Below are 57,023 nucleotides of genomic sequence, written 5' to 3' on the forward strand. Positions count from 1 at the left end.
ACCACAAACTCACCTCGGGTCAAGCCGCCGGAGTCGCTGCCGGGGTCGGACTGGTCGCTGCCGGAGCACAACTCGCAGCGTTTCACCGACCGCAGAAGACAAACCCGCTGTGATAACAGACCTTCCAACTCAGAGCAGGCTAGCGCGGAAGTTCCAGGTGTTACAGCGGGTCCATGCAGGCCACCCGCCTTCCATCTGCGCTAATTGGATTTAGCGCAGATAGCCCTCAAGGCAGCAGCCGGCAATCGTAGCGGCACATCCAGTTCAACTTTCATCTCTGTGCAAATCTGATGGACCCGCACTGCCGTCGATCTCAGTCCTGACCCGTAGCAATCCACGCCTCGAGGGCAGAGCGGGTCTCTCGCGACGGTTTCGCGGTGAGCGCTGCGATCAGACTGTCGAGCAGGTGGCTGACGTGAAGTGCGTACGGCGGTACGGGTGATCCGACCAGACGCGAACGTTGCCGGTCCGCACAGGTGTGCAGCGCGGTGGCCGATGCCTGCCGAACTCTGATGGGACGCAGCGGAATCGGTACGTCGGTCAACAGTTCCTCGACGCGTTCATAATAGGCGTTCTCGGCGGCGAGATTGCTCGCGGGCAAGGCGAGCATCGGATCGACTTTGCGTACCAACTGCTCGAGGAAGGGTAGGTAGAAGCAGTTGTCGTCCTCGGCCAATTCGATCAACGGCAGTTGATGAGCTTCCACCACTGCGCGCAGGTTGTTCGCGGGCACTCGTGCCTGGAGTAGCTCACGCCTGCGGTCCAGGTCGTCGAGCCGATTGACCAGGATGGCCTGGATCAGCCCTTCTTTGGACCCGAAGTGGTACTGCACGGCTGTCTTGTTACCCATACCCGCTTCGGCGACGATCTGACGCAGCGGCACTCCGTCGAGCCCGTGCACGGCGTACAGGCGCTCGGCTGTGAGAACCAGACGTTGTTTTGCGGAGAGGCCGACCCGGTCGATGGACATCGTTCAATGAAACCATGGACATTTTGTGCATCGCTTCGGTCGCCAGTCGGTCGGCCGTGAGCCGGCCGGCTCACGGTACTGGTGACCAGGCAGCCAATCCCGGGTCTGCGACGGGAACCCGCTGATCGATCGATCAGAATGTTAGGGTGAGTCATGGATCGCTCGCAACGAGATGACTGGTCAGTTTCACGACGAATACCGCTGCGTTGCAAGGGCGTTGCCCGCATCGGCCGGGAACGTTGAGTGGCCACCGCACGCAAGAAGGGCGACCAGGACACCGCGGCCAAGACACGCCTGATGGAAGCGACGATCGAGGTCATCCTCGAAGAGGGGTACGCCGCTGCGACGTCACGAAAAGTCGCCGCACGGGCCGGGGTCAAGCAGGCGCTGGTGTACTACTACTTCCCGACCATGGACGACCTGTTCTTGGCGGTTGTCCGAGGTGGCGCGGAAGTCACACTGGCTCGCCAACGCCAGGCGCTGGAGCAGAACGACCCCTTGCGGGCACTGTGGATGGTCAGCGGCGACGCGCGAGCAACGAAACTGAACACCGAGTTCATGGCGCTGGCCAACCACCGGAAGATCATCGGTGCTGAGTTGAAACGGTCGTCTGAACGAATCCGAGACATCGAAACCGCAGCAGTGACGATGGTCTTGCGGGCCAGGGGCGTCGACCTCGAGAAGTACCCACCGATGGTCATGTCGATGATCCTGACCGGGATGGCACGCAACCTCCGAAACGAGGAGGCCGTCGGCGTCACCGCAGGTCACGCCGCGCTGACCGCGTTCGTCGAAGGCATTCTCGACCAGTTCGACGGCACCGCGTCCACGTGAGCCGCCGGAGATCGATCCGCGCCTCCACCAAGAATTACCAAAAGTAAGGCAAACGCCTGCACAATCGGACGGTCGTATCTACACTGTTGGCTATGGCTGACGCGAACACCGCCCGCATCCACGATGAGCGCGCTGCTGTGCGCAGCGCCATCGCGGAACGCATCAGCAGATACGAGGACCTCGAGAAGTATCGCCTCGCGGTGGTCGCCACCAGCGCGGCAGAGGTGGTCCGCTGCGCGGGAGGACTCCTGTTCGACCGGGTGATGTCCGGATGGGACATCACCGTGTTGGTTGCGGACAGCCGCGACGTTCGCCCACTTCGCATTCTCGGTGTCGACGTGGTCGACCTCGAGGTCGCCATGGAGTGGCGCGGCCATCAGCAGTTGTGCCCGCAAGGCCTGGCCGTCACGGCCGACCTGTTCGACTCCGATGAGAGAGTGCGCGCCGGGGTTCTCACCACTCTCGCCGTGGGCCTCACCGAGGTGATCGTGCTCGGGGAACACTGCCCCGGTCCGCTCGAACACGAAGTGAGCAATGCCGCTCACTGCCTGAGCACTGCAGCACGGGCGTTCAAATTCCGAGCTCTGGACGCCGCGGCTGTAACGACAGGCGAGGTGTCCCGAACTGAACACTTCTACGCCAATGACGTCGACAGGCGCAGCCCTGCCAACGCGTATCTCGTTCGCAAGGAACTGTCGGATTCCAGCATGTGAAGGCTCGTGCGCGTGCACGGTTTCCACACGAAGGAAGGCACACTTCGCAGGCAGACAGGCTTTCATATTTGATCACTCGACCAGACATCTGACGATCAGCTCAAGAACGTTCAGGCAGCCGTTCCAGGCTCATCCATGCGTAAAATGCTTCTCCGTAGCCTTTTTCATTGCTTTTAGTTGCCTCGCTGCGCCGACGTTCCGACATCACTGTCGCAGGAATTGATCGATCGATCAAGACGAGATACCCGAAAACCATTGATTCTCTTCGCCCGAGAAGATAGCTTCATCACCAGGAAATGACGTTCCCCCACCGCCCGCAGTGCGCGGCGCTCGAGAAGTCATCCGTTGACAGTCGGTCACGCACCTGAGCCCAGAAAGCGTGCCGTCGAAATGAGGGAGAAGCAGTGAGATCACGTCGAATGCTGGTAGCGCTCACGGCAGCTGCAGTGCTGGTCGCGGGGTGCAGTGGACGAAGCGGCAGCGAAAGTGAAAGCGAAGAGGGACAGAGCGGCGGGGCCACATCGTCGGCGATCGACATCTCGAGCGGCTTCGGGGATCTACCCGAGGTCTGCCAATCGGGTTCGGTCTCCACCGCACCCACCCAAGGGGTGACCGCCGACGAGATCCGAGTCGGAGTGTTCTCCGACGTCGGATTCAACAAGAACGCCGAATTCGTCAACGCCGCACAGGTGTTCACGTCTTGGTGCAACGACCTCGGCGGCATCAACGGACGGAAGGTCGTAGCCAACACCCGCGATTCCAAGCTGACCGAGACCCGCAAGCAGATGATGGCAGCCTGCGATGAGGACTTCGCACTGGTCGGTGGCGGCAGCGCGCTCGACGGCCTCGGGGTCAAGGAGCGGGTCAGCTGCCTGTTGCCGAGTTTTCCGGCCCAGGTGGCCCAGCTGACCTCCGTGGGGTCAGACCTCGAGATCAGTGCTGATCCGTCCCAGGTGCCCGGCTACGACCCGTTCTTCGGCTTCCGACAGTGGCTGATGACGGACGAATATCCCGAATCCGCCAAGGCCGTCGGCATCATCAACGGCGACTCTCCGGTGACGAAGATCCTCGGGGAGCAAGCCGTGGAATCCACCGAGGCTGCGGGGGGCACCTTCGTCTACAACGACCTGTATCCGGCCATGGGAGTGTCGGACTGGACGCCGTACGCGCAAACCATGAAAAGCAAAGGCGTCAAGGGCCTCATCTTCTACGGCGAGTTCGGACAGCTGGCGAAACTCGAGAGCGTCCTGACCGGAATGGACTACAAGCTGGACTGGATCGATGCCAACAACAACGCATACGGACAGCAGTTCGCGGAGCTTGCAGGAACCTCTGCCGGCTACCAACACAACTACGTCGATCTGGGCGGCAACCTACCCCTCAGCAGTGACGCACCAGCCATGGAACAGCTCACTGAGCTGTGGGCAAAGTATGCACCCGGGAAACAACTGACCCTCCCCGCAGTGCGGGCAATGTCGGCATGGCTGCTGTTCGCCACCTCAGCCGCCGACTGCGGCGACGACCTCACGCGAACCTGCTTGTACGACACTGCAAAAGCACAGAGCAACTGGACAGGCGGTGGCCTGCACGCGCCGGTCGACCTGACGCAACCAACACCGCCGTCAGGGTGCTTCAACGTCGAGCAGCTCACCTCAGAAGGCTGGGTGACTCCTGATTTCCAGCCGGACTCAGGCCCCTTCCGATGCAATGTGCCCGCATACAAATACACCAACGACTACGGCAAGCCCCTGACCCTTGCCGACGTCGGCAAAAGCATGAGTGACGTCAAGTGAACTCACCACAGTGGCGACTCCAGGTAGACCCCCTCATGTGTGAGGCGCACGCGTTGTGCGTGGAGATCGCACCTGAAGTGTTCGAACTCGGCGACGACGACGATGTCGCCACCTGCGATACCGATCCTCCTGAAGCCCAGATGCCGCAGGTCCGAGCCGCCATCAGTGGCTGCCCACGGCAAGCCATCAGCATGGTCGACACGCCTGAACACAAAACCAACACCCGCGAAGGAAAACAGACCTCATGACCGATCTCGCATCCGCCGACTACTTCACCGATCAAGCGTTGGCCCAGAACCCGTTCGAGTACTTCGACGCGCTCAGGGAACAGAATCCCGTCTACCGCGAACCGCACCACAACGTGGTCGTCGTCACCGGTCATCCCGAGGTGATCGAAGCGTTCAAGAACTCCGAGGCCCTCTCTGCCGTCAATGCGATCGGTGGACCGTTCCCCCCTCTACCGTTCGAACCCGAGGGTGATGACATCACCGAACAGATCAATGCCCACCGTCACCTCTTCCCGATCGCCGAACACATGGTGGTCATGGATCCGCCCGAGCACGCCATAGCCCGATCCCTTTTGGCACGACTGCTCACCCCAAAACGGCTGAAGGAGAACGAAGAATACATCTGGAAACTCGCCGACGCCCAGATCGACGAGTTCATCGACAACGGCCACTGCGAGTTCCTGGGTGAATATGCGAAACCTTTCGCAACGCTCGCCATCACAGATCTGCTCGGGGTGCCGGAGTCCGAACGACCGGAGTTCCGGCGCATCCTGGCCGCGAGGGAGCACGTTCAACACGCGGTGGGTGCGCTCGACCACACCCCGGTCGCGGTGAACCCCCTCGAGTACCTCGACGAAAAGTTCAAGGGATACCTGGCCGAACGACGCCGCGATCCGCAGAACGACATCCTGAGTGGCTTGGCCACCGCCGCCTACCCGGACGGGGCGACCCCCGACCTGATGGATGTGGTGCGGCCGGCAACCTTCCTCTTCGCGGCCGGACAAGAGACAGTCACCAAGCTCCTCAGCTCGGCGCTACGTGTGCTCGGTGACCGCCCGGAGTACGAGAAGATGCTGCGCGAGGATCGAAGCCTGATCAAACCCTTCCTCGAAGAGTCGCTACGCTTCGACAGCCCGACCAAGGTCGATTTTCGCCTCGCGCGCACGACAACGACCATCGGCGACGTCGAGATCAAGGCGGGCACGATCGTCATGCTGTGCCTCGCCGGGGCAAACCGAGATCCGCGAAAGTTCGAGAACCCGAACGAGTTCCGGCTCGATCGCAAGAACCTTCACGACCATGTCGCGTTCGGTCGCGGTTTGCACACCTGCGCCGGAGCACCGCTGGCAAGAGTCGAGGGCCGGGTCACCCTGAACCGCCTCCTCGACCGGATGCAGGACTTCCAGATCAGCGAAGTGTCACATGGTCCAGTGGGCGACCGCTCGTACCGGTACGACCCTTCGTTCCTCCTGCGCGGACTCTCCGAGCTCAACATCGAGTTCACCCCAGCGTCGTAGCGCCAGAAGAGTATTCGGAGCCCTCCACGCCCCGACATCGATCAGTTTCCACCTCATCACGCGACAGCGATGAGCAACAAGCGAGGTTTCACATGCCAGGAAGAGTTGAAGGCAAGGTCGCATTCGTGACGGGCGCCGCCCGGGGGCAGGGGCGCAGTCACGCGGTCCGGCTCGCGGAAGAGGGTGCGGACATCATCGCCATCGACATCTGCAAGCCCATCCGGCCCGATTCGAGTATCGCCGCATCGACCTCGGAAGATTTGGCCGAGACAGCCCGACTGGTGGAGAAGTTCGATCGGCGGATCGTGACGGCGGAGGTGGACGTACGTGACTTCGCTGCGCTCAGGTCCGCGGTGGACACCGGCGTCGAGCAACTGGGTCGGCTTGACATCATCGTTGCCAACGCCGGGATCGGCACGGGCGGTGTGCGACTGGATCTCGTCGACGAGGGCGATTGGCAAGAGATGCTCGACATCAACCTGTCCGGTGTGTGGAAGTCGGTGAAAGCGGGCGTGCCCCATCTGCTCGCAGGTGGCAACGGTGGTTCGATCATCTTGACGAGTTCAGTGGGTGGGTTGAAAGCTCACCCGAACATTGGACCCTACGTCGCTGCCAAACACGGCGTGGTCGGCCTGGCGCGGTCGTTCGCGATCGAGCTGGGCGAGTTCTCCATTCGAGCCAACTCGATACATCCCACCAACGTCAATTCTCCGATGTTCATGCATGAGGCGACGATGAAGATGTTCCGTCCCGACCTGGAGAATCCGACTGCCGACGACATGGCAGTCGCCGCGCGGCACATGCATGTGCTGCCTGTCGGCTGGGTGGAGACCGAAGACATCAGCAATGCGGTGCTGTTCCTCGCCTCAGACGAATCCCGTTACATCACAGGTCTTCCGCTCACCGTCGACGCCGGAGGCATGCTGAAGTAGCACCCTCGGAGCAGGCCGGCCTGTCGTCCTCCACACCGACGTCAGACGCCGGCTCGGCGGATGATGGCCCGGGCCTGAGCGAGCAGAGGGGCGTCGATCATCTGTCCATCCACCCGGAACACACCGCCGGCGCTCGTCGCCGCAGCTTCGAGTACGCCCTCTGCCCAACGAATGTCGTCAGGTGCGGGACGGTAGGCGGCACGCACCACCTCCACCTGGGAGGGGTGTATGCACGCCGTCGCCTCATAACCGAGGTTGACGGCGTCAAGCGCCTCGGCGAACAATCCGTCGGTATCAGCGATGTCGATGTGTACCGAGTCGATCGCGAAGCGTCCGTGTGCTGAACTGGCGAGTCGGACCATGCCACGCACCTGCCGCGCGACGTCCCGATAACGGCCGGCGTGTGCTTCGGCGGCGGTGAAGCGACTCGACCGTCCGCCCATCGCGGCCACCAGATCCTCTGCGCCCCACATGAGCCCGATGCAGTTGGGCGCACCGGCAATCTGGGCCGCCGCGAGTGCTCCGGCGGGCGTCTCCACCAACGCGACGACGTCGTAGCCCACTTGCGCCACCGACTCGGCCGATTCGGACTTGGCCAACATGACCGCCCGATAGCTGGTCTGCGCCAATGCTGCGAGGTCCGACTGATGGTCGTCGGTTCCGGCCGGATTGATGCGGACGATCGTCCGGTCGGGGTCGATCGGGTACTCGATCAACGACCGGCGCGCTGCTTCGCGCGACTCAGGTCTGATCGCGTCCTCGAGGTCGAGGATCACGGCATCCGCCCGGTGCAGAGCTTTCGCGTACCGCTCCGGACGATCAGCCGGGCAGAAGAGAATGGCCGGGCCGGGCATATTCCAGTGGTTCATTGCGCCTGCTCCGCGCCGGGCCGTGCGCGCACCAATGTCGACCGGTCGGCGCTGGCGACGATCTCACCGTCCTGGTTCTTCCCGATGTGCCTCAATGACACCACCCCCTCGCCGGGGCGGGACCTGCTCTCGCGCTTGCCAGTGCACACCGTTTCGGCGTAGAGCGTGTCGCCATGGAACAGCGGCTTCGGGAACGCAATAGCGGAGAAACCCAGATTGGCGACGAGCGTGCCCTGGGTGAGCTGACTGACCGACAGACCCACAATGGTCGAAAGGGTGAACATCGAGTTGACGAGCCGTTCACCTCCGAAGCCTGGTTGGGCAGAAGCGTAGGCGGCGTCGAGGTGCAGCGCCTGGGTGTTCATCGTGAGAGTCGTGAAGAGGACGTTGTCGGCTTCTGTGACGGTGCGACCGGGTCGATGCTCGTACACGGCGTCGATCTCGAACTCCTCGAACCACAATCCCCGCTGCGTGATGCGTCGTTCCGTCATCGTGGTGAGCCTTCCGTGAACTCGATTGCGGCCCTGGACCGCCCACTGCGATGCGGGTCTCGCACGATCCGAGAATGCAGAGAACCGCTCCAGCGGGTCAAGTACGCGGCTGATCTGTTCGCCCAGTGATTGACTACCTGGCGATGTGTCCGTTCTTCGGACGCGGGAGCGCGCTGTTATCTGCCTCCGGGGGCGGGTGATCAGAGCGAGCCGGCACTACGCTGCCGGAATGAGGTCGGCGTCTGTCCGCAGTAGTCGGTGAACGCCCGGGCGAACGAGCTCGCGTTCTCGAAACCTACTGCGCGGGCGGTCTCCTGGACAGACTGGTCTTGTGATGCCAACAGCGCCATGGCCCTGAGCATCCGGGCACGCAGGAGGTAGGTACGCCACGACGAGCCGGTCTCCTCCTGGAACATCCGGCGCAGCGTCCGCTCGGACACCGCCACGCTGCGGGCGACCTGGGTGATACTGATCGAACGCAGGTTTTCTTTCGTGAACGCCATCGCGGCTGCCACGACCGCATCATCCGAGGTCGGCAGGCTGAGGGTTTCACCACCGTTCGCGATGGCCTCGAGCAGTAGGTTGCCGAGTGTGGCGAAGAAACTGTTGGCCTCGGGGTCGGTGCTCAGGCGACTGATCGGCCAGCGTCGGGCGTACACGATCATCTCCCGTATCAACGGGGAAACACTGAGTATCGCGGCATTGTGCCCCTGGTAGGAGACGAGCTCTGGGTCGAACATCACCGCTATCGATCGCACATTGGGGTTCATCGTGGCCTGATGCCGGAGCCCCGCCGGAATCCAGACCGCCCGTTGGGGCGGCAAGAGGTAGTGCGCATTGGCAGTCTCGACCTCGACGACGCCGCCGATGGCGTATTCGATCTGGTGCTCGTCATGTGAGTGCCACCCGGTGACAAGGCGCTCGCCTTCGTAGAGGCGGCTCCCTGCCGTGACCACCGCGCTGCGGCGCAGCCGTTTCACATTGGCCGCTTTCGCATGAGGCGTGGCCGAATGTGTGGAGTCGGTCATGGTTGTGAACGGTACAACAGAGTGACAGCCCACGTGATCTACCGCACTCATTGGAGGTTCCATGAACATCGAGGACATGATCCTTGTCAGCATCGACGACCACGTCGTCGAGCCGCCCGACATGTTCGAGAACCACGTCCCGGCCAAGTATGTCGACGAGGCACCGAAGGTGATCGTCACCGAGGCAGGAATCGACCAATGGGTCTACCAGGGCAAACCCACCGGCGTGAGTGGGCTCAACGCGGTCGTGTCCTGGCCTGCCGAAGAGTGGGGTCGCGACCCTGCCCGTTTCGCCGAGATGCGACCGGGTGTGTACGACGTGCACGAGCGCGTCCGCGACATGAGCCGCAACGGCATCCTTGCGTCGATGTGCTTTCCGACGTTCACCGGATTCTCCGCACGCCACCTCAACCAGCATCAGGCCGAGGTCACCATCGTGATGGTCCAGGCCTACAACGACTGGCACATCGACGAGTGGTGCGCCGCCTATCCCGACCGCTTCCTGCCCCTGGCACTCCTGCCGACGTGGAACCCACCGGCCATGGTCGCCGAGATCAAGCGCGTGGCGGCCAAGGGGTGCCGGGCCGTCACCATGCCCGAGATCCCACACCTCGAAGGCCTGCCGAGCTACCACGACATCGACTACTGGGGCCCGGTGTTCCAGACGCTGTCAGACGAGAACGTGGTCATGTGTCTCCACATCGGGTCGGGGTTCGGCGCGATCTCGATGGCCAAAGACGCACCCATCGACAACCTGATCGTTCTCGCGACGCAGATCTCCGCGATCGCCGCCCAGGATCTGCTGTGGGGGCCGGCCATGCGGGGGTATCCCAATCTCCGATTCGCGTTCTCCGAAGGCGGAATCGGTTGGATCCCCTTCTATCTCGACCGGTGCGACCGGCACTACACCAACCAGCGGTGGCTCAGGCGCGACTTCGGCGGCAAGCTGCCCAGCGAGGTTTTCAAGGAGCACTCGCTGGCGTGTTACGTCACCGATCCGACGGCCCTCAAGCTTCGGCACGAGATCGGCATCGACACGATCGCGTGGGAATGCGACTTTCCGCATTCTGACTGCTTCTTCCCTGACGCGGCCGAAAGCGTGTACGGCGAGCTGACTGCCGTGGGCGCGAGCGACAGTGACATCAACAAGATCACGTTCGAGAACTCGTGCCGGCACTTCGGCTGGGATCCCTTCGCGAAGACCAAGCGCGAAGACGCCACCGTCGGGGCGTTGCGGGCCACCGCCACCGATGTCGATGTATCCATTCGCCCCCGCGCCGAGTGGGCGAGGCTCTACGCGGAAAAGCACCTGGTCACCGGCCAGGCATAGATTCTCAGAGAGGAAGCGTGCCATGTACGCGAGCACCAGGATCCAGCAGCACATCGCGCGGTGGACGCCGGATCGATACGACACAGCCATGATCGAGTTCGCCTTGCAGTGGCAGTACTTCGGCGGAGGAGACGCCGCCGAGATCTTCGAAACGTTCGGGCTGCCCGAGCGCCACTACTTCCAGCGACTGCTGGGCTGGATGTCCGCGGACGGTGTCCCGGGGGTCGACGACGACGCTCGTTGCCGCATCACCGAGGTGTGCCATCGCCGACTCGCGGCCTAGATCAGCTCGGTGAGGTGCTCGATCATGAAATCAATGGCTGATTCCGAAGCAGGAGTGAATGGATAGGCCAGGTTCCAGATGTGCGGCTGCCCCTCGTGCACCTTCAAACGGACGTCCACACCGGCGTTCGTCGCCGTCTGCGCCAGCAGCAGTGCATCATCACGCAACACCTCGCTGTCACTGACCTGGACGACCAGCCGAGGCTGTCCGGTCCAGTCGCCGAGCGCTGGTGACACCAGCGGATCGGTTGCCGGATGCCCCGCCAAATAGTCCGCTGCCGCCTCGGTTGCCTGCTGCAAAGAGAAACGCTCGTCGCTGGTCTCGTTCTCGGAGAAGCTGACCGCCGAGTTTCGTAGGTCGGCCCACGGGGAGAACAGGAACGCCCCGACCGGGCCCGGGATCCCCAGTTCCCGCAGCCGCAGCAGCAGCGCCGCAGCCAATCCACCTCCTGCCGAATCACCCCACAACGCAATATGGTCCGGACGTATCCGCTCCGTGATCAATCGATACGCGGCTACGGCGTCATCCAACGCTGCGGGGAAAGGACTCTCGCCGGACAGCCGGTAGCCCACAGCGAACACCTGTATCTGGCACGCCTCCGCGATCCGCACGAGGCTGTCGGCGAACATCTGCGGCGACCCTTTGCGGTAACCACCCCCATGGAAGTGCAGCAGAGCGCAGACGCTCCTGGCGTGGACCGGCACGACGTGCATGATGCGAACGTGTTCGACGCCCAGCGTCACCACCCGCGTCACCGCGCCGAGATCCTCAGTTGCAGGCTGTGTTTCAGTCACGTTCACACCTTTCACGTGTTGCTGGCCATGCGGGGGGCGCGGGTCGGTCGAGACCTCAAAGGGAGACACTCCAGTCGTGGGCCGGCGCCCTGCCACCGATCTGCCTGGTGAGCAATTGGGCCGAGGCTGTGACCGGTTGCGCGGCAACCGCGATATCGGCCCCGCGACGCCTGCCGATGTGTAGCAGCGTCAGGCAGAAAGCGACCCGCCCGTCGGGGTCGAAGACCGGAGCTGCAATGTTCCCGACATCGTATTCGGCGTCGGGATCGACCTCCCGGACCGCATAGTCAGGCTGGTCGTCGAAGAACTGCTCGAGCAGGGCTTTCCGGAGGGCCAGGTCGTTCGGGCGTTCGGCCAGCTCCCTGGTCAGCGACCGTCGTTCCGGGCCCGGATCTCCGAGACCTACGGTGTAGCCGCGGTCGCGCACCGCAGATCCATAAGCGGTGAGGTACGTCGCCACGCGCTCTTGCAGATCATCCGGTAGTTCGGTGATCCACTCACGCAAGTCCGTCGGTGCGAGCCACGCCAGAAATGGCTGGCCGAAAGGGGGTTGCAGCGGAATGCGCTGGCCGGGGACGAGTTCGAGCTGCCGACCGCTCGGCTTGCCTTCGACGGCGATGCAGAGAATGTCGCGGCCCACCATCACCGTGCCCGAGCACTCGAGACCGGTGGCGGCTGCCAGGTTGACCATTTCGGTGCGAGCGAGGCCGATCACGGGGTGGGCGCCGGCCGCGGCGTGGCCGGCGGCGACCACCGCGGGACCAAGCGTGTAGGTCTTGTGTCGCGGATGCCGGATCACATAGCCGCCGTCACTCATCACCTTGAGCACCGCGAACATCGATCCGGGACTGACGTCCAGCGACTTCGAGAGCTCACTGAGCGTGAAGGTGCTGCGCTCGTTCACGGTCAAGAAATCGAGCACCTGTAGTGCGCGGAGGGCCGACAGAGACATCCAACTCCTAGATGTGATCAAAACGTTGACGTGATCTTCGCCTCAGGCTAGCGTAGCCCACCAAGTTACGAAAAACTTTTCGGAATGCTGAAAAGAGGCTCGAATGACAGAGAACAACTTTCGCCGAGACGCATTGGCGAGCTCGAATCTTCACGCTCTACGACTCGCACTCCTACACGCCACGGGCGACCCGGAACTGGCGCAGATGAAGCTCGAACTGGTGCCGATCCGCAGTGGCGCAGCGTTCGAGATGACGATCGCCGAGGGCGACCGCGAGGCGCTCTTCCGCAAGGCGGAGGCCTTTGTCGACGGCGTCGGCGCGAGCTACGTGCCGCGCGAACTCGACGAATGTGAACTCCGCGACATGATGGAACTCGCCCTCGGCCAGAAGCTGACCGACGCCGAGTACGCGGTGGCCAGGCTGATGCCCGCGGTCGACGAGTTCCCACTTTTCACGCAGTGGAGCGCGGAGCGCCCAGATCGCGCCGATGAGTTCTCGGTCGTGATTGTCGGCGCGGGGCTCTGCGGTATCGCCATGGGGGTGCAACTCGAGCAACTCGGCATCTCGTACGTCATCTATGAACGCCGGCCCGATGTCGGCGGCACGTGGGCAATCAACACCTATCCGGACGCACGGGTCGACACCGCCAGCACCACATACGAATACAGCTTCGTGAAGAACCACCCGTGGACCGAACAGTTCGCTCGGCAACCCGAGGTGCGGGGTTACCTCGAGATGGTTGCGAAGAACTATGGGGTGTACGACAACATCCGGTTCGAGCACGAGGTCCAGGCGGCCGAGTTCGATGAACGGTCATCGTCGTGGGCATTGCGGGTGGCCGACGCCGACGGTGTCGCCTGGGACGTGAGCAGCAACTTCGTGGTCACCGCCACCGGATTGTTCTCCACCCCCAAAAAGCTTGTCGCCGATGGCATCGATGACTACGCGGGAGAAGTCATCCACACGACCGAGTGGACCGATGAGCACAGCGCCGAAGGCAAGACAGTCGCCATCATCGGCAACGGCTCCACCGGAGTCCAAATCCTCGCGCGCATCGCAGACGCCGCCGATCAGGTCTACGTCTTCCAGCGGACTCCCCAATGGATCGCGCCCCGAGAAGGGTATGGCGAGGCGGTCAGTGCCGAGATGCGGTGGATACTCGACAATATCCCGCACTACTGGAACTGGGCTCGCACCACTGCACTCAAACCCAACAATCCTCGCGACACGATTCAGCCTGACCCCCAATGGCAGGCCTCGGGTGGCATTTTCAGTAAGAGCAACGACAGGTTGCGCGCAAACCTCACCCAGTACATCCGATCGCAGGTAGACAACCGCGCCGATCTGGTCGAAAAGCTGGTTCCCGACTACACCCCGGCCGCTCGACGTCCGATCGTCGACAACAAGTGGTACCGATCGCTCACCCGCGACAACGTCGAGTTGGTGACCGATGGTATCGAGAGGTTCACCGCCGATGGGATCGTCACGGCCGACGGCACCCACCGCACCGTCGATCTGGCGCTGACGGCCGTGGGTTTCGAGGTCACAAAATGGCTCTGGCCCATTGACTTTCGTGGCGTCGGCGGCGTACACATCGAAGAGCGCTGGAACAAAGAGGGTGGCCCCCGGGCGTACCTCGGCCTGGCCATCCCCGAGTTCCCCAACCTCTTCGTGCTCTACGGGCCCAATGCCCAGCCTGCGACCGGCGGCGGGATCGGCGTCGGCGGACTACCCGCGTGGATGGAGTCCTGGGTGGGCTACATCGCCAGGGTCATCGTCGCGGTCATCGAAGACGGCAACGACAGCGCGGAGGTCACCGACGAGGCGTTCTGGGAGTTCAACAACGCCATCGACGAAGAGGCCGGCAAACTGATCTGGCTCGACCCCAAGGCAAATCCCGAGCGAAACTATTACGTCAACGAGCACGGACGCCTAGGGACCAGCACCCCGATGTCGGGACTTGAACTCGCCACGCGCCTGCTCCACCTCAACCGCGGCGACTATACGTTCGCCGTTGCAGCACAGCACTCTTCGGACACAGACGACACCGACGACACCGACGACCTCGAGACGGTGGCCTGACGCCCCGGGGGTGCCACCGAAGATCGGCGCGCATCCATCAGCCCGCCGCATTACGACCTACCGAAGAAAGCCGAGACAGAACATGATCGATCTAGGATTGGACGGCGCCCGCGCCATCGTTGTCGGCGCGGGATTCATCCCGGTACGGGCGGGCAATGGCCGCGGATCCGCATTGCAATTGGCCCGGGCGGGAGCCACCGTCGCCTGTATCGACAAGGACGCCGAACGCGCAGAACAGATCGTTCGGGAGGTCACCGACGAAGGCGGCAAGGCGTTCGCAATCATTGCCGACGTACTCGACTCCGCTGCTGCCCGGCGCGCGGTCGATGAGGCGGCGGAGCGGCTGGGCGGACTCGACGTCTGCGTCGACATCGTCGGTGGCGCCAGGTGGAGCAAGGCTGCCGACATCGCCGACAAAGACTGGGATTCCCAAATCCTTCTCAATCTGACGCAGGTCTTCTACGTGTTCAAGGCAGCGATACCGTATCTGATCTCCAACGAGATGGGAGGCTCACTCATAGCCCTCACCTCGGTGGACGGCATCGGCTCGTCGCGATTCCACGCCGGATACGGCGCCGCGAAAGCGGGGGTCATCTCACTTGTCAAGACTTTTGCCGACGAATACGGCGAGCACGGCGTGCGGGTCAATTCGATTGCGCCGGGCAACGTCGGCGGAAACAACTGGGATCTCCCCGAGGTCCCATTCGGCGAAGACGTCGTCAACGCCCTCGCTCCTCCGCGCGGTCGCGACATCGCGGATGCCGTGCTGTTCCTTGCATCTCGACTCGCCGCGAAGATCACCGGTCAGACGCTGGTCGTCGACGGCGGTGCGGTCATCCAGAGTCCATGGCGCATGACCGAAGACCAGATCGAGCGCAACGCCGCCTTCTCGAATGCGACGTCCTAGCTTATGTCTGCTACTCAGAGTTCCTCTGTGATCGATGCTTTTCTCGTCGCAGACAAAGTCGCCCTCATCACCGGGGGCGGGGGCGGTATCGGGCAGGAGTCAGCAATCGTGCTCGCTGCGGCGGGCGCCCGCGTACTCGCCACGGACATCGACGAACAGGGTCTGCAGCAGACAAGAAGGCGAGCCGAGGACCAAGGGCTCGCCATCGAAACGTGCACTGTCGACGTCTCCGACCCCACAGCGATATCGGATGTGGTCGACGATGTCGTGGCTCATCACGGCCGACTGGACATCCTGGTCAACGCGGCACGGATCATGATCATGCGCAACGCCCTGGACGTCACCCCCGATGAACTGGAGACGGTCTTCCGGATCAATGTCGGCGGTACGTTCTTCAGTTGCCAGGCGGCGGGACGGGTCATGAAGCCCGGAAGCAGCATCGTCAACCTGACGTCGTCCATCCAGGACCGCACCAGTCCAGGTCGCATCACTTACGCGATCTCCAAAGGTGGTGTTGCGCAGTTGACACGCACCTTCGCATTGGAGCTCGGGCCGGCCGGGGTGCGGGTCAATGCCATCGCGCCGGGTTGGGTCGAGACCGGGATGACCGACCAGCACTGGACACACGCCGACGGCACGATCGACCACGACCAGCGCGAGAAGTACGTCGCGATGATGACGACCGCGTCACCGCTCGGAGTCGTGGGTACCACCCGCGATGTCGCACTCTCGGTGCTCCAACTCGCCTCTGATGCAGGTGCTTTCATCACCGGGCAGGTAGTGCGGATCAACGGCGGGTCGTTCATGGCATGACCCGCTCACGTAGGCGACCGACAACAGTTACGAGTTCGCGGGCCACGAAGGTTCTGCGCCGAGAAGTATCCGCGAACGCGGAGAGAGGACCGATTTCATGAGCCTCAGGCTCGAGGGCAAGGTCGCAGTGGTGACAGGTGGCGCCAGCGGCATCGGAGAACAGACGGCACGTACATTCCTCCGTGAAGGCGCACGAGTGGTGATCGCCGACATCAACGACGAGTTGGGCGAGAACGTCGCCCGGGAGTTCGGGGATGACGCCCTCTTCGTGCATGCAGATGCCACCAACCAGGACGACTGGGATCATCTGTTGTTCACGACAACCGAGCATTTCTCGCCGCTCGACATCTTGGTCAACAATGCCGGCGGTGGCCGCGGCGTGGGCAAGATCGTCGACGAGGTGTACGACGGCCACCATTCGATCATGGAGCTGAACGTGACCTCGGTGTGGATGGGCACTCGCGCCGCCCTACCGGTGATGCAGGGTCGAGGGGGTGGGTCGATCGTGAACATCTCGTCGATCGACGGTCTTGTCGGAGTCGAGGGGATGACCTCGTACGTCGCATCCAAGTTCGCGGTCACCGGTCTCACCAAAGCCGTTGCGTTCGAGGGGGGCCCGTTCAATGTGCGGGTCAACTCCGTTCATCCTGGTTTCATCGAGACCCCGATGATGCTCAAAGCCACCGGAACCGTGCGCACCCGACTCGAGTCGGCGATGCAGAAGCAACCCATAGCCCGGTTCGGTAAGCCTGAGGATGTCGCGAACGCCGTCCTTTTCTTCGCGTCGGACGAAAGCTCCTATTGCACCGGCACGTCGCTGATCGTCGACGGAGGTCAGCTCGCCGGGCCACACCGGGAACCGATGTGAGAAAACCACTGTCAGCACCTTCCCCATCTACCGAAAGGTTGACGATGATTCGACAACGACGTCTTATCGCCGCAGCAATCGCCGCGGTGTGTTCCGTGACCCTGCTTATGACCGCCTGCAGCTCCCCCTCCACCACGAGTGCATCCGAGGACGAAGGCGACCCGGTGTCGGGCGGCTCCGCGAGCATCATCCAGGTCAGCGAGCCACGCACCCTCGACCCGGCGTCCCTCGGCAATGTCTGGGCCACCCAACCCGAGCTCGGCAACGCGCTCTACGGCACGCTCATGATCAACAACGTCGAGTCGCTCGACATCGAATACAAGATGGCCGAGGACTTCTCGACCACCGACGGTGGTGCCTCCTACACCATGAAACTTCGTCCGGGACTGATGTTCACCGACGGAACACCTCTCGATGCCGCCGCAGTCAAGTACAACTGGGACCGCATGAAAGATCCGACCCTCGGTTCCGGGGCGAGCAAAGTGAGCCCCCAGATCGCGTCGACTGACGTCATCGATCCCGCGACCCTGAAGGTCACAATGGTCGCACCCAACCAGCACTTCGCTCAGGCGGTGGTGACCAGCGCGCTGAACTGGGTCGCCTCCCCGTCAGCTCTGGAGAAGGGCCGTGCCTCGTTCGACGCCGCGCCTGTGGGTGCCGGTCCGTTCACACTGACGAGCTGGACCCGGCAGAACAAAATGGAGTTCGCGAAGAACCCCGGCTTCTGGGACGCGCCGAAGCCCTATCTCGATTCGCTGACCTTCACCTTCGTTGCCGACGCCGCACAGCGCTACAACGCGGTGATCAGTGGTGCGGTCGACAGTGCTTCCGAGTCGAACGCCGCCAACCTGCAGAAAGCCGAAGGCGCCGGACTCAAGACCGACCTCGTGGAGACCGGGGGTGGTTACTACATGGCGATGAACACCCGAGGTGCGCCGTTCGACGATCCGCGCGCACGTAAAGCGGTATCACTCGCCCTGAATCTCGACACGCTCAACACCGTCGTCTACAACGACGCCGGAACCGTCCCGAAGACGCTGTTCCCCCAAGTGTCCCCGTTCTACAGCGACATCGCGCTTCACGTGAACAACAAGGAAGAAGCGCAGGCGCTGTTCGACGAACTGGCCGCCGAGGGCAAGCCCGTGAACTTCGCCTACACCGCATTTTCAACCACCGAGAACAAGCAGACGGGGGAAGCTCTCCAGGCCCAGTTGAGCGCGTTCGACAACGTCGAGGTCAGCATCAATGCTCTCGACTCGTCCGCCATCAACTCGGTGGTCGCGAACCGGGACTTCCAGATGGTCGTCACCTCGGCGAACGTCCTGGACCCGGACACCGAACTGTGGGTGAGCTTTCACTCGAAGTCGCAGGGCAACATGACCGGAATCAGCGACCCCGAACTCGATGCGGCGCTCGATGCGGGCCGCGTCGGTACCACGGTGGGGGAACGCAAAGCTGCCTATGACACCGTCCAGGAGAAGATTGCGGAGCTGGTCCCGGGTGTGTTCTTCGTCCGGTCCACCCCGGCGGTCATCGCAGGCACCAACGTGTCGGGAGTCGACGTCTACGGCCTCGGATCGCCTCTGCCAGAGGAGATGTGGCTGACGAACTAGGACCTCGCCCCGGACAAGGTCCGCTCAGCGGGTGACCGGGGCGAGCCAGAGCCCGACCATGGCATCAACGAGATCAGTGGTGAAGTCTGTCCAGTCGCCCGGTTCCTCGGTCGACTCAGCGATGGCTCGCTCCTTCTCGGCGCACATGTGTGTCATCAGTTGACGGACCATGTCAGCGCGCATCTTTCGGACGTCGACGGGCAGATCGGGCAAACACCTCGCGAGTTCGACCAGCGTCTTCTGCAGCGATGGGGACACCATGGCCTCGGTGTAGACGATCGACCTCAGGCTCGGATCGGTGATCAACTGCGCGCTGAACCGTGCGAACCAAGTCGGAGTCGGCGAAGCAGCGAGGTGGTCCGTGGTCGCCTGCACCAGGCAGGTGACCCAGTCGCGGATCTCCGTCGAGCCTTCGGTCGCCGCCACCAGTTCGCAACGATGGCGTTCGATTTCGGCAGAGTGTTTGTTGACGATCGCTCGCACGAGATCGGCCTTCGTACCGAAGTGGTATCCCACCGCGGCGTTGTTGCCCTGTCCGGCCGCCTCGCTCACCTGACGATTCGAGACCGCATAGACGCCATGCTCGGCGAACAGTTGCTCGGCCACGACCAGCAATCGATCGCGTGTGGAGGTGGTCACCGCATCCGATTTCATCCGGCTCGCCTCGTCATGTGTGAGAGATCTTGGTCACCGATCGACCATACCCTTTGACTAATTCAAACGACTGACTTAATTTGGTTGTAGAACCTATCTAGATCCGATTCCAGTCCGATGGAGATTTCATGTCGACTTCTGCGCCTGAGGCCACGGCCGTGGCCAAACCCCCGGCGACCGGCGCCGTGGTCGCGGTGCTGGCTTTCGCCGGCATCGTCGTCTCATTGATGCAGACACTGGTGATCCCGATCATCCCGCATCTTCCCGAGTACCTGAATGCCCCGGCATCCGACACCGCATGGGCAATCACGGCCACCCTGCTGGCTGCTTCGGTCGCAGTGCCCACCATGGGTCGACTCGGTGACATGTTCGGCAAACGGCGGATGTTGCTCATCAGCATTGTCCTGCTCGTGGCGGGCTCGCTGGTTGCCGCTCTCAGCTCGAGCCTGATCCCCATGGTGGTCGGACGAGCTCTGCAGGGCCTCGCCGCCGGACTCATCCCCCTCGGGATCAGCGTCATGCGCGACGTCCTTCCGCCCCAGAAGCTTGCCGGCGCCGTGGCGATGATGAGCGCGTCGCTCGGTGTCGGTGGTGCACTCGGACTGCCGATCGCTGCTTTAATCGCCGAGTACGCCGATTGGCACGTCCTGTTCTGGGCATCGGCCGCCCTCGGCGTCGTCGCCGGCGCACTCATCGTGAAGATCGTGCCCGAATCGCCTGTCCGCACCGGCGGCTCGTTCGACTTCGTCGGCGCGATCTCACTCTCCACCGCGCTGGTCGCACTGTTGCTGGCCGTATCCAAAGGGTCGGACTGGGGTTGGACCAGCGGACAGACTCTGAGCCTGCTCGCCATCGCCCTGGTCGCGTTCCTCGCCTGGGGATGGTGGGAACTCCGTGTCACCCGGCCACTGGTCGACCTCCGGATCGCAGTTCGCCGCCAGGTCCTGTTCACCAACCTCGCGTCGATCGTGTTCGGTTTCGCCATGTTCGCCGCGACCATGGTCTTCCCCCAGGTCGTCCAGCTCCCCGAGAGCACCGGATTCGGGCTCGGTGGATCGATGTTGATGTCCGGCCTCGTGATGGCGCCGTTCGGCGTGGTGATGATGCTCATCGCTCCCGTCTCATCCAAGATCACCAACGCGTACGGACCCAAGATCACGCTGATGCTCGGTGCCGTCATCGTCGCGACCGGGTACGGGATCGGAACATTCTCACTGCACTCGATCTGGCAACTGATCATGATCGCGATCATCATCGGGACCGGAACCGGCATGGCCTATGGCGCGATACCCGCGCTCATCATGGCGGCGGTGCCTCCTACCGAGACCGGTGCGGCGAACAGCTTCAACACGCTCATGCGATCACTCGGAACATCCTTCGCGAGCGCCATCGCCGGGGTCATCCTCGCGCAGATGACGATCACGATCGGTGCGACGAGCGTTCCGTCGGAGAACGCATTTCGGGTGATCATGGCTTTGGCGGCCGGGTCTGCGATCGCCGCACTGATCCTGACCGCCTTCCTGCCCAAGTTCCGGGCGCCCGATTCCGGTCGTGATGCCGTCCTCGGCGCCGCTCTCAAGGAACCGGTCGCAGCGCGAGCCGAGTAATCGCGATCGCCCCATGTCGATTCGCCCCCGCCCCGCAAAGGGCGGGGGCGATCTGCGTTTCGCAACGACTTCGGATGCACTCAATCCAGCAAAAGAGCGGTACTCTTCTGATAAGAGAGTAACGTTCTCAGTAGCCCTGCCCCGCTTGAGAGGACCTTCATGAACATTGACGACATGGTCATGGTCAGCATCGACGATCACGTGGTCGAACCGGCCGACATCTTCGAAAAACACTTCCCGAAAAGTCTCATGGACCAGGCCCCGAAGCTGACGGCCAACCCACGCAACCCCAACGTCCAGGCCTGGCTCTTCCAAGACCAGGTCGTCGGTAGCTCCGGCCTCAATGCTGTCGTGTCATGGCCCAAGAAGGAGTGGGGCATGGATCCGACGGGCTACGCAGAAATGCGGCCCGGCGTCTACGACATGGGCATGCGCGTGCGCGACATGGATGCCAACGGCACCCTGGCGGCGACCTTGTTCGCTACCTTTCCCGGCTTCGCAGGCACCCATCTGGCCAGCCTGCCGGACAAGAAACTGTCGCTCGCGGCGTGCAAGGCCTTCAACGACTGGGTTGTCGGCGAAGTCCCGGAAACCTATCCGGGACGTTTCGTTCCCCTGGGCATCATTCCGTTCTTCGACCAGGCCGAGTCGGTCAAGGAGATCCATCGGCTCGCCGCGATGGGATGCCGGTCCATCAGCATTCCCGAGACGCCCTACGGCTCAGGCTTCCCCGACTTCAAGTCCGGCTACTGGGACCCGATGTTCGAGGCCTGCGCCGAACACAACATCGTCCAGAGCCTCCACATCGGTGGCGGCTTCAGCCTGATCAAACGACCCGAGGGCTTCAACCTCGACGACATGATGGTTCTGACGCCACTGATCTCTACGATCGCCGCCAACGACGTGCTTCTCAGCGGCGTCTTCCAGAAGTTCCCCGACCTCAAGTTCGCAATGAGCGAAGGCGGAGTCGGCTGGGTGGCGCCGTGGCTCGATCGCGTCGAACGCCACATCGACAACCAGTCCGAGTGGCTGGGCTCGAGCTTCCTGCCCGCAGGCATGACAGCAACAGACGTGTGGCGCAAGAACTTCTTGGCGTGTTACATCACCGAACCGAGCGGCCTGAGCAATCGCGACAGACTCGGAATCGACACCATCGCGTGGGAATGCGACTACCCGCACTCCGATTCCACTTGGCCTCGCTCGCCGGAGATGCTGAAGGAAGAACTCGACGCGGCGCAATGCACCGACGAGGAAATCGACAAGATCACCTTCGCCAACGTCGCCAGGTTCTTCGACTGGGATCCGTTCAAGCACATTGCCCGCGAAGATGCGACGGTCGGCGCGCTCCGAGCCCGAGCCGGCGACGTAGACACCAAAGAAACCTCCAAGGAGGAATACCGGCGACGGTACGAACTCGCGAACTCTTAATACCCGGCTCGCACAACAGAACCCACAGGCGCACCACGCGCCTGTGGGTTTTGTCGTCTCGGGTGGGCGGCAGCGCCCGTTGCGGATGTGAACTTCGTTCTATATTGTACGAGAGTGTGATTCTCGTAACAACGGGATCGATAGTCCATACATCCGGAACTGCGCTCGACTGTCCCGCCTAAGGAGTCCTGTGACCACGATCATCAACACACGATCGCCATACATCGACGGCAAATCCGTAGTCGGCGAGGGCAAGTCGCTACCTGTGATCAACCCCGCGACAGAGAACGTGATCACCGAAGTCGAGACCACGTCCGTCCGGCAAGTCGAAACGGCGATCCTTGCGGCCCGGCGCGCCTTCGACATAGGCGACTGGGCGTGGGCCGATCGCCGGGACCGAGTACGCATGATCCTCGGGATGCTCGACTATTTCGAGGAACACCGCGACGAACTGGCCCAGACCATCCAGCAGGAGGCAGGCGCCACGACTCGTATGCTCGGGTCTGCGCAGCTGGATCACGCAATCGCGCAGATGCGCCAGACGGTCGATCTGTACCTGACATTGCCCGATGAGGAGTACAGCCCACGCCCGCTCGACGTGGCCATCGCTGCAAATACCGTGGGGCTCAGCGTCATGACGTACGAACCGGTAGGTGTCGTCTCGTGCATCTCTGCATACAACTGCCCGTTCTGGATCAACGCGTGGAAGGCGATCCCCGCACTGCTCACCGGGAACACCGTGGTGCTGCGTCCGAGTCCTTTCACACCGTTGTCGGCGTTGGTCTTCGGGGATGCCGCCGAGGCGGCGGGCCTCCCTGCGGGTGTGCTCAATGTGGTTCTCGAGGCGGGCTACGAAGGCTCTGCCTTGATGACGACTCACCCGGCGGTGGACCAGATCAGCTTCACCGGCTCGACGGCCGTCGGCAAGTCGATCATGCGGCAGGCGGCTGACACCGCCAAGCGGGTGATGCTCGAGCTGGGTGGCAAGTCGGTGCAGCTGTATCTGCCCGATGGCGTCGACAAGGCCCCGATGGGCTTCCCGGTTGTATTCGCCAATCACTCCGGCCAGGCCTGTGTGGCAGCGACCCGAATGCTCGTTCCACACGACCGCAAGGACGAAGTACTCGACAAGGGCGCGGCCATTGCCGCCCGGTTGACCATCGGCGATCCCGCCGACGCCTCCACCCTGATGGGGCCGCTCATCTCGGCCGCTCAGCGCGATCGATGCGAATCCTACGTGCAACGTTCGGTCGCTGCCGGCGGACGGGTGGTGACCGGAGGCAAGCGCCCACCCGGCCACGACAGGGGCTACTACTTCGAGCCCACCATCCTCGACGTCCCTGACAACTCCAATCCTGCTGCGCAGGAGGAAATCTTCGGCCCCGTGGTCACGGTCATCGGCTACGACACGGTGGACGAGGCAATCGCCATCGCGAACGACTCCCCCTACGGCCTGTCCGGGCAGGTCTACAGCCCGGATCTTGTTGCGGCGACGGCAGTTGCGCGCCGAATCAGGGCCGGCGCGGTCAATGTCAACGGGCTCGGTGCGAGCGCCTACGCCTCATCCGGCGGCTACAAGGAGAGCGGGCTCGGGCGTGAACGCGGCGTCGACGGACTGCGCGCGTACCAGGAGATCAAACATCTGAGCGTCAACAACTGGTGAGCGGTCGGCAACTGCTGATTTGCACAGACACTGACCGACCTTCGCCATCATCACAGGAGAATTCGACAATGCAGCTCGAAGGCAAGACGATCATCATCACCGGGGCGGGTTCAGGAGTCGGTCGCGCATCGGCCATCCTGTTCGCCGAAGAGGGCGGCAACGTCGTATGCGCCGACGTCAACGACGAGTGGGCCAAAGAGACCGTCAGGTTGGTCGAGCAGAACGGCGGGAACTCGATTGCCGTGCACTGCGACGTGACCTCCGAGGCCGACGTGACCGCGGCCATCGACGCCACCGTGGCGGAGTACGGCCGCTTGGACGTGATGTACAACAACGCCGGCGTGGCGACTCCCCGGCCCGGCCTGCGATTCGAAGACCACACGGTCGAGGACTTCGATCGGTTGATGTCCATCAATCTCAAGGGCGTATTCCTGGGGACCAAGTACGCTGTCCTGCAGTTCAAGAAGCAGAGCACGCCGGGATCGATCGTCAACACGGCATCTGTCGCGGGCATCGTCGGGTGGGGTGGGACCGTGTACGGCGCCACCAAAGGTGGGGTCATTCAACTCACCCGGGCAGTCGCCGTCGAAGCCGCGCCGTTCGACATCCGGGTGAACGCGGTCTGCCCCGCCGGCATGCCGACCACCAACTTCATGGACATCCCCACCGACACGGCCACCCAGGCGGTGGCATTCGAAAAGGTTGCGCAACAGCACCCACTCGGCCGGAACATCACTCCCGAGGACGTCGCGGCGGCGGCATTGTTCTTCGCCTCGGACACCGCCCGCAACGTGACCGGGGTGGTCCTTCCGGTCGACGGCGGATACGTAGCACGATGACACGAGGAGCCGACATGTCCACAGACAACAGCGACAAGCAGTACCAGCCACAGAACCTGACCCTCCGCAATGCCGAACACGCCGAGCGCTACCGGGCCACAGACGGAGCAGAAGGACACATCTGGAACGGTGCGACCTGCCTGCTGCTGACCACCACCGGACGCAAGAGCGGCCAACCCCGGGAAACGCCACTCATCTACGCGCAAGACGGGGATGACCTCGTCGTGATCGCTTCCAAGGGGGGTGCACCCAAGGCACCCAACTGGTACGAGAACTTGGTCGTGAACCCAGAGGTCACGGTTCAGATACTGGCCGAGCGCTTCTCGGCACAGGCACACGAAGTGGACGGCGAGGAGTACACCCGCCTCTGGGATCTGGCTGCGGCTTCATGGCCGAACTACAACGTGTATGCACAACGGACCGACCGGAAGATTCCCGTTGTCGTATTGCGTCGTACGCCCGCGTCGTGACCAGGCCTTCCAGGGTGACCTGTCGAGTCACACACGATCGACGGTTTAAGGTCAGGGGACACAACGAGTAGGGGTGGTCGAGCGTGGTAGACGCTTCCGGCAAGCAAGCGCAGTCGATCTGGGAGTCGCGGGCGCTCGATCGTTCAGCGGTACGAGCACAGGACAAGACTGCGGCTCGCCAACTGTTGACCGCACGCGAGATCATCGGCGCGGGGAGAAGGCTGTTCGCAGAGTCCAGCAGCTTCCAGTTCACGATGAAGCAGGTCAGCGTACAGGCCGGCGTCGCCTTGCAGACCGTCTACCGACACTTCGAGACGAAGGATCTGCTCGTGCTGGCGATCCTCGAAGAGGAGATCCGCTCGTCCGTCGCGAAGATCGAAACCGACGTCGCCAAGATCGCGGACCCGCTGGAGAAAGTTCACTCTGTGATCACGGGGCCGGCGTCGAGGCAGCGAACGAAGCAACAGAACTTGATGGGCGCAGCGATAGTCCGGGAACACCTGCGCCTGCAGGTCGACCATCCGGCTGACGTGGCATTGGTGACCGCGCCCTACTTCGTGCTGATGGAAGACATCCTGCGCACCGCCGCCGATGCCGGGGCACTTCAGATCGTCGACCCGAAGCGCGATGCCCAGATCATCCAACACCTCGTCATGTCCTTCTATCACCAGTTCGCGCTCGGCGTGGTCTCCGGAGATCCTGCCCAGGAGACCGCCTACCTCTGGGAGTTCTGTCGTGCCGCCCTCGACCGCGGCACCACGGCGGCCGAGGCCGTCCGCCCTCGTCGCCGGTCGGCTTCGAAGAAGCAACCGACCTGAGGGGTGCGGCGGGCGGGCCCGACAGCACTCAGCCGGGGACCGTCTCGGACTCGGTGGCTGTGCCCACCGTGGCTCGTAGCGTCGGAATGCTCTGACGCACAGCATACTTCTGGACCTTGCCGCTTGCCGTGCGTGGAAGCTCGTCGACCACGAACAGCTCTTCCGGCCACTTCTGGCGGGCCATACCGGCATTTTCGAAATGCACCCGGACCTCATCGAGGGTCGGTGGGACATGATCCGGTCTCACGCGCATCACAGCAGCGGCGTGCTCGCCCAGCCTGACATCTGAGGCCGCAACCACCACGGCCTCGGAGATGGCCGGCATCGACAACAGGACGTCCTCGACCTCCACTGCGCTGATGTTCTCTCCGCCACGGATGATCAGGTCCGACTTGCGGTCGGTGATCGTCAGATACCCGTCCTCGTCCAGGACACCGACGTCACCGGTTCGATACCAGCCGTCAGAGTCGAATGCGTTCTCGGTCAACGCTTCGTCGGTGTAGCCGATACACAGGTCCGGCCCGCGGCTGAAGATCTCACCGTCCTCGCCCAGCCGGATCTCGACACCGAGTCGGGGCATGCCATCGGTGTACAGCCGCTTGTCTTGCGGCGCCGAGTTCAGCGAACCGGTGATCGACGGATGTTCGGTACTGCCGTATGACCGCGTCACGCAGATACCGAGATCGGCGAGATGCCGGGCCACCGTACCCGGGACCGCCGAACCGCCGAGCCCCATGTATTTGAGAAAATTCAGATGGTCATCTCTGAACGTGTCCTGGTCGAGAAGGCTCGTCACGAAGTAGGGAGGACCACCGCCGATCGCCACCCCGTGACTGTCGATCAGCTCTAGTACGCGACCCGGGTCCCACTGATCGAGTAGATCGACCGAGACGCCTTCGAGGATCGGGGTGAGCAGCGCACTCACCATCCCGATGAAATGTCCCACAGGCAGCGCCGTCAGTTGAGCGCCGCGGTCGGCCGGATAATTGGCCAGCAGTTGCCGGGTTTCGAACCCGAGGGTTTGGTGGCTGTGGACCACGCCTTTGGGATCACGGGTTGTTCCCGACGTGAAGGCGATGACCGCGGGGGCGGCCGGGTCGACCGCGAGCGTTCCCTGCATCGGTTCGTCGGCGAGCAGCTCGTCGAAACCCGCTTCGTGCTCGCCGTTCTCGCCGACCACGCCCACAATCGGCACATCGGCACTCACCTCGGGCTTGTAGGTCATTCGACCGAAGCGCGCGGCAGTGATGTACACCTTCGGCTTGGTGGTCGCCAGAACGAACGACAGCTCCTTGGGCCCATAGAAATGCACCATCGGCACCACCACGGCCCCGAGGAACGACGACGCCCAGAAGGTGGCTGCGGCTTCCATCCAGTTGGGAAGTTGCATCACCACAACATCTCCGGGACCTACGCCCCGTTCCTGCAATCCGGCGGCCAGCCTGCGCGCGACCACTTCGACGTCACCGAACGTACCCACATAAGGACGCACCGCCGAATGCACCCGGAACGTTACATCGGGGTGTTCGTGCAGACCCTCCGCGACCATCTTGCCGAGGGAGTCGGGAGTCCACCAACCCATGCGTTCGTAGTGCTGCGTGAGCTCGACGGGCATATTTCGCATCTGGCTTCGATCCTCCTGGAAAGTTCACTGGCGCAAAGGGGGGAGCGCTCAGGGGCCTTCTCCGACGCCGGCGTCGACGGTCTTGCCTGCATCATCGGCAAAGTGACGAGAATTACACTCTCAGTCTGACAGAATCGTACTCTAGCGAGCGCGAGAACCCGAGTATTCCCCCGGGCGCACTTCCAACCCCCACCCCTCGACCCCAAGGACATCCGATGCCCCACGCCACACCAGCAGAACTTCCCAACGGCGGCGGGGGGCGTTGGCCCGCGGCCAACGACCACTTCCGGTCAGTTCAGTGGGGAGACCTCGAGGTCGGCTACACCACCACCGCAGGCCCGGTGGACACCACTGAATTGAATCGGGTGGGCGGGCTACCGGGCGGCGTGTGCCCTTGCCCCCACTATGGCTACGTCTTCGAAGGCTCCATCACCGCCGTGTATCCGAACACGGGCAAGCCGGATGAAGTGATCTCGGCGGGCGAGGTCTACTTCATCCCCGCCGGACACGTCCTCAAGTACGACCGGCAGACCAACCACCTGGAGTTCAACCCGGCGTTCGCACTACAGCAGTGCATGGATGCCATGCAGCGCACCGCCGATCTGGCGGCACGGGCTGCCGCCGGCAGTGTCGAGAACTGACGATCACTCTCGCCCTTCCATTGCGCATGTGATCGTCGTTCTATATTGTACGAGAGTGTGATTCTCGTAACAACGGGATCGCAAGTCCAGGACCGGTCGCCGCCCAACCGGCCGGCACTCCGCAGCCCCTGCCCCGCAGGCTGTTCCTCGTAAACGAAGGAGACGACAGTGACTTCATCCACCTCGCCCGACCTGAACTGGTTGATCTCAGTAGACGATCACATCCTCGAGCCACCGCACGTCTGGCAAGACCGCATCGCCTCCAAGGACCGCGACCGCGCGCCCAAGCTCGTCCGCGACGGCGACAAAGAGACCTGGGTTTACGAGAACCGCGTCGTCCCGACGAGCGGACTATCCGCCGTCGTCGGAAAGTCTCGCGAAGAGTTCAGTCCCGAGGCCATCACGTACGCCGACATGCACCCAGGCTGCTACGACCCCAAGGTCCGTCTCGAACACATGAATGAGGCCGGCATCCTCGCCTCGCTCGGATTTCCCTCCTTTCCTCGGTTCTGCGGTCAGATCTTCTACGAAGCCCAGGACAAAGATCTCGCGCTGAGGTGCCTGCAGGCCTACAACGATTGGATCTTCGAGGAGTGGTGTGCCACGGACCCAGGCCGCTTCATCCCATTGGTCATCATGCCTCTGTGGGATACCGACCTCGCTGTCAAGGAAATCGAGCGCACGGCCGCCCTCGGAGCGCGCTCGGTGGCCTTCTCCGAGAACCCCGAACCGCTGGGGCTTCCCACCATCAACGACCCCAGCCGCTACTGGGATCCGGTCATGCAGGCTGCCGCCGACAATGATCTGGTCATTTCCATGCACGTCGGATCGTCTTCACGCCTACCCACCATCGCAAGCGATGCCCCCTTCATGGCCAACCTCACCTGGGGTGCCACTCGCACTGCGGGAACGATGCTGCAGTGGTTGTTCTCCGACTACTTCGCCAAGTACCCCAAGCTGAAAATCGCTCTCTCCGAGGGCAATATCGGCTGGATCCCGTACTTCCTCGAACGCGCGGAGCAGGTGTACGAGAAGCAGCGCTTCTGGGCCGCCAAGGGCGTCAAGTACGAAGGCCACGCCGCCACCGAGGTTCCGATGGACCTCGACATCCGGCAGCGCTTCAAGGACCACGTCTACGGCTGCTTCATCCACGACGAGGCCGGCATCGCCAACATCGACCTCATCGGCGAAGACAACATCATGTTCGAAACCGATTACCCGCACTCCGACAGCACGTGGCCGGACTCCATCAACGTCGCCCGCAAACAGATCCAGCACCTCCCCGAGGCCACCCAATACAAGCTTCTCCGCGGCAACGCCGAGAAACTGTATCGATTCGAACCCACGGTGCCCATCCTCAAATAGTCACCGCACCAAGATAATCGGATTGCCAGCGAAGGAGATTTGGGTGGATGCGACGGTGGGAACCAACGTCTTCGACGGCGTGAAGGTGGTGGAACTGGCCCAATGGGTGTTCGTGCCCGTGGCCGGCGCCCTGTTGTCCGACTGGGGAGCAGACGTCGTCAAGGTCGAGTCACCGACGGCAGGCGACCCCTATCGAGGCCTTGTCGAACAAGGTGTCACCACCGGGGCCGAGCGCGTCAATTACTCGATCGAGCTCGCGAATCGAGGTAAGCGCAGCATCGGCCTGGACCTGAAGAATCCGGAAGGTCGGGAGATTTTCTACAGGCTGATCCGAGAAGCCGATGTCTTCCTCACCAACTTCCGCGCATCTGCCCTCGATCGGCTGGGGCTGAGCGTAGAAGAGCTGCGAAAGCACAACCCGCAGTTGATCTATGCACGCGGCCACGGCTTCGGCGTTCGCGGCCCTGACAAAGACGTGCCCGCCTATGACAACACCGCATTCTGGTCAAGGGGCGGGATGGCGCATGTACTGACCCCCGAGGGCTCGGACTATCCACTCTCGCCTCGCGGCGCTTTCGGCGACCGCCAGGCGGCGATGAACCTGGCCTTCGGGGTGTCAGGCGCACTCTTCCGGCGCGAACGGACAGGCGAACCCTCGGTGGTGGACGTGTCCCTGTTGTCCAGTGCCATGTGGACTCTCGGATCCGACATGTTGAGCGCACTGCAAGGCCAAGTGCCCCGCGCCCGCTCGACACGCGGCCAGAGTCCGAATCCGCTCGGCAATGTCTTCCGAACACAGGACGGCCGTCACATCACACTGGCCCTCCTCCAGCCCGATCGCTATTGGGCCCAGCTGTGCGAGGTGCTCGGGAGACCGGAGCTGTTCGACGACAGCCGCTTCGCAACGCTCAAGAGCCGGGCCGAGCACCGGGTCGACTGCCTCAAGGTACTCGACGAGACTTTCGCGGGTCGCACGTACGCCGACTGGGTGTCTCGCTTCTCGAGCTCAGATATGCCCTGGGCTCCGGTCCAGTCGGTCGAAGAGGTCTTGACAGATCCTCAGGTGGTCGCAAACGGGTACCTCTCCACCGTCGCGTCCGAGGACGGGGCCGAGTTGACCTTTCCCAACGGACCCGTGCAGTTCGACGAGGGCCCACCCGCCCTGCGCCGCGCCCCGGAACATGGTGCGCACACCGAAAACGTCCTCCTCGAGCTCGGCTTCGACTGGGGCGAGATCAGCGAATTGAAAGACCACGGCGCAATCATCTGAACAGCTCCCCTGCTCGCGGTGTCCCCTCGCCGTACTCTCTGCCGCCGAGTTCCGCCCGCTCCGTACCACCCTTCACCCTCCATCAGCCCGCGCTTGACTTTCCGAGAGGTCGACGATGATTCGACAACGACGTCTACTCACCGCCACACTGGCCATGTTGTGTTCTGCAGCAATGCTTGTGACCGCATGCAGTTCATCTCCCAACCAGGCAGGATCGTCCGAAGACGAGGGCGCACCGGTTCCCGGCGGCACCGTGAACGCCATACAGGTCAGCGAACCGCGGACACTTGATCCCGCGACAATGGGGAACGTGTGGGCCACCCAGGCCATGCTGGGTAACGCGCTGTACGGCACGCTGATGATCAACAACCCCGAAACACTGGCGGTCGAATACAAGATGGCCGAGGATTTCTCGAGCACCGACGGCGGCGCCACGTACACGATGAAGCTGCGTCCGGGCCTCGAGTTCACCGATGGCACGCCGCTGGATGCCGAAGCCGTCAAATTCAATTGGGACCGGGCCAAAGACCCGAAACTGGGATCAGGTGCCAGCAAGGTCAGTCCTCAGATCGCCCAGACCACTGTCGTCGATCCGACTACGTTGACGGTCGCGATGGTGGCTCCCAATTCGCACTTCGACCAGGCAGTGATCACCAGTGCGTTGAACTGGATCGCCTCACCGACCGCGTTGCAGAAGAGCCGCGCAGAGTTCGATGCCGCACCGGTCGGGGCAGGTCCGTTCACGCTGTCGGAATGGAGCCGGCAGAATCAAATCGTCCTGAACAAGAACCCCGGCTACTGGGACGCGCCGAAGCCCTACGTCGATTCGATCTCGTTCCGGTTTGTTCCCGACACCGCTCAGCGTTTCAATGCCGTTGTGAGCGGCGCCGCCGACATCAGCGCGGAATCGAACCCGAAAAGCCTTGAAGACGCCGCCGCCCAGAACCTGAAGACCGACCTCGTCGAAACCGGTGGTGGCCAGTACTTGGCCATGAACACCCGCCGCGCTCCGTTCGATGACCCGCGGGCCCGTCAGGCGGTCTCACTTGCACTCGACCTCGATGCGCTCAACACCATCGTCTACAGCGGCGCAGGCGATGTGCCCAACACGCTGTTCCCCGAGGTGTCCCCGTTCTACAGCGACATCGCGCTCCGGGAGACCAACAAAGCGGAGGCGCAAGCCTTGTTCGACGAGTTGGCCGCCGAAGGCAAGCCGGTCAATTTCGACTTCACCAGTTTCTCGAGCACAGAGAACAAGATGGCCGCCGAAGGCGTTCAATCTCAACTCAGTGCGTTCAACAACGTCGAAGTCGGCGTCAAGAACGTCGACTCCACCGCAATCCAATCCGTGGTCGGTCAGCGCGACTTCCAGATGGTGGTCACCTCGGCGAACATCATCGACCCCGACACCGAACTCTGGGTGAGCTTCCATTCGAAGTCGTCGGGCAACATGACCGGGATCAGCGACCCCCAACTCGATGCCGCGCTCGACGCCGGACGCGTCGGCGCGACGGTCGAAGAGCGCAAGGCGGCCTACGACACGGTGCAGGAGCGGCTCGCCGAAGTCGTCCCCGGCGTCTTCTACATCCGGTCCACTCCGTCGGTGATGGCTGCCGCGAAGACCAAGGGGGTCGATCTGTACGGCCTCGGTTCCCCGCTGCCAGAGGAGCTGTGGGTCAACTAGTTCGATCTGGTCGGTGCGGGCCCGCCTCTGGTGGGCCTTCACCGCGTGATCAGGTAGAGACGAATCGGTTTCCCACGAGAGGACAGACGGTGACCCCACAGTTGAATGTTGCAATCGCCGGCATGGGCTTGACCGATCAGGGACGGCACACGGGGTCCTCGGGTCGCGAGCTCCGCAGACAGGCACTCGATCTCGCTCTCGCCGATGCCGGACTGACACGGCCGGACATAGATGGTTACATCCTGATCGGGGCTTCGTTCGAAGATCTTCGGTATCTCGGCCTGTCCCCTGCGTTTGCATACTCGCTCATGACCGGCGGCGCGTCGCCGACCGCTAGCGTGCTGGTGGCGGCAGGCGCGATCGCCACCGGACAGGCCACCACCATCGCCTGCGTCTACGGGGAGGCCTATTCGTCCGCGCCGCCTAAACTGTTGCCGCACACGACAGGTGGCACTGAGCGCGACATCAGGTCGTACAGCTACGGATACCCGTACCTGTACGGCATGGTCGGGCCTGCATCGACGTACGCGCTCGCGGCGCGTCGGCACATGGAGCTGTACGGGACCACATCAGAAGACCTCGGACGAGTGGCCGTGGTCGAACGCGACTACGCCTGCGTCCGGCCGGGTACACAGGGGTACGGTCAACCGATCACCCTGACCGACCACCAGGAATCCCGCATGATCGTGGATCCTCTCCGGCTACTCGACTGTTCGCGGCCGACCGACGGTGGCGCCGCAATCATCGTCACCTCCGACGAACGCGCCGCCGACCTCACCGACCACCCCGTGAGCGTACTCGGGGGCGGTACCTCACATGCGATCGAGACATGGTGGAAAGAGACGATGTTCGAATCGATGAATGTAGACCGTGCGGCCCGGACCGCACTGGGGCAGGCACAGTTGTCCATCGACGACATCGACGTGGCCCAGCTGTACGCTCCCTTCACGATTGCCGTTCTGATGCAGCTGGAGGAATACGGATTCTGCGCGCCGGGCGAGGGTGGCTCCTTCGTCGCCGAAGGCCACACCGGGCCGACCGGTTCGATACCCACGAACACCGGCGGTGGGCAACTATCGGGTTTCTACGCCACGGGGTTCACCCCACTGAGTGAAGGGATTCTCCAGATGCGCGGTCAGGCCCCGAGTAGTCAGATCCCCGATGCCCGAACGTGTCTCGTCAGCGGTTCGGGCGGGAACGGCGGCATTCAGGGGTCCTGGTCACACGCCACCCTGGTCCTCGGAGCCGACCGGTGAGCGCCGGCCGCCCCCTACCTGGCGATGTCGTCGACGACGCCATCGATCAACCCTTCTGGGATGCATGCAAAGACGGCGTTCTTCTGGTCTACCGCTGCAATACCTGTGGCACGTCGTACTGGCCCGCAGGCTCATGCACCACGCACGGGATGTCCGACGCCGGCTGGGTCCCTGCGACCGGAACCGGCCGTCTTCATACCTGGACCGTGGTGCACCAGAAGTACAGCCGCTCCTTCACCGATGACGTGAAGATCGTCGCAGTGGTCAAGCTCGACGAGGGGCCGTTCTTTCATACCAATCTCATCGAGGTGGCCACCACGGACCTCAGAGCCGGCCTACCCGTGGAAGTCGTGTTCCACACCGGGGACGACGATGTGGTGCTGCCGGTGTTCAGAGTGTCGACCTGACGGAGCCGACCCGGTTTTCGAATCTACTGCCTCACCCGGTCGTCAATCGATCGGCCGGTGTATCCCAATGATCCAGTGCAACAAAGTCCGAGAGCGGTCGCCGCCGCACGGGACCATGGCTTCCCCTTGGCCAACCCACGACCACGTGGCCGGCGAGCACCCAATCCGATGGCATACCGACGGCCTCGCGGAGCAGGGCCTCGCCCTCGTACGATGCCCAGCTGGTCAGACACGCTCCGAGACCCTGCGCGCGGGCGGCCAACAGAAAGTTCTGCATGGCCGGAAAGATCGAGCCGCCGAGCAACAGCTCCGAGGCGGTCTCGAACCGCTGTTGGGCAAACAACACTGACGTGAACTCACCTGCGCGGTCATGCAGTTCGTATGTGGCCCGATTGTTTCGGGCTCGGCGGCTGTCATCGTCGGCGGCCGGGCGCGACATCCCGTAGACCGGTTCGATCACATCGAGGGCGTGCGCCGCAGCTTTCCCGACAACTGCCCGGAGTTCCGGCGACCGGAGCACAACAAATTTCCAGGCCTGCGCGTTGGCCCCCGAGGGCGCCCATGTCGCCGCGCGCAGACACTTGGTCAGGGTCGCATCGTCCACGGGTTCGTCGGTGAACCGCCGAATGGTCCTGGCGGTCGACATCGTCTCCCAGACATCCGTCGTCGAATCACTCATGCCGACCTCGCCCTCCCTGCCGTCGTGGACAGCCGCACCCGGATGTGGTCATCGCATGTCGGCGACGAGACCTGCGATGACCTCTCGCGTGCGGTACTTCGACGCGACCAGTTCGTCCCGGTTGTCGCCGATCGGCAGCAATCGCATCGACAGGTCGGTGACGCCGGCATCGGCGAACCGCTGGAAGCGCTTCATGATCGCTTCTTCGTCACCGACTGCACACAGATCGCCAACATCCGTGGCGTCGCCGTACCCGAGCAGACGCTGGTAGTTGGGCGAGATCTCGGCTTCGCCCAGAATGCGGTTCGCGCGTTCACGAGCCACGTCCACCTGGGAGGGAGCACACAGGCACACCGGGATCCCCGCGACGATTCGTGGAGCCTTCCGCCCAGCGTTGTCAGCGGCCTTGGTGATGCGCGGGACGACGTGATCAGAGACTGCCCGCTCGTCGGCCATCCACAAGATCGTGCCGTCGGTACGCTCACCGGCGAGATCGAGCATGACGGGTCCGAGAGCGGCGACCAGGATCGGCAACGGCGCGATCGGGCCGAGCTCGAGTGGATTGTGCACGGTGAAGGTCGTGTTCTCGACGTCGATCGGCCCAGGGGCCTGCTGGGCGGCATCGAGTACGTCGAGGTAGTCGCGGGTGAAGCGTGCCGGCTTTTCGTAGGGCAGCCCCAGCATGTCCTTGACGATCCAGTGATGCGAAGGTCCGACGCCCAGCGCGAGGCGACCCCCGGTGGCGGCATGCGCCGACAGGGCCTGCCTCGCCAGCGCGATCGGGTGCTGCGCCTGCAGAGGAACCACAGCGGTGCCGATCTCGATCCGGCTCGTCCGCGTCCCCATCAGCGCCACTGTGATCAGCGCGTCGAAATCGGTCGGGACCTGGGGAATCCACGCCGTGTCGAGCCCAGCATCCTCAGCCCACACGATGTCGTCGAGCATCCGGCCGATCTTCTTGGCCGAGTCTCCCCGCTCGGGGCCGATCATTACTCCGACGCGCATGAATCCTCCAGAAGTGTCATTGCGATAATGATACTTCCGTAAAACGAGAATGCCAATACCGCCGCTGGCGGCCCTTCCACCAGCGGGCGTCCTTGCAGCAGCGTCGGGTGATCAAGAAGGTGCCATCTGAGCCTCCCGGCGGCCAATGTAGACGTGGGGGTCTGCGGGCTAGGGCAGGTCGACCTTGGCCGCGAGCCAGCGACCGTCGATCTTCTCCATGGTCATCACCACACGACTGCGGTCGACGCGTGGATCGGGAGTGGCTGTGTTGGTGACGGTTTGGTCGACGAACAGCAGTACCTCGACCTTCGATGGGCTCGCCGATTTGATACCCGAATCGATGACCGTTCCCTGGGCGGTGGCTTTGTTGTCGACCAGCAATTGACGAAGCTGCCCGCTCGACTGGGAATACATGTCCTTGAACTCGCCGGTGGCCCCGCCGAGAACGTCGGCGAAGTTCTGGTCCAAATTGTCCGAGCTGACGCTGGTCAGGGCAACAGCGTAAGCGCGCGCCGCTTGTTCCGCTTGGTCAGCGGCGTCATCGATGGAGTTCTGCTGCTGCAACTTCCAGCCCATCACCGCAGCACAGACGATAGCGGCCACAGCGACGAGGGCCAGGAGCAGCACTGCCCCTCGGCGGGCTCTGGTCCCGGTCCACCAGCGCGTGGAAGGCGGATCCTCGACCACCGTTTCCTCGACAGGAGCTGCCTCGGTATCCGGTGTCGAGATGTCCCGTTCTTCTCCGACCTCAGGCACGTCGTCGCCCATCAGCGTCCATCGTTCTTCGGGCGTCACAGTTGCGGTTCCGCTGCTCTTGCTCACTGTTTTCTCCTCTGCGTCGAGCCGGATGGTGACTTTCGATCGAGTTCGATGCTCATGGCTGCCCCGGCAGCACCGGACCGGCGTAGGGCAAGGGGATCGATTCGGGGCCGATCGGCGTCGGGGACGCCTGGGCCAGTGGATCGACACCGGGCGGGGGTCCTGCACTGGTGTCTCCCGGCGGACGTGGCGCGTTGGCAGCTCCGCGAACGAGGTTCGCAGGATCGTCGTCCTCGCAGTAGGTGTAGAGGTAGGGCTCGGAGAAGTCGGCGAGCCACCCGGGCCTGCGGGGCAGATCGTAGTTGCACGACTTGCGCGGGTAGATGTTCACCGATGCCCAGATCCCGCCGTCCCGCATGATACTCGCGATGGCATCGAGCGTCGATCCGTCGCGATACTGCGGGAAGAAGAACTCTTGCAGGGCAGGAACTCTCAGGTATGTCATCTGGGCAACCGTGGTGAGGTTGCCCAGCAGCTGCACCATGGTGGGCGAGTTGTCCGCGATCATGGTGTCCATCGCCGCCAGCGTCGCCGGGGTCTGGTCGATGAAGGTGCGGAATCCACCGTCCATGGAAGCCACTCCATCGAGTGTGCCCGACAGGTTCTGGGAGGTGCGTTGCAGGCCGGGACTCATCTCGCTCAGTGTGCCCAGCACCACCTTGCTGCTGCTGAGCAAGCTGACTGTTTGCGGCAGCACGGAATCGAGTGTGGAGATGAGGAACGTACCGCCGGTGATGATCGATTCCAGTTTGTCCGGTCCCTCGGGTCCGACGCCGAGTTCGCGTGTGATGGTCTCGACCTTCTTCGGGTCGATCTGAGCCAGCATCCCGTCGAGATCGCCGAGCAGGTTGGCCAGCGGCACCGGTGTCGAGGTCTGGTCCGCCGGGACCTCGGAGCCGTCGGTGAGGTAGGGCCCGGTGTCCGCCGTCGGCCGGAAGTCGAGGTATTGCTCACCGGCCGGCGACAAGCCGGCCACCCGCACCTCACCCGCAGTGGGGATCCGGGTATCGGCGTCGATGGTTGCGACCGCCACCACACCCTCGTCCGAGAGTTCGACGGCTTTCACCTGACCGATCGGCACCCCACGCAGGGTGACGTCCTGATTCGGGAGCAGCCCTCCGGACAACGCGAGGTTGACCCGGACGGTCATGGCCTGCGCGGTCGGATTCACCTGGAAGACGCCGAACACGAGATAGATGAGTCCGAGGACGAAGGTGAGGGCTAGCGCCACGACCGACAGCAGCAGACGATGGTCGATCAATCTGCGGACGACGTTCACCAGTCCACGTGCCGGCGACTCCAGCGGCCCGGTTGCATATGCCGACATCTGGGTCATCGGCGTGGTCCCGCGACTTTGGCCCCGAGCCTCTGGAGTGTGCTCGTGAGGGTCCCGACGAAGTTCGCGCCGTCGGTGCCCAGGTCAGGTATACGACTTCCCGGGTCAGCAGTGTGCGTCGGGTCTGCGATGGCTCCGATCGCGAAGTCCTCGAGGTCTGCATCGACGTGCGACCCGGATGAGTTGGTGATCTTGATGACCGGGGCCAGCAGCCGATTCACCGCATCCAGGTCGGCATTCGGATTCAACGCGGCCGCATTCAATTCCGCGGCGATCGTGTTGATGTCGGCGATCAGTCCACCGGCAGCGGTGCCCGCGATGGACGGGAATTTCGCTAGTTGGCTGCTCACCGAGGCCAACTGGTTGACGATTCCGAGAATCTGATCGGTGTTGGCCGACAACACACTCATGGCCGGCCCGGCAGCGGCGATTGCATCTTTGATGGTGCCCTGGCCGGCGGTCAGCGTGGAGACCAGTCGGTTGGTCTCGTTCAGGGTGCTCCTGATCTCGCCCGTTCGGGCGGAGAGTTTGCTGACCAGACTGGTCGACTGTTCGATCAGGCCGGCCAGTTCACCGCCCTTGTCACCGACCGCCTCACCGAGACCATTGATGACCTTGGTGATGTTGCGGATGACGCCGCCGTTGACGAGGAGTGACGATGTGGTCAAGACCTCTTCGATCGTCGCCGCGGCCGATGTCTGATCCAGTTCGATGCCGTCGCCACCCACGAGCACCGGACCGTCCGGCGCGGCGTCGAGCGGGGGTTGCATGGCGACGAAGATGTCACCGAGCGGTGTCGCGGAACGTAATTCGGCCCGGGTACCGACGGGCAGGGTTACATTCTCCGAAATCCTCAAGGTGACGATCGCCGAGTAGTCACGGACGGTCATACCCTCGACCGATCCGACGTCGGCGCCCGCGAGCTTGACCTTGGCCTGTTTCGGCAGGTTCAGCGCGTTCTCGAAGGTGGCATACACCGTGTAAGAGTCGCTTCCGACATTGCGCTTCGGCAGCGGGACCGATTCGAGCTCTACCGAGCACGCGGTCGTCGTCATGGCCAGGGCCAGCATCGCGCCGACGGCAGCGGCCGCTGTCCGGCGTGTCATTTCGCCATCCCCGCCATGCCCTCGAGCATGTCCGTGATCCCGAAGTCCGGACCGAAGTCGGACAGAGTTCCGGTCGCACAGCCGAGTTGACGCAATCCGAGCACGTTGCACACTTCCTTGAGGAGCTGACCGTCGAAGAACACCTTGTCGAGCTGCGCATGCACCCGCGCCACCCGGTTCTCCTGATCCACTGCAGCGTAGGCATTGTCGAGGAGCAGCGGGGTCACGTCCAGGAACTCGGCCAGTTCGCGGCGATAGTCCGCCAGGGTCTTGACGAGGATGTCCGAGTCGGTGACCGTGGAGTTGAGGCTGCCCTGGTTGGTACGCAACAGGTCCTCGGCCTGAAGGAGGATCTCGTTGATCTGGGCGCCGGTATCTCCGGAGCCAAGGTCTTGATCGGCAAGAATCGCACTCAACTGACCGACCGCAGAACCGAAGTCGCGGATCTGTCCATCGTTGCGCGCGGCGGCCTCGGTCAGTACGGACAGGTTGTCGACGATCGTCGTGATCGCATCCCTCGTCTCCGCGCCACCGTCAGCGCCCAGGCGCAGCGCCTTCGCCAGCTCGCCCAATGCCGCACGCATGTCCTCGCCGTTGCCATCGGTGATCGCCGAGCCGACGTCGAGCAATTGCGCCACGGGCCCCGCACCCTCACCATCGCCCTCGAGTTCGAGGGCGAGGTCATCGGCCATCGCCAGCAACCGGTCGAACTCGACCGGCGTCTTGGTCCGGTCCAGCCCGATGAGATCGTTGTTTCTCAGCACCGGCCCACCGGTGTACGCCGGCGACAACTCGATATGCCGGTCGGTGAGGATCGACGTCGAGACAGTGACCGCGTCGACACCTGCCGGGATCGTCACGCCGCCATCAATTCTCATCACCACCTCCACGTAGGTGCCCTTCGGAGAGATCGTCTCGACCGCCCCCACCGGCATCCCGAGCACCGACACCGCGTTCCCCTCGTACAGGCCGACCCCGTTGTCGAACCGCGCAGTCACCCGTATTGCACTCTCCGAGGCGGCTGCGGCACGAACACTGCCGAAGCAGACTGCGGCGATGAGCACGACCAGGACGGCCACCTTCGCAACTGTCTTGCTCACCCTCATTTGCAGTCCTTCAGATACTCGGGAAGATTCAGCTGGTTCGCCCGGCCGCTGACGGCACACATCCAGGAGTCGAGGAACGGTCCGGACTGCGCGGAGAAGTCGACCTCGTTCCCGGTACCGCTGGCGTTGGCGAAGTTTCGGACCGGAACCGGCAAAATCTGCAAAGTGTTCCTCAGCAGGTCGTCGTTTCGTGCCAGACTTGCCAGCATCCCGTTCAGGTTGGTCAGCAGCGCGTCGATCTGGGCCCGATTGTCGACGACGATCGTCTGCAGCTGATCGACGAGGTTAGTGGTTGCCTGGAACAGTTGGTTGATCACCGCCCGACGCGAATTGATCTCCTGCAGCACCTGCGCGCCCTGCGCGATCAGGGAACCCAGGTTGGCCTGTTGCCCCCGCACCACGTCCGTCAGCTGTTTGGTGCTGGTGAGCAACGTACCGATCTGGGATCGGCGGTCGGCCATGATGGTTGCGAGGCTCTGGACGTTCGTCAGGACCTGGGGTATCACTTCCGGCGTACCCTCGAGCTGGTCGGACAACGTTGTCATCGTCTCGCCGATGTCCTTGAAGTCCACTTGTTCGAACGTCGTGGTCGCGTTGTTGATCAATTGCTGTAGGTCGTACGGCACGCTGGTGTGTGACAGTCCGATCCTGTTGTCCGGCAGCGTGCCTCCTCCGCCCGGCTTGAGGTCCACGTACCGTGAGCCGAGCAGCGTGGTCAGTTGGATGGACGCCCTGGTCTCGGTACCGAGACGAACGTCGTCGTTGATCTCGAGCGTGACCACCACGTGATCACCTGCCAGTCGTGTCGCCTTCACCGTGCCCACCGGCACCCCGGCGACAGTCACCGAGTCGCCCGAGCTGACGCCCGCTGCCTGGGCGAACTCGGCCTGGTAGGACGTTTTACCGATTCCGGCGCCGGCGAACTGCAACAGCGCGACCAGCAGGAGCGCGATCACCGTGACGGTGATGATCCCAAGCGTCAGGGTGCTGTGCTTTTCGATGGGCCTGCGCGCCACCTGGCCGGCGCTGGCGGTCATCCGGCGAACGTCTGGGCGTTTCATTGACATGCCGGCGAGTACTTGGGCTTACCGCCTGGCGTGGCGGCAGCAACGATGGACGGGATCACATTACTGAGCGCGGGCACATAGGTCACATTGAGGCTGCAGAGGTACGTCTCGATGAATGCGCCGCTCTGGGTGTTGCGGGCGAGTCCCTTCAACAGGATCGGGACATTGAACCCCAGGTACGCGAATGCGGTCTTGTTGTTCATGTAATGAGAGGCGAAACCCGGCTCCCTGACCAGCATCTGGTTCAGTTCCGGTGCCGCCTGGTCCGCCAGCGTCGCCACTCTGCCGACGACCGCCGAGATCGAGTCCAGCGAGGTCACCAGTTCCTGCCTGCGTTGGGAGAGCCTTTCGAAAATCGACTGTGCCTGCGTGATCACGGTGTCGACCTCGCCCCGCTGCTCCGCCAGGGTCCGCACGATCCCGTCGAGGTTCCCGATGATGTCTCCCAAGATCTGGTCCGGACCGGCGAACGACTCGGCGAGGTCCGAGGTCTCGGTGACCAACGTGGTGATCGAACCGTTGTCCCCCTGGAGCGCACGGATGATCGAGGTTGTGATGTTGTCGATCTGTTCTGGATCGAGAACGCTGAACAACGGTTCGAATCCGTTGAGCAACACCGATATGTTGAAGGACGGTTCGGTGTGGGCCAGCGGGATCTCGCCGCCGTCGAGGACCTGTGGTTGCCCGTAGTCGGCCAGTGACAATCCAAGATACCTCTGGCCGATGATGTTCTCGTAGGTGATCGAGGCCTTGGTGTTCCCGTACACCCGCTGGTTGGCCTCGACCCGAAACTTCACTCGGGCGAGGGTTCCTTCGAGCGCGATGGAATCTACGCGACCGACGCGGACGCCGGCCATCCGGACATCGTCACCGACCCCGAGACCCGACACATCGCTGAACACTGCGGAGTAGGACTTGGTGGCTCCGTTCACGCTGCGTTGCAGGGTGTTGAAGACGGTCCACGTCAGGGTCAGGGAGATCACCAGGAAGATGATCAGACCGATGAGCGGCTTGCGGTAACTCACGATGGCCCCTGCTCAGGTTCGGTCGAAGCGCTGACCACTGCTCCACGGGCAAGCGGACCGAGAAGGAGTGTCGAGGCGGAGTTGGCGTCCTCTCCGAGGATCTCGCCCAGGAGTCGCTGCTCTTCGCGACTGCCGACCGGGCCTACGTTCCCGCCCATGGGGGCCGACATGAAGTTCTGCGGCGTGTTCAGATCGGGCACCACCGCAGGCGCGCTCGTCGCTGGTGCGGTCTGGCAGCTGGGCCCTTCCAGATTCCCGTATCGGGGGCAGTCGGCCCGCGTGTACATCTGATGCGGGGTGAACTGGAACTGGAACTTACCTGTCGCATTCCGTTGACCGACCGGCCAGAACTCTGAGAACCACTTCTTCGACATGTTGTTCAGGCTCCCGGTGATCTGTGAGAACGATTCACCTCCGTCAGCGATCACCCCGATCACCGGGCCGAGCGCGGTCGTGATGCCGATGATCTTGTCCGTGTTGTTCACCAACGCGGTGTCGACCGTCGAGAGGGTGTTGCTCCCTGCGGCGAGCAACTGGTTCAAGCCCTTGTTCTTCTCGGCCAGGGTTCGCATGGGGACCACCGCCCTGTTCATCACGTCCAGGAGGTCCGGCGCCGACTTCCGCAAACCCTGAACGGCCCCACTGAGCGCGTTCAGCGTCGACGGTTGCCCCCGCGGCGCGATCACGGCATCCAATTCACGGGTGATCTTGTCGAGTTGCGCACCCGCGGTGGCGATGTCATCGCCGTGGCGGTCGGTGGCCTCGGCCACCACCGCGAGCATGCCGACCGTCTCATCCGTCCCCACGCGTGCCGAAGCAGCGATGATCTCGCGCACCTTCGTCATGGCGGTCTGCAGCTGCACTGTCGACAGGCTCTCGTCCTGCGTGATGATGTCACCTTCGGTCAGTCCGGGCGCAGATCCGTTGTCGACCAGCTGGATCGATGACACCGCGAACACGTTGCTGGGCACGACACGGGCGGTCACTGTGCGCGGGATGTTGCGGGTATAGCTCGGATCCAAGGCGAGATCGACGTAGTTGAGTCCTCCATCGGTCCCCGGGTCCACACCTTTGACCGTGCCGACCAGGACGCCCCGGTACTTCACGTCCGAGTTCGACGGAAGCCCGTCACCGACGTTGGCGAGCACCGCGGTGGCGGTCACCGTCTTGTCGAACGTGCCGTTCATCTTCGCGTAGAGCGCAACGAGTAGCAGAGCTACCACAGCCAGGGCGGTGAGGCCGAAGACGAACAAGCGGGTGTTCGAGTTCCCGCGCGGATCGGTATCGAAGATGACGGGCATCGCTCAACCACCGAGCCGCGCGCCGGAGCCGACGCCCCACAGCGCCATCGTCAGCAGCAGATTCACGACGATCATGGCGGAGATACTCGCGCGCATCGCGCGTCCGGCCGCGGTGCCCACACCTTGCGGTCCGCCGGATGCGTAGAAGCCGTAGTAGCACTGGATGGTGGAGGTGATGATGACGAACACCACAGCTTTGAGCATCGAGTACAGGACGTCCGTGCTGTTGAGCACCAGCCGGAAGTAGTGTTCGTACGTCCCCGCGGACATTCCGCTCGACAGACTCACGACCCCCTGCACCGTCACGTAATTCAGCGTGAGACAGATGAGGTAGAGCGGGATGATGGCCACGATCGACGCGAGCAGGCGGGTGGTGACGAGGTACGGGATGGGCCGGATCGCCAGTGCCTCCATGGCATCGACCTCTTCGGAGATCCGCATCGCGCCCAGTTGAGCGGTGAAGCGACAGCCGGCCTGGGCAGCGAACGCGAGTGAGGCCATGATCGGGGCGAGTTCCCGGGTCGCGGCGGTCGAGGCAACCATGCCGGTTGCCGGCTCGAGGCCGAGCAGGTGCAGAGCCTGGTACCCCTCGATGCCCACCAGGGCGCCCGCTGCGGCCCCGAGCACGATGATCACACCGGCGGTACCGCCGCCCACAACGATGGAGCCGTTACCCCAAGTGACGTCAGACAGGATGCGTAAGAACTCTTTTCGGTAGTGCCGCAGGGTCAACGGGATCGACACCAGCGCTTTGACCAAGAACGCGACCATGTGACCGAGTCGCATCACCACGGCACCCTGGGATACGACCGCCGCCGCGACCGGCCGAACCCCGGGTGGGTAGTACTTCGAAGCCATCTAGAACCCCGTCCGCGGGAACAACAGGACGTAGAGCTGGGTGAAACCGACGTTGACAACCATCAGCAGGATGATCGAGGCCACTACGGTGGCGTTGACCGAGTTGGCCACGCCTGCCGGTCCACCGCGGGTGTTCAAACCCTTGTGGCAGGCCACAATCGCCACAATCGCGCCGAAGACGATCGCCTTGATCATCGTCAGGTAGAAGTCGCCCACCGTCGCAAACGACGCAAACGTGGACACGAAGGTCCCGGGAGTGCCGTTCTGTACGAAGGTGTTGAACAGGTAGCCGGAGAAGAAGCCGACGAAGCAGACCACCCCCGTCAGCGACACCCCGACAAGGACCGCCGCCGCCAGGCGCGGCACCACCAGCCGGCGGATCACCGACAGGCCCATGACTTCCATGGCATCGATCTCGTCACGGATCTTCCTCGATCCGAGGTCTGCACACACAGCGGAACCGGCGGCCGAAGCCATCAGCAAGGCGGCAACCATCGGCGCACCTTGCCTGATCACCGCGAGACCGCTGGCGGCGCCGGCCATCGAGGTGGCACCCACCTGACCGGCCAGCAGCGCGAACTGAATCGACAGTGTCATGCCGATGGGGACGGCGACGAAGACCGTCGGCATCGCTGAGGCCGAAGCCATGAATGCCGACTGCCGGATGAATTCGACGAACGGAAACTTCAGCGTGCAGATGTCGATGATGAGGTACTGGATCGCCCGCAGACCCAGGACTGCTTGCCCACCGACGGTCTCGAGAGCGGCAATCGGGTGGCGTCGAACGTATCCACGCGACCATTTCTTTATCTCACCTACGGCCGAAACCTTCTGAACCGTTTGCACAGCAGAAGCTTTCGGTTTCGACCGTCGATGGCGAATCGGCTCCGGCCGGGCCGGCGCACCGCGTTCGAGGATCGCCATTGGTCCTCCAGCTCTGCCCTGTCGGTCGCGGTCGGCTCGGCAGCGGTCGACCACAGAGGCGGACCCGGCGCATTGCGTTGACGACTCCAGGGCTGTTGGGCCGTCAAAACCTTGATCTGAGGAGGTACGTCTCGGTCGGTGAAACCTGGGTTTCACCTCGAGTGTGGTCGCCGCCCCCTCAGCCGGCGACCACACCGGAGTTCAGTGCAGATGTGTGTCGATGGTCATCGACGCCGCATCGTCACAGGTACCAGCCTCCGTTGACCCCGATGATCTGACCGGTGATGAAGCCGGCCTTGTCGGAGGCGAGAAATGCTGCGGCTGAAGCCACGTCGTCGGGCGTACCGGTGCGTCGCACCGGCGTCATGGTCGCCAAGGCATCGAGGTCGGGGACAACGCCCGTCTTGACACCGTTCTGGGCCATCGGGGTGTCGATGATCGACGGTGGGATCGTGTTCGCGGTGATGCCCAGCGGCGAGAGCTCGAACGCGAGCGCCTTGGTCAGTGCGATAACGCCGCCCTTCGACGCAACATAATGAGCCCGATTCGGTGCACCGGATTGCGCGCTGGACGACGAGATGGTGATGATGCGTCCCCATCCCTTCTCGATCATGTCCGGCACCGCCGCCTGGACCGCGTTGAAGGTACCCGTCAGGTTGACCTCGATGAGACGGTTCCACGCCTCGAGAGTGAGGTCGACGAAGGGAACATCCCCATCGATCCCTGCGCTGGTGACGATCACGTCGATCGGCCCGAACTCGGTGCGCACCTTTGTCAGCGCGGCATCGACCGCGTCGCGGTCCGTGACGTCCACCTGACCACCAAGCGCGGCATATCCACTGTTACGCAGCTCCTTTGCAGACTTCTCTGCGAGGTCGCCCTGCTGATCCAGGAGTGCGACACGGTGTCCGGACGCCGCAAGATGCTCCGCTGTGGCCAGGCCGATGCCCGACGCGCCGCCGGTGATCACCGCCACGCGGTCGGTCGAGCCGTTGTCGGCACCGGCACTCATGAGGCATCCTTTTCTGCGTTTTCCGTGATCGGGGTGAACTCGAGATGGAGTTCGGTGAGGCCACGCAAGATGTAGGTGGGCTCGAAGCTGAACTTCCGGTCGTCGGCCGGACCGTGCGCGGACTCGGAGATCTTGATGTCAGCCATCCGGTCGAGGATCCGCTCGAAGGACACGACACCCTCGATACGGGCCAGTGGCCCACCCGGGCACGAATGGATACCGCGACCAAATGCCATGTGCTCACGCAGATTACTGCGATCGAGATCGAATTCGTGAGGATTCTCGAAATGCGTGGGGTCACGATTGACGGCACCGGCGGCGATCATCACCGTCGTGCCGGCAGGGATGTCGACCTCACCCAGTGTCGTGTCCTTGACCGCCAGCCGGAAGCCGGCCTTGACCGGCCCTTCGAGCCGGAGCGTCTCTTCGATGAAATTGTTGAGAAGGCTGCGGTCGTTGCGCAAACGTTGTTGCAGTTCTTGGTCTTCGGCGATGAATCGCAGGCCTGCACTGAGAAGTTTGACGGTGGTCTCCTGCCCTGCGGCGAAGACGAAGGTCGCAGAGCGTACGACATCGATCACCTCAGGAGTCGTGCCGTCCGCGTACTTTGCCTGCGCCAGTTTCGTCAGCACGTCGTCTCGTGGATCGCGCCTGCGCTCCTCGATGTAGGTGCTGAACTTCTCGTCCAGCCATTCCAAGGGGTTTCCCACGAGCGTGTCGCCGTCCGTGGCTCCCGGGCGAGCGCCGGGGCGAGGGACACCCAGTTGGATCCGGAAGGCTTCGTGGTCCTCTTCCGGGACTCCGAGAAGGTCCGCAATAACAAGCAGCGAAAAGGGTTTCGCGTAGTCCGTCAGGAATTCAGTGCTGCCGCGTTCGATGAATTCGTCGAGCTGGACGTCCGCCAGCTTCCACATGAACTCCTCGTTCTCCTTGAGACGGCGCGGAGTGAGGAGTTTGTTCAGCAGACCTCTGGCGCGCTGATGCTGCGGCGGATCCATCGTGACCATGTGCTCGTGGAGCGGCATCTTGTCGCGATGCTCCGCGATCAGCGCGCTGATGTCATCACCCACCGGTGTGAACGGCAGGTCCGGGAACGGGCCGCCTACCGAGATGCATGAGGAAAAGTTCTCGGTGTCCCGGAACACCGTCATCGCCTCGTCGTGTCCGGTCACCGCCATGACGCCGTGATGGGGTTCGCGGACCACCGGACACTTGGACCTGAGGTGGTCGAAGTACGGGTTGGGATCGGGGATCAGTGACTGATCGGTGAAGAAGTCAACTGAATCGAAGTCGCTCAAGACAAGCCCTCCATATCGTGCGCAAGACCAAATGATGATGGGGCTGGGCCTTGCCGCTGCTGTGCACACGCTCAGCGTGCTGTGCATATGCTTAGCATGCCAGCAGAAACGGGGTCAAGGTGTCTTTTTGAAGATTCTCGATGAAGTAATCCGAGCCAGTCGCCCGGAAGACCGCCGAAAGCGGCTCTACGCTGGGCGATTCGGGAAAGGCATGCCGGTCAGGGCTTCGAGTTCTTCGACGCGGGGCTCACCCTCGAGCTTGCGGAGGTACGCCTCGACGAACTCGAAGGTCTCCTTTTGCCCCGTCGTCATGCCGAGCGACTCCTCCATGATCAGCACGCGGGAGACGCTCGTCATCAGTGTGATGGCCACGACCGCCGACATCTCTTCGGGATCAACTCCGTAGCGCGACAACGCCTCTTCGATCACGCGGGCCGCGTCGACACGAAATCGTTCGGCATAGCGCCCGATCTCCGCGCGCAACTCTTTCCGGTGGTTCGCCAGGGCGATGAACTCCATGGTGAGCGCGGTGGCGGCGGGATCGATGCTGAATCGCCAGAGCGCCCACAGCGGCTGAGAAGCCTGCAGTGCGAGAGCGTGCACCTCGATCCCCTGCTCGGCACGGCGCGCGAACACCGCCGAGAAGAGTTCATCCATGGTGCGGAAGTAGTAGTGCACCAGTTGAGGCTTGAGACCCGCTGCCTCGGCGACGCGTCGTGAACTCACTGCGGCGTAGCCCTGCTCGACCATCAACCGTTCTGTGGCGTCCAGCAGCACCGTTCGGTTCTTCGCATCGGGTGCGCCGAGCCTGCGTGGAGAAGCCATACCCGTCACCTCCGTCCCGTTCCGATTCGTCGATCCACCAGCGGATCACCGAACAACATGTCTCAACAATCCACCTCACGTTAGGCGAGTGCTCAGCATTCGCGAAGCTCAGGCCCGTCCGAGTGCCGACTATCACGTTCTCAGTCCGACCTTCGGGCTCTTACTCCCAGGTCACGCACTTTTTGCGAATACGATTTGCTTATAGCGAGAATGCCAATATCATCGAGGCGGGGCGCCGGCAGTATCGCGCCGTGCCTCCAGAGCCGCGCTCGTCGACCAGGAAGTGCCCCTTATGCCCACCGATGCAACCCGGCGCGAGACATACGACGCCGGCATGAAAGTCCGCGAAGAAGTGGTGGGCGAGGAGTACGTCGCACGAGCTGTCGCGGCGACCAACGACTTCAACCGGCCGATGCAGGAACTGGTCACCGAGTACTGCTGGGGTGCGGTGTGGACCCGCCCCGGTTTGGGCAGGCGAGAACGGTCGATGATCAACCTCGCGATGCTCACCGCCCTCGGAAAACCAACCGAACTCGGCGCCCACGTTCGCGGCGCACTGAACAACGGCGTGACACCTGAGGAGATCCAGGAAGTGCTGTTGCAGACCGCTGTCTACGTCGGCGTCCCCGCCGCCCTCGAATCCTTTCGGGTGGCAAACGACATCGTCGCGGAGCACACCAAATGACTGCTCGGGCAGCGTCATCCGTTGCATTCATCGGCCTGGGAAACATGGGCGCGCAGATGTCGGGTCGACTGATCGCGGCCGGATACGACGTGGTCGGGTTCGACCCCACCGAAGCTGCCCGCGAGGCGCTTGTCGCAGCCGGGGGCTCCGCCGCGGCCTCGGCGTCGGATGCCGTCAGCGGTGCCGATTTCGTGGTGCTGATGCTGCCCAGTTCTCGGGTGGTCGAAAAAGTCCTCGGCGACACCGCGGTGTTGAGCGCACTCGGCGCAGGCACGACGGTCGTCGATATGAGTTCGTCCGAACCACTGTCGACCGTGGAACTCGCGAAGGTCGTCGACAAGGCAGGAGCGGTTCTCGTCGACGCTCCGGTGTCTGGTGGCGTCGCGGGCGCGGCAGCCGGATCGCTGACGATCATGGTGGGCGGCAGCGATGAGTCGGTGTCACGGATCAAGGATCTACTCGCCCCGATGGGAACGATGACCCACGTCGGCGACGTCGGCTGCGGCCACGCCCTCAAATCCATCAACAATCTGATGGCAGCCGTGGGGTTGCTGGTCACCTCTGAGGGGGTCGCAATCGGCAAGCAGTTCGGTCTCGACCCGGCGCTGGTCGTCTCGATGGTCAACGCGTCGAGCGGACAGAACGCCGCGACCGACGTCAAGTTCCCCAGGTTCGTGATTCCTGAGACCTACAATTCGGGCTTCGCCTTGGAGTTGATGCTCAAGGACATGCGTATCGCCACCACCCTGGCATCCCAGATCGGGGTGGCGACCCCGCTCGGCGAGCGTGCTGTCGAGGTCTGGGCGAGCGCCCACGACGATCTGGGCCCTGGAGCCGACCAGACCGAGATCGCCCGGTGGACCTTCGGGAACAGCAAGGCGCCCTAGCCGATCGGATGTCGTAACCGGTCAGATGCTGAGGCCGATCAGTTTGGTATCGAGGTACTCACCGATGCCCTCGGCCGCACCTTCTCGGCCGAGGCCGCTTTCCTTCACGCCGCCGAACGGCGCTGCTGCCGACGTCGGGTTGATGTCGTTGATCCCGACCATTCCGAATCTCAATTGCTCGGACACCCGGAGTGCGCGAGCGAGATCGCGGGTGTACACGTATGAAGCCAGCCCGTAATCGGTGTCGTTGGCCATCGCGATGACCTCCGCCTCGTCGTCGAACACGGTGACGGCTGCAATGGGCCCGAATGTCTCCTCGCGGTAGATGTCCATCTCGGGGGTGACACCGGTGAGCACTGTGGGAGCGAAGAAGTGACCGCCATCGTAATCCTCACCCCTGAGTTGCTCACCGCCCGCGTGCACCGTCGCGCCGCCGGCCCGCGCGTTGTCGACCTGCCGCCGCATTCGATCGATCGACGTCTGGTCGATCAGCGGGCCCACCCCACTGGTCGCGTCGAGTCCGTTGCCGACAGTGAGTTTGGTCGTTCGGGCTACCAGGGTTTTCACGAATTCAGCTGCGATCGATCGGTGCACGAAGATGCGGTTCGGACTGATACACGCCTGGCCGGTGTTGAGGAATTTGACCAGCGTCGCGCCTTTCGCCGCGTGCACCGGGTCGGCGTCGGCGAACACGATGAACGGCGCGTGACCACCGAGCTCGAGCGACACCCGCTTGACCGTCGAAGCAGCCTCTCGGGCAAGCATTTTGCCGACAGCCGTCGATCCGGTGAACGCGATCTTGCGGACTGCTCTGCTGGCGAACACCCTCTCGCTGAAGACCCGCGGATCCTCGGTGGTCACCAGATTGGCGACGCCTGCGGGAATGCCCACGTCTTCGAAGATCTTGAAGACTGCGATGGCTGTGAGTGGGGTGTGTTCGGCAGGTTTGAGGAGCACCGGGCACCCGGCGGCGAACGCCGGCGCAACCTTGCGGGTGATCATCGAGACCGGGTAGTTCCACGGGGTGATGGCCGCCACGACGCCCACCGGTTGCCGCAGCACCATGAACCGCTGGTCGGCGCGCGCCGACGGAATCGTCGACCCGTAGACGCGTTTGGCCTCTTCGGCGAACCAGATGAGGAAGTCGGCCGCGTACTGCACCTCGGTTCGGGCTGCTTTGAGCGGCTTGCCCTGCTCCATCGTCATCAGCATCGCCAGGTCGTCGGCGCGCTCGAGCATCAGCCGGTAGGCGTCGTACAGGTAGGCAGATCTTTGGTACGCGGTGAGGCCGGCCCAGGCAGGAAAGGCGGTGTCGGCGGCATCGATGGCACGCTGGACATCCGCCGCCTGGCCCGCTGCGACCACTGCGAGCACGTCCCCGGTCGCCGGGTTGGTGACGTCGAAGCTCTCATCCGTTTCGCCAGGGCCCCACTGCCCGTTGATGTACAACGAATCCCGAGCAGCGCCGGGACCGGCGAGCAGTGGCAGATCGGACATATGCTCGGTCACTTTCGTACATCGATGGTCACCCATCGCCGGTCAGAGGTGGGATGCGGGACTCGGCGACGGTCGCCTAGAAGTACTGCGCGCCGCCGTCGATGGTCACGTGCTCGGCGGTCATGAAGCTGGATTCATCGGAGGCCAGAAAGGCGACGGCGTTTGCGATCTCGTCCGGTTCGGCCGCCCACTTCTGGAGCATCGAAGAGTTCATGCTGGCCAGCAAGGGATTGGACGCAGCAGTTTCCGCGATGCGCTCGCGCATGTTGCCCGAACCCATCGGACTCATCACAGCGCCGGGATGGACACTGTTGACCCGAATGCTGTGCGCGCCGAGTTCGGCGGCGAACGCGCGGGTCATGCCCGTCACCGCATGCTTGCTGGTGGTGTAGTGGACCATGAACGGCTGCATCTTCTTTCCCGCCGACGAGCTGATCAGAATGACCGAGCCTCCGCCACGGGTGACCAGGTGGGGAGCGGTCGCCATCACGGTGTTCCACACGCCGGTCACGTTGATGTCCATGGTGTCCTTGAACATCTGCGGTGTCGCTTCATCCCAGGTAGCCGGAATACAGATCCCGGCGTTGGCCACCACGACGTCCAGTCCCCCGAGTTGTGTCACTGCCTCCTGGGCAAGGGACTTCAGCCCGTCGAGGTCCCTGACGTCCCCTTGCCGAAGGATTGCCTTGCGTCCTTGCGCCTCCACCAGCGCCACGGTTTCAGCAAGGTCGTCGGCGGTCGCCGAGTCGTATGGGACGCCAGGTAACTCCTCCGCGAGGTCGACGCCCACGATGTCGGCGCCTTCCGAGGCCAGCCTCACTGCGTGTGCGCGCCCCTGCCCGCGAGCCACACCGGTGATGAAAGCAACCTTGCCCGCGAGTCTCGCCATGAAGAACTTCCATTCGTAGTGGATCGGGCGCCCTCGGCGCCCTTCCAGGTGGGCGCGGCGCGGGGTTGGACCGCACGCGGGCCGCTGATTTTAAGTCACTTGAATCATACCTGCGCGGCCACCTATGCGCAACGTGATTATCCTTTTTTGGAAATGGCATTATCACCCGTGGTAGACCTAAGAGAGGGCGCCCACTTCGACGCGTGCCCGACAAGGCCGCCTACCCGGTCGAACCAACTACGAGCCCGAGGTCAACCGGTGACGCACACTCACATCACGCCCGAGATGCGATCAGTGCTCGGCCGAGAGTTCGCCCATTCGACGAGCTTCCCGATCGCGGCGTCCGACATCCGGCGCTGGGCCATCGCCGTGTATTACCCCGAGCCACCTCCCGCTCGCTACTGGGACCGGTCGGTTACACGCGAGCCGCTGACCGCTCCGCAGGAGTTCAATCCGTTCGCGTGGATGTCGAGCGAGGGGCCCGCGCCTGCCGCCGAGCACGATCCGGACCGGCATTTCCGATCGCTGGGGGTGGCCGGCCCTGGACTGCGTTTCCAGGTGAACGGCGGGGTCGAGGTCGCCTACGGCGTCCCCATGCGTGAGGGCGATGTCATCACATCGTCATCATCCATCGCCGAGCTCACCGAACGCACCGGCCGGCTGGGCCTGATGCTGTTCACCACCGTCGAAACGGTCCTGACCAACCAGGACGACGCCGAGGTCCGCCGTCAGCGGATGACGATCATCCGATACTGACAGCGAGGAGATCCATGAGCGACATCACTTTTGCGGTGGCCGTCGGTGACACACTGCCGCCCTTCGTACGGACGACCGGACTCGCCAACTGGAACCGGTTCGCCGCGGTCAACGACGAGTTCATCGACATCCACATGGACGACGACGCCGGCCGAGACGCCGGGTACGAGTCCGCCTTCGGCATGGGGACACTGCTGTGGTCGTACCTGCACAACGTCGTGCGGGACTGGCTCGGCGAACACGGCCGCATCTCCGAGATCAACTGCCAGTTCCGGGCGCCCAACACCAAGGGATTGACCCTCTCTGCGCACGGCAGGGTCACAGCCGTGGCCGGCGGCGTCGTGCAACTCGACGTGTGGATCGAAGACCAGCACGGCAACACCCTCACCCCGGGCAGCGCAACAGTCCAACTGACCGGCGGCGATGTCACATGACGCTCGGCAAGATCTTTCACCTCGTCCACATGACCGGCGATCTCCCTTCGCTGGAGACCTGGTACGACGACGTCTTCGGCGTACGCCGAGGATGGCTCGACCACCACTACGCACAATCCGAACAGCGTGACGCGTCTCTGGTGACGCTCGCCGACGTCGTCATCGAACCGCTGGCCCCCGCTTTCGCGGTCGACGGATGGGATCGCTACCCCCTGGGCCGGTTCTACAACCGCTTCGGCAACCACTGGCACTCCATCGCCTGGTACTGCGAGGACGCGCTCCCCTACTGGGAATTGATGCGGGAGAACGGAATCCGGGTATTCGGGCCGGCAGGCGGACAGTCAGATGAACCACCACCCGCCGGAAGCCCGGTCTTCACACATCCGAAGGACACGATCACGCAAATCCAGTTCGATCCACCGCGGGAGAGCCGGAGCCGTGATCCGCGGTTGCACCCCGATTACGACCCACTCTGGTGGCTCACCAATCACCCACTCGGACTGTATGGCCTCTCGTACACCACAGTGCTCACGAAAGATCTGGAGCGCGGCGAGCACATATTCGCCGGCGTTCTCGGCGGTGACGTCATCGAACGGTCGACGTCGGGGCTCACCGGCACCCAAGATGTCTACGTCCGGCTCGGCGAATCCGTTGTCCAGCTGTCCACACCGACAGGCAACGACGGCATCGCGGCCGATGACCTCGCGGCTTCCGGCGAGATCCACCATGCCGTCTGCTTCCGGGTCGCCGACCTCGACCGTACCGAGAAATACCTGGCGTCCAAGGGCATCACGACCTCGGCCCGGGACGACGACACCATCCTCAGCGCGCCCGAAACGACACACGGGGTCCCATTCCGTTGGACGACCCGCGTGATCCCGGGAGGGACCTTCGACGCATGACGACCCCGATCAGCAGGCAGCACAAGCAGTCCACCACCACCGAAAGAGGAAACCGATGACCGAAACAGTAATCGTCGATGCCGTTCGCACCCCGATCGCCACCGCACGCAAAGGCACCCTGCGCGACACCTCCGCCGAGATCCTCGCCACCCACATCCTGGCCGAGGCGATTCGCCGATCGGGCTTGCCGCCGGAGTCGATCGACGACGTCATCTTCGCCGAGTCACACTACGGCGGAGGCGATCTGGCACGCTACGCAGCGGTCGCAAATGGCCTCGTCAACGTTCCGGGACAGGCGGTCAACCGCTACTGCGCGGGCAGCCTGACCTCGGTCGCGAACGCCGCCGGGTCCATCACCTCAGGCATGGATACCGTGATCATCGCCGGTGGCGTCAACACGAACTCCACCAGCCCACGCCCCGTCTGGCGAGTCATCGGCACCGAGGACACCGAGACCCGGCTCCCCCCGACGTTCCCCTACCGCGAAGACGCCGCCGATGACACCAGTCTGTCGGTCGGCTGGAACATCGCGCAGAAGTACAACCTCTCTCGGGAGCAGATGGACGCGTGGGCCGTCCGCTCGCACGAGCGGGCAGTCGCCGCGATCGATTCGGGAGTCTTCGACGACGAGATCGCCCCGATCAAGGTGACGCAGGGTGACGGCACCGTGGTCGAGTTCGCTGTCGACGAGCATCCTCGGCGTACCACGACATTGGAGAAAGCCGCTCAGGTCAAGCCGATCCATCCGGAGATCGAGGGATTCTCGATCACTGCCGCCAACGCCAGCGGCGCCAATGACGCAGCTGCCGCGCTGACCCTGACCACTGCCGAGAACGCGTCCGCCCACGGACTGACCTCACTCGGAACCGTCAAAGCCTGGGCGTCGGTCGGCGTCGACCCCAAGTTCACCGGCGACGGTAGCCTCATCGTCATCCACAAGCTGCTCGAGCGCGCCGGCCTCACGCCATCCGACATCAACCTGTGGGAGATCAACGAGGCCTTTGCCTCGGTGCCCGTCTCCGTCTGCCAGGAACTCGGACTCGACGAGAACGCGGTCAACATCTATGGCAGCGGCTGCAGCCTCGGCCATCCGATCGCGGCGAGTGGCGCCCGCATGCTGACCACGCTCGCACACGAATTACACCGTCGCGGAGGCGGAATCGGCGTCGCCGCGATGTGTGCCGGTGGTGGCCAGGGCGGCGCCGTCCTCGTGCAGGTCTGAGACGAGTAGGTCTATCGGAGGGAAGAGAAAATGTCCGCAGCAGTCTTGTTCGCCTGGTCCAGTCCCACCTCGCAAGAGACCGACGCAGAGTTCAACCAGTGGTACGACACGGTCCATGCACCGCAGGTCAAGGAAGCGATCGGCACTGAGGTGCGCTTGAACCGCTACCTGCTCAGCGAGCCGAACGCTGACAACGCCGCCACCGTCCCCCGCTATCTCGCCGTATACGAGTTCAGCGACACCGATGTCGCCACAGCACACGCTGCTCTGATGGGGGCCTTCAAGGGCCGCAAGTTCGACATGTCGCCCACCATCGACTCGAAGGCAGGGAGCATGCAGTGGTATACGCCAGTGCAGTGAATTTGCCTGCCCCCTTGCGGATCAATACAGGAAAGAGCCGATGAGATGACACGCCTGCTCGACAGAACACACACCGACAACACAGCGGTGCAATTGCTGCTCCGCGCCGCCGTCGGCGGAACGATGATCGCCCACGGCGTCAAACACGGGCGGAGTATCAACGGTACTGCCGGGTGGTTCGGCTCGATCGGCTTCACCCAGCCCAAACTGCAGGCTCAGGCGTCGGCTGTGGTCGAGGTCGGCGCAGGCGCTGCCATCGTCGCCGGCGCAGGCACCCCAGTGGCCGCTGCCGCCGTGGTGGGAACAATGGCGGTTGCCGCGAAGTCGGTGCATCTGCCCAACGGCTTCTTCATCACCTCAGAAGGCTGGGAGTACGTCACCAACCTCGGGGTTGCCGCCGTGGCACTGGCGTCGATGGGTCCGGGCAAGTTCAGCGTCGACCGGGCACTCGGCCTGGACAGCAAGATCACCGGTGGCAGGGCAGCAGCCCTGGCCGCCGGCCTCGG

General features: G+C 63.3%; 57 protein-coding genes (1 of these 57 running past the window's edge). 33 read left to right on the forward strand and 24 right to left on the reverse strand.

From position 1 onward, the window contains the following. Positions 1 to 313: 313 nt before the first annotated feature. Positions 314 to 970, reverse strand: coding sequence for a TetR/AcrR family transcriptional regulator (locus DFR67_RS14060; protein WP_110470143.1), 657 nt, complete (start codon positions 968 to 970; stop codon positions 314 to 316). Positions 971 to 1,267: 297 nt separating this feature from the next. Here DFR67_RS14060 and DFR67_RS14065 point away from each other — a divergent pair, with 297 nt between their 5' ends. From DFR67_RS14065 to DFR67_RS14090, 6 genes are all read left to right on the forward strand, one after another. Next, the gene (locus tag DFR67_RS14065; protein ID WP_110470389.1) at positions 1,268 to 1,804 is read left to right on the forward strand and encodes a TetR/AcrR family transcriptional regulator; all 537 of its coding nucleotides are present in this window, start codon (positions 1,268 to 1,270) and stop codon (positions 1,802 to 1,804) included. A gap of 92 nt (positions 1,805 to 1,896) precedes the next feature. Further along, the gene (locus DFR67_RS14070; protein WP_245937945.1) at positions 1,897 to 2,517 is read left to right on the forward strand and encodes a hypothetical protein; all 621 of its coding nucleotides are present in this window, start codon (positions 1,897 to 1,899) and stop codon (positions 2,515 to 2,517) included. Between the two features lie 419 nt (positions 2,518 to 2,936). Then, a complete protein-coding gene (locus DFR67_RS14075; protein WP_110470144.1) occupies positions 2,937 to 4,310 on the forward strand; it encodes an ABC transporter substrate-binding protein in 1,374 nt (457 codons plus the stop codon). A 35-nt stretch (positions 4,311 to 4,345) separates the two neighbouring features. After that, on the forward strand, positions 4,346 to 4,558 hold the full coding sequence (locus tag DFR67_RS14080; protein WP_245937975.1) for a ferredoxin: 213 nt from the start codon (positions 4,346 to 4,348) through the stop codon (positions 4,556 to 4,558). Further along, a complete protein-coding gene (locus DFR67_RS14085) occupies positions 4,555 to 5,835 on the forward strand; it encodes a cytochrome P450 (protein WP_110470146.1) in 1,281 nt (426 codons plus the stop codon). Before DFR67_RS14080 ends, DFR67_RS14085 begins: the two co-directional genes overlap by 4 nt. A gap of 92 nt (positions 5,836 to 5,927) precedes the next feature. After that, on the forward strand, positions 5,928 to 6,767 hold the full coding sequence (locus tag DFR67_RS14090) for a mycofactocin-coupled SDR family oxidoreductase (RefSeq protein WP_110470147.1): 840 nt from the start codon (positions 5,928 to 5,930) through the stop codon (positions 6,765 to 6,767). 41 nt (positions 6,768 to 6,808) lie between these two features. On the opposite strand, the gene DFR67_RS14095 is transcribed toward DFR67_RS14090, so the two are convergent. From DFR67_RS14095 to DFR67_RS14105, 3 genes are all read right to left on the reverse strand, one after another. Continuing rightward, on the reverse strand, positions 6,809 to 7,636 hold the full coding sequence (locus DFR67_RS14095) for an HpcH/HpaI aldolase/citrate lyase family protein (protein WP_110470148.1): 828 nt from the start codon (positions 7,634 to 7,636) through the stop codon (positions 6,809 to 6,811). Further along, entirely contained in the window at positions 7,633 to 8,127 is a 495-nt protein-coding gene (locus tag DFR67_RS14100) for a MaoC family dehydratase (protein WP_110470149.1), read from the reverse strand. The genes DFR67_RS14095 and DFR67_RS14100 overlap by 4 nt, the downstream gene beginning before the upstream one ends. Before the next feature lie 200 nt (positions 8,128 to 8,327). Next, a complete protein-coding gene (locus DFR67_RS14105) occupies positions 8,328 to 9,155 on the reverse strand; it encodes an AraC family transcriptional regulator (protein WP_110470150.1) in 828 nt (275 codons plus the stop codon). A 61-nt stretch (positions 9,156 to 9,216) separates the two neighbouring features. Between DFR67_RS14105 and DFR67_RS14110 the strand changes: the two genes are divergently transcribed. Then, the gene (locus DFR67_RS14110) at positions 9,217 to 10,485 is read left to right on the forward strand and encodes an amidohydrolase family protein (protein ID WP_110470151.1); all 1,269 of its coding nucleotides are present in this window, start codon (positions 9,217 to 9,219) and stop codon (positions 10,483 to 10,485) included. 22 nt (positions 10,486 to 10,507) lie between these two features. Next, positions 10,508 to 10,768, forward strand: a complete 261-nt coding sequence (locus DFR67_RS14115) for a hypothetical protein (RefSeq protein WP_110470152.1) — start codon at positions 10,508 to 10,510, stop codon at positions 10,766 to 10,768. Here DFR67_RS14115 and DFR67_RS14120 read toward each other — a convergent pair. Together DFR67_RS14120 and DFR67_RS14125 are read right to left on the reverse strand one after the other, a co-directional pair. Continuing rightward, complete coding sequence (locus tag DFR67_RS14120; RefSeq protein ID WP_146240444.1) at positions 10,765 to 11,562, reverse strand: alpha/beta hydrolase fold domain-containing protein; 798 nt, start codon at positions 11,560 to 11,562, stop codon at positions 10,765 to 10,767. The genes DFR67_RS14115 and DFR67_RS14120 overlap by 4 nt on opposite strands. A gap of 55 nt (positions 11,563 to 11,617) precedes the next feature. Beyond that, positions 11,618 to 12,514 carry a helix-turn-helix domain-containing protein gene (locus DFR67_RS14125; RefSeq protein ID WP_110470154.1) on the reverse strand — a complete coding sequence of 299 codons (897 nt, stop codon included), beginning with the start codon at positions 12,512 to 12,514 and terminating at the stop codon, positions 11,618 to 11,620. 103 nt (positions 12,515 to 12,617) lie between these two features. Here DFR67_RS14125 and DFR67_RS14130 point away from each other — a divergent pair, with 103 nt between their 5' ends. The 5 genes from DFR67_RS14130 to DFR67_RS14150 all read left to right on the forward strand — a co-directional run bounded on the left by DFR67_RS14130 (position 12,618) and on the right by DFR67_RS14150 (position 18,798). Beyond that, positions 12,618 to 14,597: a flavin-containing monooxygenase gene (locus DFR67_RS14130; protein WP_110470155.1), complete on the forward strand. Its 1,980-nt coding sequence runs from the start codon at positions 12,618 to 12,620 to the stop codon at positions 14,595 to 14,597. An 82-nt stretch (positions 14,598 to 14,679) separates the two neighbouring features. Beyond that, positions 14,680 to 15,504: an SDR family NAD(P)-dependent oxidoreductase gene (locus tag DFR67_RS14135; protein ID WP_110470156.1), complete on the forward strand. Its 825-nt coding sequence runs from the start codon at positions 14,680 to 14,682 to the stop codon at positions 15,502 to 15,504. A gap of 27 nt (positions 15,505 to 15,531) precedes the next feature. Continuing rightward, the gene (locus DFR67_RS14140) at positions 15,532 to 16,317 is read left to right on the forward strand and encodes an SDR family NAD(P)-dependent oxidoreductase (protein ID WP_158539963.1); all 786 of its coding nucleotides are present in this window, start codon (positions 15,532 to 15,534) and stop codon (positions 16,315 to 16,317) included. 97 nt (positions 16,318 to 16,414) lie between these two features. Beyond that, positions 16,415 to 17,185 carry an SDR family NAD(P)-dependent oxidoreductase gene (locus DFR67_RS14145; RefSeq protein WP_110470158.1) on the forward strand — a complete coding sequence of 257 codons (771 nt, stop codon included), beginning with the start codon at positions 16,415 to 16,417 and terminating at the stop codon, positions 17,183 to 17,185. A 95-nt stretch (positions 17,186 to 17,280) separates the two neighbouring features. Next, positions 17,281 to 18,798: an ABC transporter substrate-binding protein gene (locus DFR67_RS14150; RefSeq protein ID WP_342766733.1), complete on the forward strand. Its 1,518-nt coding sequence runs from the start codon at positions 17,281 to 17,283 to the stop codon at positions 18,796 to 18,798. Positions 18,799 to 18,822: 24 nt separating this feature from the next. On the opposite strand, the gene DFR67_RS14155 is transcribed toward DFR67_RS14150, so the two are convergent. Next, a complete protein-coding gene (locus DFR67_RS14155; RefSeq protein ID WP_245937946.1) occupies positions 18,823 to 19,437 on the reverse strand; it encodes a TetR/AcrR family transcriptional regulator in 615 nt (204 codons plus the stop codon). Positions 19,438 to 19,580: 143 nt separating this feature from the next. Between DFR67_RS14155 and DFR67_RS14160 the strand changes: the two genes are divergently transcribed. The 6 genes from DFR67_RS14160 (at position 19,581) to DFR67_RS14185 (ending at position 26,277) form a co-directional block, all read left to right on the forward strand. Continuing rightward, complete coding sequence (locus DFR67_RS14160) at positions 19,581 to 21,059, forward strand: MFS transporter (protein WP_110470161.1); 1,479 nt, start codon at positions 19,581 to 19,583, stop codon at positions 21,057 to 21,059. A gap of 159 nt (positions 21,060 to 21,218) precedes the next feature. Then, positions 21,219 to 22,487 (forward strand): amidohydrolase family protein, encoded by a 1,269-nt coding sequence (locus tag DFR67_RS14165; RefSeq protein WP_170135225.1) that lies wholly within the window; start codon positions 21,219 to 21,221, stop codon positions 22,485 to 22,487. A 190-nt stretch (positions 22,488 to 22,677) separates the two neighbouring features. Beyond that, positions 22,678 to 24,150: an aldehyde dehydrogenase family protein gene (locus DFR67_RS14170; protein ID WP_110470162.1), complete on the forward strand. Its 1,473-nt coding sequence runs from the start codon at positions 22,678 to 22,680 to the stop codon at positions 24,148 to 24,150. 68 nt (positions 24,151 to 24,218) lie between these two features. Beyond that, the gene (locus tag DFR67_RS14175) at positions 24,219 to 24,989 is read left to right on the forward strand and encodes an SDR family NAD(P)-dependent oxidoreductase (RefSeq protein WP_110470163.1); all 771 of its coding nucleotides are present in this window, start codon (positions 24,219 to 24,221) and stop codon (positions 24,987 to 24,989) included. Positions 24,990 to 25,003: 14 nt separating this feature from the next. Continuing rightward, the gene (locus DFR67_RS14180) at positions 25,004 to 25,459 is read left to right on the forward strand and encodes a nitroreductase family deazaflavin-dependent oxidoreductase (protein WP_110470392.1); all 456 of its coding nucleotides are present in this window, start codon (positions 25,004 to 25,006) and stop codon (positions 25,457 to 25,459) included. 83 nt (positions 25,460 to 25,542) lie between these two features. Next, positions 25,543 to 26,277 (forward strand): TetR/AcrR family transcriptional regulator, encoded by a 735-nt coding sequence (locus DFR67_RS14185; protein WP_110470164.1) that lies wholly within the window; start codon positions 25,543 to 25,545, stop codon positions 26,275 to 26,277. A 28-nt stretch (positions 26,278 to 26,305) separates the two neighbouring features. Here the strand turns inward: DFR67_RS14185 and DFR67_RS14190 are convergent, their stop codons facing one another. Next, on the reverse strand, positions 26,306 to 27,901 hold the full coding sequence (locus DFR67_RS14190) for an AMP-binding protein (protein WP_110470165.1): 1,596 nt from the start codon (positions 27,899 to 27,901) through the stop codon (positions 26,306 to 26,308). A gap of 215 nt (positions 27,902 to 28,116) precedes the next feature. Here DFR67_RS14190 and DFR67_RS14195 point away from each other — a divergent pair, with 215 nt between their 5' ends. From DFR67_RS14195 to DFR67_RS14220, 6 genes are all read left to right on the forward strand, one after another. Beyond that, positions 28,117 to 28,542 (forward strand): cupin domain-containing protein, encoded by a 426-nt coding sequence (locus tag DFR67_RS14195; protein WP_245937947.1) that lies wholly within the window; start codon positions 28,117 to 28,119, stop codon positions 28,540 to 28,542. A gap of 168 nt (positions 28,543 to 28,710) precedes the next feature. Further along, entirely contained in the window at positions 28,711 to 29,907 is a 1,197-nt protein-coding gene (locus DFR67_RS14200) for an amidohydrolase family protein (protein ID WP_110470166.1), read from the forward strand. Positions 29,908 to 29,950: 43 nt separating this feature from the next. Beyond that, positions 29,951 to 31,177, forward strand: coding sequence for a CaiB/BaiF CoA transferase family protein (locus tag DFR67_RS14205; protein ID WP_110470167.1), 1,227 nt, complete (start codon positions 29,951 to 29,953; stop codon positions 31,175 to 31,177). 115 nt (positions 31,178 to 31,292) lie between these two features. After that, a complete protein-coding gene (locus tag DFR67_RS14210; protein WP_110470168.1) occupies positions 31,293 to 32,861 on the forward strand; it encodes an ABC transporter substrate-binding protein in 1,569 nt (522 codons plus the stop codon). Positions 32,862 to 32,950: 89 nt separating this feature from the next. Further along, entirely contained in the window at positions 32,951 to 34,117 is a 1,167-nt protein-coding gene (locus tag DFR67_RS14215; protein WP_110470169.1) for a thiolase family protein, read from the forward strand. After that, positions 34,114 to 34,524, forward strand: coding sequence for a Zn-ribbon domain-containing OB-fold protein (locus tag DFR67_RS14220; protein ID WP_158539964.1), 411 nt, complete (start codon positions 34,114 to 34,116; stop codon positions 34,522 to 34,524). Before DFR67_RS14215 ends, DFR67_RS14220 begins: the two co-directional genes overlap by 4 nt. 31 nt (positions 34,525 to 34,555) lie before the next feature. Here DFR67_RS14220 and DFR67_RS14225 read toward each other — a convergent pair whose 3' ends face one another. From DFR67_RS14225 to DFR67_RS14290, 14 genes are all read right to left on the reverse strand, one after another. After that, positions 34,556 to 35,203 carry a nitroreductase family protein gene (locus tag DFR67_RS14225; protein WP_110470171.1) on the reverse strand — a complete coding sequence of 216 codons (648 nt, stop codon included), beginning with the start codon at positions 35,201 to 35,203 and terminating at the stop codon, positions 34,556 to 34,558. A 48-nt stretch (positions 35,204 to 35,251) separates the two neighbouring features. Continuing rightward, entirely contained in the window at positions 35,252 to 36,208 is a 957-nt protein-coding gene (locus tag DFR67_RS14230) for an LLM class F420-dependent oxidoreductase (RefSeq protein WP_110470172.1), read from the reverse strand. A 168-nt stretch (positions 36,209 to 36,376) separates the two neighbouring features. Further along, positions 36,377 to 36,976, reverse strand: coding sequence for a hypothetical protein (locus DFR67_RS14235; RefSeq protein WP_425451286.1), 600 nt, complete (start codon positions 36,974 to 36,976; stop codon positions 36,377 to 36,379). A 106-nt stretch (positions 36,977 to 37,082) separates the two neighbouring features. Beyond that, positions 37,083 to 38,363, reverse strand: a complete 1,281-nt coding sequence (locus DFR67_RS14240; protein ID WP_110470173.1) for an MlaD family protein — start codon at positions 38,361 to 38,363, stop codon at positions 37,083 to 37,085. Beyond that, positions 38,360 to 39,469 (reverse strand): MlaD family protein, encoded by a 1,110-nt coding sequence (locus tag DFR67_RS14245; RefSeq protein ID WP_170135226.1) that lies wholly within the window; start codon positions 39,467 to 39,469, stop codon positions 38,360 to 38,362. The genes DFR67_RS14240 and DFR67_RS14245 overlap by 4 nt, the downstream gene beginning before the upstream one ends. After that, positions 39,466 to 40,575: an MCE family protein gene (locus DFR67_RS14250; protein WP_110470174.1), complete on the reverse strand. Its 1,110-nt coding sequence runs from the start codon at positions 40,573 to 40,575 to the stop codon at positions 39,466 to 39,468. The genes DFR67_RS14245 and DFR67_RS14250 overlap by 4 nt, the downstream gene beginning before the upstream one ends. Continuing rightward, a complete protein-coding gene (locus tag DFR67_RS14255) occupies positions 40,572 to 41,612 on the reverse strand; it encodes an MCE family protein (protein ID WP_110470175.1) in 1,041 nt (346 codons plus the stop codon). Before DFR67_RS14255 ends, DFR67_RS14250 begins: the two co-directional genes overlap by 4 nt. Positions 41,613 to 41,632: 20 nt before the next feature. Next, positions 41,633 to 42,667: an MlaD family protein gene (locus DFR67_RS14260; protein WP_110470176.1), complete on the reverse strand. Its 1,035-nt coding sequence runs from the start codon at positions 42,665 to 42,667 to the stop codon at positions 41,633 to 41,635. Beyond that, positions 42,664 to 43,968, reverse strand: a complete 1,305-nt coding sequence (locus DFR67_RS14265; protein WP_110470177.1) for an MlaD family protein — start codon at positions 43,966 to 43,968, stop codon at positions 42,664 to 42,666. Before DFR67_RS14265 ends, DFR67_RS14260 begins: the two co-directional genes overlap by 4 nt. 3 nt (positions 43,969 to 43,971) lie before the next feature. Then, on the reverse strand, positions 43,972 to 44,826 hold the full coding sequence (locus DFR67_RS14270) for an ABC transporter permease (RefSeq protein ID WP_110470178.1): 855 nt from the start codon (positions 44,824 to 44,826) through the stop codon (positions 43,972 to 43,974). Continuing rightward, complete coding sequence (locus tag DFR67_RS14275) at positions 44,827 to 45,750, reverse strand: MlaE family ABC transporter permease (RefSeq protein ID WP_110470179.1); 924 nt, start codon at positions 45,748 to 45,750, stop codon at positions 44,827 to 44,829. It abuts the gene before it with no gap. 241 nt (positions 45,751 to 45,991) lie between these two features. Further along, complete coding sequence (locus DFR67_RS14280; protein WP_110470180.1) at positions 45,992 to 46,762, reverse strand: SDR family NAD(P)-dependent oxidoreductase; 771 nt, start codon at positions 46,760 to 46,762, stop codon at positions 45,992 to 45,994. After that, positions 46,759 to 48,060: a cytochrome P450 gene (locus DFR67_RS14285; protein WP_211325055.1), complete on the reverse strand. Its 1,302-nt coding sequence runs from the start codon at positions 48,058 to 48,060 to the stop codon at positions 46,759 to 46,761. The genes DFR67_RS14280 and DFR67_RS14285 overlap by 4 nt, the downstream gene beginning before the upstream one ends. A gap of 186 nt (positions 48,061 to 48,246) precedes the next feature. Further along, positions 48,247 to 48,885, reverse strand: a complete 639-nt coding sequence (locus DFR67_RS14290; RefSeq protein ID WP_110470182.1) for a TetR/AcrR family transcriptional regulator — start codon at positions 48,883 to 48,885, stop codon at positions 48,247 to 48,249. 292 nt (positions 48,886 to 49,177) lie between these two features. Between DFR67_RS14290 and pcaC the strand changes: the two genes are divergently transcribed. Together pcaC and DFR67_RS14300 are read left to right on the forward strand one after the other, a co-directional pair. Next, positions 49,178 to 49,570, forward strand: coding sequence for a 4-carboxymuconolactone decarboxylase (gene pcaC, locus DFR67_RS14295; protein ID WP_110470183.1), 393 nt, complete (start codon positions 49,178 to 49,180; stop codon positions 49,568 to 49,570). Further along, positions 49,567 to 50,457, forward strand: coding sequence for an NAD(P)-dependent oxidoreductase (locus DFR67_RS14300; RefSeq protein WP_110470184.1), 891 nt, complete (start codon positions 49,567 to 49,569; stop codon positions 50,455 to 50,457). The genes pcaC and DFR67_RS14300 overlap by 4 nt, the downstream gene beginning before the upstream one ends. A 21-nt stretch (positions 50,458 to 50,478) precedes the next feature. Here DFR67_RS14300 and DFR67_RS14305 read toward each other — a convergent pair whose 3' ends face one another. Together DFR67_RS14305 and DFR67_RS14310 are read right to left on the reverse strand one after the other, a co-directional pair. Further along, a complete protein-coding gene (locus tag DFR67_RS14305; RefSeq protein WP_110470185.1) occupies positions 50,479 to 51,954 on the reverse strand; it encodes an NAD-dependent succinate-semialdehyde dehydrogenase in 1,476 nt (491 codons plus the stop codon). Between the two features lie 76 nt (positions 51,955 to 52,030). Next, on the reverse strand, positions 52,031 to 52,843 hold the full coding sequence (locus DFR67_RS14310; protein WP_110470186.1) for a mycofactocin-coupled SDR family oxidoreductase: 813 nt from the start codon (positions 52,841 to 52,843) through the stop codon (positions 52,031 to 52,033). Between the two features lie 258 nt (positions 52,844 to 53,101). On the opposite strand from DFR67_RS14310, the gene DFR67_RS14315 reads away from it, so the two are divergent. The 6 genes in view from DFR67_RS14315 to DFR67_RS14340 are tightly spaced (at most 55 nt apart) and all read left to right on the forward strand, a layout consistent with a single transcriptional unit that may run on beyond the window. After that, entirely contained in the window at positions 53,102 to 53,599 is a 498-nt protein-coding gene (locus DFR67_RS14315; protein WP_245937950.1) for an FAS1-like dehydratase domain-containing protein, read from the forward strand. 14 nt (positions 53,600 to 53,613) lie between these two features. After that, on the forward strand, positions 53,614 to 54,033 hold the full coding sequence (locus tag DFR67_RS14320; protein ID WP_110470187.1) for a hotdog family protein: 420 nt from the start codon (positions 53,614 to 53,616) through the stop codon (positions 54,031 to 54,033). Beyond that, a complete protein-coding gene (locus DFR67_RS14325; RefSeq protein ID WP_110470188.1) occupies positions 54,030 to 54,935 on the forward strand; it encodes a VOC family protein in 906 nt (301 codons plus the stop codon). The genes DFR67_RS14320 and DFR67_RS14325 overlap by 4 nt, the downstream gene beginning before the upstream one ends. Positions 54,936 to 54,990: 55 nt before the next feature. Next, positions 54,991 to 56,157, forward strand: a complete 1,167-nt coding sequence (locus tag DFR67_RS14330) for a thiolase family protein (protein ID WP_110470189.1) — start codon at positions 54,991 to 54,993, stop codon at positions 56,155 to 56,157. Between the two features lie 30 nt (positions 56,158 to 56,187). Continuing rightward, positions 56,188 to 56,517: a hypothetical protein gene (locus DFR67_RS14335; protein WP_110470190.1), complete on the forward strand. Its 330-nt coding sequence runs from the start codon at positions 56,188 to 56,190 to the stop codon at positions 56,515 to 56,517. A 45-nt stretch (positions 56,518 to 56,562) separates the two neighbouring features. After that, positions 56,563 to 57,023, forward strand: the 5' portion of a protein-coding gene (locus tag DFR67_RS14340; protein WP_110470191.1) for a DoxX family protein. The gene runs 55 nt beyond the window's last position; only the first 461 of its 516 coding nucleotides appear in the window; it begins with the start codon at positions 56,563 to 56,565; the stop codon falls past the right edge of the window.

The sequence above is a fragment of the Williamsia limnetica genome (genome assembly GCF_003217475.1).
GTDB classification, from domain to species: Bacteria; Actinomycetota; Actinomycetes; order Mycobacteriales; family Mycobacteriaceae; genus Williamsia; species Williamsia limnetica.

Coding starts and splice junctions, on each gene's coding strand:
- DFR67_RS14060 (WP_110470143.1), bottom strand. CDS start 970: ATGTCCATCGACCGGGTCGGCCTCTCCGCAAAACAACGTCTGGTTCTC.
- DFR67_RS14065 (WP_110470389.1), top strand. CDS start 1,268: ATGGAAGCGACGATCGAGGTCATCCTCGAAGAGGGGTACGCCGCTGCG.
- DFR67_RS14070 (WP_245937945.1), top strand. CDS start 1,897: ATGGCTGACGCGAACACCGCCCGCATCCACGATGAGCGCGCTGCTGTG.
- DFR67_RS14075 (WP_110470144.1), top strand. CDS start 2,937: ATGCTGGTAGCGCTCACGGCAGCTGCAGTGCTGGTCGCGGGGTGCAGT.
- DFR67_RS14080 (WP_245937975.1), top strand. CDS start 4,346: ATGTGTGAGGCGCACGCGTTGTGCGTGGAGATCGCACCTGAAGTGTTC.
- DFR67_RS14085 (WP_110470146.1), top strand. CDS start 4,555: ATGACCGATCTCGCATCCGCCGACTACTTCACCGATCAAGCGTTGGCC.
- DFR67_RS14090 (WP_110470147.1), top strand. CDS start 5,928: ATGCCAGGAAGAGTTGAAGGCAAGGTCGCATTCGTGACGGGCGCCGCC.
- DFR67_RS14095 (WP_110470148.1), bottom strand. CDS start 7,636: ATGAACCACTGGAATATGCCCGGCCCGGCCATTCTCTTCTGCCCGGCT.
- DFR67_RS14100 (WP_110470149.1), bottom strand. CDS start 8,127: ATGACGGAACGACGCATCACGCAGCGGGGATTGTGGTTCGAGGAGTTC.
- DFR67_RS14105 (WP_110470150.1), bottom strand. CDS start 9,155: ATGACCGACTCCACACATTCGGCCACGCCTCATGCGAAAGCGGCCAAT.
- DFR67_RS14110 (WP_110470151.1), top strand. CDS start 9,217: ATGAACATCGAGGACATGATCCTTGTCAGCATCGACGACCACGTCGTC.
- DFR67_RS14115 (WP_110470152.1), top strand. CDS start 10,508: ATGTACGCGAGCACCAGGATCCAGCAGCACATCGCGCGGTGGACGCCG.
- DFR67_RS14125 (WP_110470154.1), bottom strand. CDS start 12,514: ATGTCTCTGTCGGCCCTCCGCGCACTACAGGTGCTCGATTTCTTGACC.
- DFR67_RS14130 (WP_110470155.1), top strand. CDS start 12,618: ATGACAGAGAACAACTTTCGCCGAGACGCATTGGCGAGCTCGAATCTT.
- DFR67_RS14135 (WP_110470156.1), top strand. CDS start 14,680: ATGATCGATCTAGGATTGGACGGCGCCCGCGCCATCGTTGTCGGCGCG.
- DFR67_RS14145 (WP_110470158.1), top strand. CDS start 16,415: ATGAGCCTCAGGCTCGAGGGCAAGGTCGCAGTGGTGACAGGTGGCGCC.
- DFR67_RS14160 (WP_110470161.1), top strand. CDS start 19,581: ATGTCGACTTCTGCGCCTGAGGCCACGGCCGTGGCCAAACCCCCGGCG.
- DFR67_RS14165 (WP_170135225.1), top strand. CDS start 21,219: ATGAACATTGACGACATGGTCATGGTCAGCATCGACGATCACGTGGTC.
- DFR67_RS14175 (WP_110470163.1), top strand. CDS start 24,219: ATGCAGCTCGAAGGCAAGACGATCATCATCACCGGGGCGGGTTCAGGA.
- DFR67_RS14180 (WP_110470392.1), top strand. CDS start 25,004: ATGTCCACAGACAACAGCGACAAGCAGTACCAGCCACAGAACCTGACC.
- DFR67_RS14190 (WP_110470165.1), bottom strand. CDS start 27,901: ATGCGAAATATGCCCGTCGAGCTCACGCAGCACTACGAACGCATGGGT.
- DFR67_RS14195 (WP_245937947.1), top strand. CDS start 28,117: ATGCCCCACGCCACACCAGCAGAACTTCCCAACGGCGGCGGGGGGCGT.
- DFR67_RS14210 (WP_110470168.1), top strand. CDS start 31,293: ATGATTCGACAACGACGTCTACTCACCGCCACACTGGCCATGTTGTGT.
- DFR67_RS14225 (WP_110470171.1), bottom strand. CDS start 35,203: ATGAGTGATTCGACGACGGATGTCTGGGAGACGATGTCGACCGCCAGG.
- DFR67_RS14230 (WP_110470172.1), bottom strand. CDS start 36,208: ATGCGCGTCGGAGTAATGATCGGCCCCGAGCGGGGAGACTCGGCCAAG.
- DFR67_RS14235 (WP_425451286.1), bottom strand. CDS start 36,976: ATGGGCGACGACGTGCCTGAGGTCGGAGAAGAACGGGACATCTCGACA.
- DFR67_RS14240 (WP_110470173.1), bottom strand. CDS start 38,363: ATGACCCAGATGTCGGCATATGCAACCGGGCCGCTGGAGTCGCCGGCA.
- DFR67_RS14245 (WP_170135226.1), bottom strand. CDS start 39,469: ATGACACGCCGGACAGCGGCCGCTGCCGTCGGCGCGATGCTGGCCCTG.
- DFR67_RS14250 (WP_110470174.1), bottom strand. CDS start 40,575: ATGAGGGTGAGCAAGACAGTTGCGAAGGTGGCCGTCCTGGTCGTGCTC.
- DFR67_RS14255 (WP_110470175.1), bottom strand. CDS start 41,612: ATGACCGCCAGCGCCGGCCAGGTGGCGCGCAGGCCCATCGAAAAGCAC.
- DFR67_RS14265 (WP_110470177.1), bottom strand. CDS start 43,968: ATGCCCGTCATCTTCGATACCGATCCGCGCGGGAACTCGAACACCCGC.
- DFR67_RS14270 (WP_110470178.1), bottom strand. CDS start 44,826: ATGGCTTCGAAGTACTACCCACCCGGGGTTCGGCCGGTCGCGGCGGCG.
- DFR67_RS14275 (WP_110470179.1), bottom strand. CDS start 45,750: ATGGCGATCCTCGAACGCGGTGCGCCGGCCCGGCCGGAGCCGATTCGC.
- DFR67_RS14280 (WP_110470180.1), bottom strand. CDS start 46,762: ATGAGTGCCGGTGCCGACAACGGCTCGACCGACCGCGTGGCGGTGATC.
- DFR67_RS14290 (WP_110470182.1), bottom strand. CDS start 48,885: ATGGCTTCTCCACGCAGGCTCGGCGCACCCGATGCGAAGAACCGAACG.
- pcaC (WP_110470183.1), top strand. CDS start 49,178: ATGCCCACCGATGCAACCCGGCGCGAGACATACGACGCCGGCATGAAA.
- DFR67_RS14300 (WP_110470184.1), top strand. CDS start 49,567: ATGACTGCTCGGGCAGCGTCATCCGTTGCATTCATCGGCCTGGGAAAC.
- DFR67_RS14305 (WP_110470185.1), bottom strand. CDS start 51,954: ATGTCCGATCTGCCACTGCTCGCCGGTCCCGGCGCTGCTCGGGATTCG.
- DFR67_RS14310 (WP_110470186.1), bottom strand. CDS start 52,843: ATGGCGAGACTCGCGGGCAAGGTTGCTTTCATCACCGGTGTGGCTCGC.
- DFR67_RS14320 (WP_110470187.1), top strand. CDS start 53,614: ATGAGCGACATCACTTTTGCGGTGGCCGTCGGTGACACACTGCCGCCC.
- DFR67_RS14325 (WP_110470188.1), top strand. CDS start 54,030: ATGACGCTCGGCAAGATCTTTCACCTCGTCCACATGACCGGCGATCTC.
- DFR67_RS14330 (WP_110470189.1), top strand. CDS start 54,991: ATGACCGAAACAGTAATCGTCGATGCCGTTCGCACCCCGATCGCCACC.
- DFR67_RS14335 (WP_110470190.1), top strand. CDS start 56,188: ATGTCCGCAGCAGTCTTGTTCGCCTGGTCCAGTCCCACCTCGCAAGAG.